Consider the following 41,700-nt stretch of genomic DNA (forward strand, 5'->3'; position numbering starts at 1 on the left):
AGAATTTTACGGGACTCGTTTTTACACGTTTCCTGTTGAAGCAAAATCATAAAATTTTATGATTTCTTGCAAAATTGGGCTTGTGGTTTAAGAGAGTATCTACTCCGTTGAGGGTTGTCCATGAGCGATTATCGGCGTTTGTATTTTCCCGGCGGAACGTATTTCTTTACATTGGTAACTTATCGCCGCCAACCGATATTCGCCGACGCCGAACGGGTGGAGCAACTCCGTCGATCTTTTCGAGAGGTCAAAGCGAAACGTCCTTTCGACCTGCTGGCGGCGGTGGTTTTGCCTGATCATTTGCATTGCCTGTGGCGCTTACCGGAAGGCGATGCCGATTTTTCCACCCGTTGGCAAATGGTGAAGGCCGACTTTTCAAGACATGTTCCCGCTCAAGCCCGAAAAGGCGGCGCAAAAGCCGTTTGGCAGCCGCGTTTCTATGATCACTGCATCCGAGACGAAAACGACTTTCACAAACATTTGGATTACATCCATTACAACCCGGTCAAACATGGCTTGGCGTCCACGCCTGACGAATGGCCGCATAGCTCTTTTGAGCGTTTTGTCGCACTTGGTTGGTATCCAAACAATTGGGGTGAAGTTGCGCCTGCCAATATTGAAGACATAGAGTGCGAATAGCCGGAAACGCCGATTCTCGCTGGTGCTCGAACCGGCTTATTCCGGCCTACGTTAATTAACGCTGTAAGGCGGATTCGCGAAGCAATCCGCCATGATCGGGATAATCTTATTTGATTCCTGCTCGAACTTTTACAAGCGGGAACTTTGTATGATCGATTGTATTGGATATTGTGCTTTGGTTGGCGGTTTGCTACGCGAAACCGCCCTACTCCTACTCTGATGTTTCCGCCTCAACTTAAAGCCTTACGCTTGAGCCCAACAAAGCAATTTGATACTGTGACGCCACCGCTAACATAACTTATGGAATTTCATCATGATAGGCACCATTACCGCATTACTGATTTCTTGCTGGTTTTACAAAAGCGCCGAAGCGACCGGAAAAAATCCGCTCTCCTCAGCTATAGTGGGCTTTCTGTCCTATCTGATCCCCGGCGTTGTTTGGACTTTTGCCGTAACCCCAGGGCTACGCGATGCGGTTGAACATAATCCCGGCACATTGTCCGGCTTGTTCGTCAATTACGCCTATATCCTGGTCGGCATTGCCTGCGCTGTCGGCGTCAAATTCATGCATTTCAAGCAGGCTGAATCGTAAGAGCTGTAAGGCGTGGGCGTTGCCAATTAGACCTTCCAAGTTTTACGACTGCCATGGATGGCGGAAGTGTCGCAATCGGTAGGGAACCGATGCGACCGACTGCCATGGATGGCGGAAGTACGGGAGCCGCCGGGAGCGGCTCCCGTAAAAACCTGGAAGGTCTGCCTATCGGCATGCGTCTTGCCTAACGCCAGGCAAGGGACTGTCGGAATGACAACATCCCGCAGATACTTATGTATAACAATAAACTACAGTTTTTGCCTCAACAAACGCCTTTGTTTCGGCAACACGCCAAAATAATACACCGCAAGAAACACCACACCGATGCCGAAAAAGACTTTGGCAAACGGCCTGAAACTGTCGTCGAAAAAGAATTCCCCTATCATCCAAACCGCATTGCCGCATATCCAGCTGCTGACAGCCAGATTGTGAAACAGGTTGGCGGTGTTTTGCCGCCCCAGCCAGGTAATGTGAAAAGCCGCCGCAACTGTCGGCATAATCATAAACAGGCCTTCCAGCCTCCATTCCATTAACCAACAGGTATCTTTCAACAGCCATAACACAATATGAAAATTTTCATATCCGCGAAGTTTTGTCTCACTCATCCGGTAAACCTTATTCAGCCCAATTCTTTGCTCTTGTCACGGCTTTAAGCCAATGTTGTTTTAATAATTTAACTTCCTGCGACGGCATTGCTCCATGAAATGACCGGTCTATCCGCCATTTGTCATTAAGCTCGTCGATAGTCCATAACCCGATGGCAATGCCGGCCAGATAAGCCGCGCCCAATGCCGTGGTTTCAAGGTTGGTCGGACGGACAACTTCAACAGCCGATATATCGGCCTGGAATTGCGCCAACATATTATTGACTGCCGCGCCGCCATCGATTCTTAGTTGGGTAATCGGACTACCGCTTTCGGCTGAAAACATCTGCAATATATCATCGACCTGAAAGCAAATGCTCTCCAGGGCAGCCCGGGTAAAATGCGCAGAAGTTGTGCCGCGCGTGATGCCGAAAATCGCTCCGCGCGCCTGCGGATCCCAGTGCGGCGCACCAAGACCGGTCAGTGCCGGTACGAAATAAATCCCGCCATTATCGGCTACGCTTCCGGCAAGCTGTTCGCTGTCCGATGCCTGCTCGAACAACTGCAAACCGTCGCGCAGCCATTGGATGACCGCCCCTCCGACAAACACGCCGCCTTCAAGCGCATAATGGATTTGATCGCCAATTTGCCAGGCAACCGTGGTCAACAAACCGTTAGTCGAAGCAACCCTTTGCGAGCCGGTATTCATCATTAGAAACGATCCGGTGCCATAGGTGCATTTAGCCATGCCCGCATTGATGCACAGCTGGCCGAATAACCCCGCATGCTGATCACCGGCAATGGCGGCAATCGGGATTCCCGCCCCTATTACCTGATTACGCGTTTGCCCATAAATCTCGCTGGAGGATTTGACGATCGGCAGCAACGATGCGGGTATGTTGAATAACGCCAGCAAGTCGTCATCCCATTGCATCGTATCGATGTTAAACAGCAAGGTTCGGGCGGCATTAGTGACATCGGTAATATGCAACTCGCCATCGGTCAGCTTCCAGACCAGCCATGAATCTATCGTTCCGAAGGCCAATTCCCCGCGCTCGGCTTGTTCGCGCGCGCCCTCGACATGATCCAGCAGCCAGCTGATCTTCGTCGCCGAAAAGTAAGCATCAAGCAACAGCCCGGTTTTGGCCCTAACCATCGCTTCAGCTCCGGCTTGTTTCAGCCGGATACAATCATCAGCCGTACGTCTGTCCTGCCAGCCGATGGCGTTGTAAATCGGTTTGCCGGTGCTGCGCTCCCAGATGACCGTTGTTTCCCGCTGGTTGGTGATGCCGATTGCCGCGATATGTTCCGGCTTAAGCTTTGCATTCTGTATCACCTGTTTAAAAACGCAGGATTGCGATGCCCATATTTCTTCGGCATCATGCTCTACCCAACCGGGGTACGGGAAATGCTGCGTAAACGTCTGCTGCGCCATCGCAACCGGGTTAGCCTGCTGATCATAAACAACACAACGGGAACTGCTGGTGCCTTGATCTATCGCCAAAATATAACGCATCGCTTTCACCTTTAGTTATCTTACTCGAGCCATACCCTGTAAGTTTTTTCAACATCTTCAAAAACAAACAGTTGCTGGGGAATAATGCCGTTGGCGCGGATCGATTCGCCCAACTGCTTGAGGTCGATTGTCCCTGAATCCATGATGCGTGCCAAGACATCTTCAGGAATCAGGCGCTCCAAATCCAGCACCGCTTCGGCGGGCATTTTAATCGAAACACGCTGCTCGCCATTTTCAGTGACGCGTACGCAAAGGCCGCTGGCCTGTTGATCAAAGCTCAGCGCCTTAGCCGCCGGCTCATGTTCAATTGCGGGCAAATCATAGACTATGGCCTGCTGAATAAGTTCAGAGCCGACGGCCTGTTGCAGCACCGTCCACCATGGCAGCTTGACGTCCAGCTCTTGCAGTTGCTGGATTAGCCCCTGAAAAGCCCGCATCAGTAAAAACAGGTCGGAAGGTCCGGCCGATCTAAACCACCAGCGATAATCGCCGAGCAAATCGTTCACTTCCCGGCCTAGTTGCCACTGTTCGGGATTAAACGCGTGATTTATTAAAAAAGGCCGGAATAAACTCTGGCATAAGGCGGGCAACGAACCGCTGATATAACTCAGTTTTTTGCTGTCAAAGCCCAGCGCCGCAAAACAGTCCAGCGGTTTGGTCGGGTTCCGTTCACGGCAGCCGATGATCAGCTTGAGTAGCGCCAGTCGGCGTTGTTCAGTAACGGTGATTGTGCAGCCGTAATCGAGCAATGCGATTAACGGCTGGCCGTTTTCGTCATGGCTGTAAAACACATTACCCGGATGCGGGTCGCCATGCACTTCGCCCGCAACAAACAGGCTCTTAAACAGCGTCATCATCAGCGTTTGACCGATAGCTCGACGCTCCTGTTCAGGCCAACTACCGACTTTGTCGATCAACACGCCCTCTGCCCTGCTCTGCACTAACACGCGTTCGCTGCATAGATCGCTATACACCGTTGGAACTTCCAAACCGGGAACTTGAACAGTACGGCCGAAATAGTCCTGCCTTTGGGCTTCCGAGCGGTAATCAAGCTCTCGCTGCATGTTATCGCGCAAGCTTTTTTTATAGCCATCAAGGTCAAAGCCCCAGCGATTGACCGCCCCTACACCGGGCATCAGGCCGACCAGCCACAGTTCGGCGTCGATCGCATCGCTAATGTCCGGATAGCGAATCTTTACCGCCACCGGGTCACCGTTTTTAAGTATCGCAAGATGCACTTGTCCTAGCGATGCCGCAGCAATGGCGGGTTCTATGGAACGAAAGACGTTCTTAACTTTTTGCCCGAGTTCCTTTTCAAGTAATGGAACCATGACTTTTAACGGCAAAGGCTCTATGCCTTCAACGAGTTCCTGAAACGGCGTCGTGCCGTCGGTGCCTGCAAACAACTGGCCGACTTTCATAGTGATGCCGCGCGCATCGGCAAACAGCCCGGCCAGCGCCCGTTTGGCGAGCAGACGTTCGGTCTCGTCCTGGGTGCGTTGCAGTTTATTGGCGGCCAGCCCGATGCGGAAAAATTGCAGGGCGCGTTTTGCTGTTTTGAAGATACTCACGTTATTGAGTTACTCCGCAAGCTCTCCGGCAACATAGCCCTCATCAACTGCTGTCAAAACGCAGTTAATCGTCCGATTCTCCACCGATACATCGTCGTTGATCACGCAGCCGACCCGCAGATAATTCGGCGTGTATCCGAACACCCGCTGCTTGCCTTTATCCAAGGTTTCGCTGTAGCCTTCCCATAACACCGGAAATTCATTGCCGACATTACTTGCAGAGAACGCCTGCTTCATTTCTTCAGCCAGCTCATGCAACAGCCTGCTGCGCTGTTTTTTGACCTCGTTGTTTACCTGGTTCGGCAAGCCAGCGGCTTTGGTGCCCTCACGTTTCGAGTAAGTGAAGATATGAATATGACCGAAACCGATCTGCTTAATGAAGTTAAAGCTATCCTGCCATTCCTCTTCGGTTTCTCCGGGGAAGCCGACGATAATATCGGTGGTGATATTAAAGTGCGGGATTTGCGCGCGCAACTGGCTGACGATGGCTGAAAACTCTTCGGTCTTGCAACGCCTTGCCATACGGCGCAGCACGGTATCCGATCCGCTTTGCAACGGCAGATGTAAATGCGGCATCAGGCGCGGATTGTGGAACAGCTCTAAAAAATCGCCGGGCAGTTCCCAAGGTTCCAACGAGCCTAATCTAAGACGCGGGATAGTGGTTTCCGCCAGAATGGCTTTGATCAAGTCGGACAGATTGTTGCCCAAATCGCTGCCGTAGCCGCCCAAATGCACGCCAGTCAGGATGACTTCGGTGATGCCTTGCTGGTGCAGCGCATTGATTTCGTCGATGACCGCCTGCACGGGGCGGCTGCTTTCTTCGCCGCGCGCCACGGTGACGATGCAGAAGGTGCAGCGGTAACGGCAACCGTCCTGCACCTTAACGAAGGCACGCTGCCTGCCGCGGGTAAACAGCGATATTTCTCCCGGCTCGGTGGACAGGACCGGCATGCTGTCCATGTTCAGCTCGGTCAGGGTTTTTTCGACCAGTTGATCCTTGTCTTTGTTGCTGACTATCAAGTCGACGCCCAGCAATGAGGCGGCCTCATCTTCGTTTAAGGTTGCATAGCAGCCGCTGACGACCAGTTTGGCTTGCGGATTATCGCGATGGATGCGCCGTATCAGCTGGCGCGATTTTCTGGCGGCATCCTGGGTCACCGCGCAGGAATTAATCACGATAAGCTGGGCGGCTTCGGCTTGCTTGGTGATTTGATGGCCGGACTTTTGAAAAGCCTGAGCCCAAGTTTCCAGCTCCGCCTCGTTAAGACGGCAGCCGAGTGTTTTAAGATGAACTTTCATTGAGCAATAATGATAAAAATTAGAATACGGACAATGCGGGTAAGACCGAGCTTTTTCATAAAATTTTATAGGCACAAGGCAAAGGATGATTTTTTCGCCTTTCGCCTTTAGCCAAAAAACCAATAAGCAATAAATATAGAGGCAACAACGCCCGCAAAGTCGGCTATTATCCCACACGCGGCGGCATGACGAATATGTTTGATGCCGACCGATCCGAAGTAAATCGCCAGCACGTAAAAGGTAGTTTCGGTGCTGCCTTGCACGATTGACGACAGGCGTCCGGCAAACGAATCCGCGCCCAGGGTCTTCATGGTGTCGATCATCATCGCCCTGGCCCCGCTGCCGCTGAACGGCTTGATCAATGCGGTGGGCAGCGCATCGACAAAGCGGTCGTCGAGCATAAAGTAATGCACCGCGGCTCTCGCCAAGTCGGCCAGCAAATCCAGCGCGCCGCTGGCCCTGAACACGCCGATCGCAACCAGCATCGCGACCAAATAAGGGATGATGGTAATCGCTGTCTGAAAGCCTTCCTTGGCACCTTCAATAAAAGCTTCGTAAGCGTTAATCCCTTTATTGATAGCCCCGAGAATAAAGGTGATAACCAGTGAGAACAGGATGAAATTGCTGATAAGCGCCGATTGTTCGAGCATCTGCTGTTGCGGCAGGCTTGAAAAATACGCCAGTATGCCGCCGACAACCAGCGTAAAACTGCCGAGATAGGCCACGATCACTTTATCCAGCAGATTGATTTTTTGTACGAAGGCAACCGCAAGCAAACCCGCCAACGTGGACATGTACGTGGCAATCAGGATCGGGATGAATACGTCGGTCGGATTGGCCGCTCCCAGCTGGGCTCGGTAAGTAAAAATCGTCACCGGAAACAACGTGACGCTTGAGGTGTTGATCACCAGAAACAGGATTTGCGCGTTGCTGGCGGTTTCGGGATTCGGGTTGAGTGATTGCAGTTCCTGCATTGCTTTGATGCCCAACGGCGTTGCGGCATTATCCAGACCCAGCGCATTGGCGGAAATATTCATTACGATAGCGCCTAAAGCCGGATGGCCTTTGGGCACATCCGGCATTAACCGGCTGAATAACGGCGTCAGGCTTTTAGTTAATAGCAGGATGAAGCCGCTCTTTTCGCCGATGCGCATAATGCCCAGCCATAAGGCGAGCACGCCGGTCAGTCCCAGGGATATTTCAAAAGCCGATTTCGATAACGCAAACATGGCTTCCATGATTTGTGCAAACACCTGCTGGTCGCCCAGGAAAACCAGTTTGAACAGCGCGGTGCAAAAAGCGGCGAGAAAAAAGCTTATCCAGATGATGTTTAGCACGATAGGAATAGTTAGGTATTAAGGACAATAAAAGGATTTTTACCACTACAGCCAAGAACGCGAAGTTTTCACTATTGAAACTCGCGATCTATACATGCCCTTCCAGAACACACAGCAATCCGCGCAGCACCAAATCGGGATCAACAGTGGATATGGCATTAAGCTGCCCGGCGATAAGTTCCGCATCGCCGCCGGTTAAAATCAGCCGTATGCCGGAGGGGTGTTTCGCCAGCACATGCTCGATCAAACCAATGGCGGCCATTAAGGTACCGCTGTAGATTGCAGCCTCGGTAGAATCGGCCAGTCCGAATACATGGCTTGCATCACTGACAGACAGCGCCGCCGTTCCTTGGCCCAGGGATTCTTTCATCAGCATCAAGCCGGGGCTGATCAGACCGCCTTGATGCCTGCCGTGGCCGTCGAGTAAATCCACGGTAATGGCCGTTCCGCAATCGACTATGCAAGCCGAGACTTGATATTGCTGCCAAACGGCAACCAGCGACAGCCAGCGGTCGACGCCCAGTTTTTCCGGCTGTTGGTAAGCGTTAACCACACCAAACGCCTGGGCCTGCGATTTAACCAGGATAATATCCACATCAAGCCAAAGTTCATGCGCTACCGTTTGGACCAGTTCGAGCAGCCGGTTTGCACTCACGCAGGAAACGGCAATCCGCTTGGGACGATAAAGGCCTTTCCAGAGCTGAAAAAGTTCTTCTCGATTAATCCGGTTATTGGCCAAAGGTGACCCGGTCATGATTTGACCGGCGGTCGCCGCCGCCCACTTTAGCCGGGTATTACCCATATCGATCAGCAAATTCATTGCGGCACTGAACTATTAAAGCTAACCTCGCCGGAGGCAAAGGTCTGCACATTGCCATCCGAGCGTTTAATCAACAGCATGCCGTTATCGTCGATTCCTTGCACAATGCCTTCAAATTGTTGCTGCCCGATAAACAAAGTTGCAGTCTTGCCGGATAGACAGTCATACGAGCGCCATTCATCGAGATAGGCTTGAATGCCGGCACTTTCATACTCGGCAATGACCGGCAGCAGATGGTTTAACAGGATACCGGCCAATTGGTTCCTGGACAGTTGGCTCTGCCCGGTTATTTTGCTTAAGTCGGTCCAGGCTTGAGTAATGCCTTCGGCTTGGGTTTCCGGCAAAAACAAATTCAATCCCAGTCCGATCACCGCACTGCACGGACCGTCCGTTTCGCCCGAGACTTCCACCAGAATGCCGCCCAGTTTTTTGCCCTGGCTGTAAATGTCGTTAGGCCATTTAAGGCCGATGTCACTAATTTGATGCTGTTTTAAAGCCCTGATGACCGCGACGCCGATAGCCAGGCTCAAGCCTGAAATGGCGGCAGGGCCTTGCTGAAAACGCCAGAGTATCGACAGGTAAATATTGCTCCCGTAAGGCGAGACCCATTGCCGCCCTCGCCTGCCTTTGCCGGCTGTCTGGTACTCCGCAAAGCACACGGAACCGGAAAGCCCATTATTTTGAGAACGTTCCACTAGATAACGGTTAGTGGAATCAATTTGATCATGAATTTCAAACGATGAAATTAATGCGCCGGCCTGGTCGGTAACGACTTCATTGATTTTTGACACGTCCAGCAACTCCAGCGGGTTATCCAGCCGGTAGCCTTTACCGCTGACTGCCGAGTGTTGCAGCCCCAATTCGGCCAAGCCGCTCAGCTGTTTCCAGATCGCTGAACGACTGATACCGAGCGCATCGGCCAATTCAGTGCCCGAATGAAACTCGCCGTCAGCCAATAGGCTAAGGATTTTTTTTTGTTTATCTGAAATATTCACAAGCACTCATGATTCGCTGCTATCTTGCTTTTTGTCCCTGATCTGTTGCAACTGCTCTTTAACCACATACTTGATCAGCATTTCCCGGTCTTCTTCTTTCATGTCAATAAAATTGACACCGACAAAATAAGGGTAATGGCTATCGTTTGATGGGCTATTTTGACAATGAACAACCCTGCCGTATGTCACGATAACTCTCATGCAAGATGTCAGCAGTATTTTGATTTCCAGATAATCGCCATCTTTAAGCGCTTCTTCGCAGCCAAAAGCGATGCCGGTTGCACTGATATTAACTTTACGGGTGTTGTTTTCCTTAACCTGAAAGCCCTGCATCGTAATCGCCTGAGCAAGCAGGTCGATTTTTGTGTCAATTAACCTTAAATAATCCGCAACCTCCGGCAAGACTTTGTCCAGCCGGTGCAATAACGTTGCCGATTCCTGCGATACTGTTTCAAGCGCTGTGGACAGCGAACAGCTATTTAAAATATTGTCTGAAACAGGGTGCGGCTCGTGCAGCTGTTTTTCATCTATTTTTTTATAAGACAGATTAACTTCATCATCAATCCGAAAAAAACCTCTTCGATCTTCAGCCTTTGTCATGTTGATCTTATCCACAATTTCTAAAGTTTTATTGTCATGATTGAGTTAGGGATCAGCCTGATAGCCGGTGTTTTTAAACGAATTTAAGCGCTTTACCCGCGAAATGAACCAAATTATACGTCAAACAGTATGATTATTTTATCTTTTGGCTCATCCGTTTAAAGCAGGATAATTCGAGTCGGCCAAGCGTTTCAGCATGTTTTGCATATGCGAGCCTTGCCAATAGATCCGCTGACAATCAGCACATTGATAAAAGTCATTATAGTAAAGCCTGGTCTTGGGTTCGAGACGATCCCAAATATCCGCTTTGGCGACCGTCGCTAAAACGCCGTTGCAAATCAAGCATCGGGAAAAAAGTTGAATCAAGCCGTACAAGTCGAAACGCCGAAGAACTTCATCGACCTGGGCGTCTACGTCGACCGCACGCACCCAGTAGCCATGGTCGATTTGTTTGTTATACAAAAGCCGCCGATCCCTAGTCAGCACGATACGCCGGTCGTTGACTGCGCTCTTTACGATATCGGCATCTTTATAGTCGTTGCGATAAAGACAGTCGAAACCCAACATACGCATGCGTTTGGCGAGTTTGCCTAGATTCACGTCCAGGACAAATCGGGGGTTGCGCAAGGGCTTTTCGCGCAGCTTGACTAAAGGAGTGATGTCCAGAGTTTCAAAAACCGGATAGACCGCGACGCGATCCCCGGCTTGCAGTTGATAATCGAACCCGACAGACTGGCCGTTGACGACAATCAAGTCTACCTCGGTGTGAGGCACGCCGAAAACTTCTATGGGATACTTAATTCCCGGATGACCGCTGAAACGATAAAGATTGGTTCGCTTGCGCTGTTCGGGAGGAAGAAAATCATTCAGTTCCTCGTAGAAACGAAATTCAGCTGTGTATTCCGGTTTCATATTGTCCGCCTGCCGATAACAAGTGCTTAACGAACAGTAGGAAATCGACCCTCATAAGTCAATTCCCTGATATTGCTTGGATGCAAAAGTCATTGGGATCGGGCTCGGCTGATATGGTCAAATCAATTCTGATCAACTGCATTCAACCGAGTCTCGCTTTGACTTGCTAAACTTTATTGTCCTAAGAATTTATTCAAAATAATCCCATGGGTACTCAGGCTGTAGAATGGGTTGAAAGCCTGCCGGAACCGGAAAAGGCGCGGAGAGAAATTCATAAACGCCCACCAACTCACGGGTTACAGTCATCCCCAAGCCGGTAGCAAGACCGATCGGAAAACCAATCGCCCCTTGAGCCCTTGTTTCTTTAACGATATTGCCGGGTATTTCAAGAAAACCTGTTGTCATGGCTGCCAAACCTCTACCGAATTTCTGCGCCGATGTATGCGATGTCGCCTTATGTGCATAAGCATTAGGAAACGAAAATACGGCTAGGACCGTAAAAGCTGCCAATATATAAACACGTACTTTTTTCATGCGCCCTCTCCATTATTATTCTTAAATGAAAAATAATAGCTTACCAATGATAAAAGTAATAATAAATGAGCTTTTTAGCCGTTCAGTTTTAATGTGTAAGGGTAACAAACGGTCCGGGAAACCGGATTTAGCGGAATTTAAACCAAAATGTCAGGCAACGAAATGCAGTTGCCCAGCCCAATTGAATTGGCTATCTGAATGATCGGCTGAGGAACGAAGCCCAACTTTAGCAATTGATGGACCGCACCTTGCTCGCCCCTATCCTGCGCTTCTGTAGAGTAAATTGTAATGGCCGACGCTAGCCATTAAAATCAAGCTTAATTGGTCTGGGCGAATATCTCCTTATTCGTTTAGGTTTCTGTTTATTAAATTTAAGGAGCTCATAAATGAGAATATTCGCTATTTTGTTGTTGCTTATCATTTCAAGCACTTCTAATGCCGAGCCTGTTTATACAAACCTCACAGTTACCTCCTCAGGCCTTATGGAAGTGGCTGACAAAAAAGCCAGATTAAAAAATAAAGGGCGGATTATGAAGGAACTAGCCTATTCATCACCACTCGATAGGAATCAAGTTAGTACATGGTGCCAGAGGCGTGTACCTGAAGTTATCGATTCTTTTTCATCAGGACCCAACAAGTTGATCAGCATCGGGGAATGCGCATGCAAAATAATCGGTACCGTATCGGTGGAGGAACTGTTCCAGTGTGAATTCCAATATTCGTATAGAGATACTTCTCAGTTAGTTGAAAATATCGAGAAACCGGCTCAACCCAAAAAGAAGCGAGAGAAAAATGCAGCCGCAGTTTCACAAGGTCTTGCGCTGCCAAGTAACAAAAAGACTGAGATTACTGACGACGAGCAGAAAAAATTAGACGCCGAAAAAAAGACGCAACTTGCTGCTGAAAAAGCTCAAAAAGAAAAAGAGCTAGCTGAAAACGAGGAAAGACAAAAACTCGAAGAAAAGAGACAAGCCGACATCAATGACTCTCAGAAACGGCATAGTTGTAGACAAATCGTAACAGCAACCGGAAATGCGCCCACAGAAGCTGATGCCAGGGCTCAAATATACTTGGAATCGCCTGGCAAGACCGGCATAACTGGGGCCGGCGACCCTTATACAGTGGCCAGCAGCGCCATAACCTGTAAAAAGCAGGCTACGAAAACCAACCCCGAATACAAGTGTATCGGCAAGCAAGTAAATAATGTCAGAAGCATCGGTGAATGTGAATCTGGCGCTGATTCCAAAGGGGCTGCCAAATAGACTAAATAGCTTTATTTGTAGGGTGGTTTCGAGTAACAAACCACCTTACACTCACAACGCCGATTACAACCTGTCGTCATGTGGTAGATTGCCTAACGGCGACTCCACCTTACAGCTTTAATAAAACATTGAGGGTCGTAGCTTGTGCCGCCGATTCCCGGCATCGGTCAGCAGAAGTTTATTCAGCCAGTTATCTACATCTCATCAAGCTAGATAAAAAATATTTGAACAGTTTGAGTTTAAGCCACTTGAAAAAAATCATTGCCATCCCCAAAATGGGCACCGGGAAAAATTAGTTTTTCCTAAACAAGACACTGTATTAGATAATTTGATTATTAATGGTGAATAAGAATGAAAAAAATAACACTGATTTGTTCAAGTTTATTGTTGGCAACAAGCTCTGCCGTTTTTGCAGTTGAAAATCATGGAAAAGCCGCACTTGAACGTGCGAATGCGGCGGCTAAAGCAAGTGATGCAAAAGAAATTGTGAAGCAGGCAAGCGCGGCATTAGAACATAGCCTGGCATCAGCTATAGTACTTAAAGGCGCTTCACAAAAACGCATGGAATCTGCTTCCAATCACCTGGAAGAAGCTATTAATGCGGGTAATTTGGGTAAAGCAGATCAAGCTAAAACACATGTTAACGCGGCAATAACCGAAATCCAGGGAGCTAGTTCATAAAGTAAATTTAATAGCGGTATATTGAATTTAACGGAAGCCGGTTTTTACCGGCTTCTTTATATTTAACAGAATGCTATCCCGAGCCTGTTGTTTTTTTACAGCGGCGGGTTGACTGATATTGTCAATGCGTAGGTTAGACTGACGCATCGGAGCCGCAAAGTGTTGGGCTTCATGCCTCAGCTCAACTTACGAACTGAAATGAATTTTTCTCAGTCTGTGATGAATGCCTTTTGCACCCAAAACGGCTGGATCATCAACGAGTCGCTTGACTATGAAATCATCGAGCGGCAACCCGACAGCTTGTTGATCTATGTGACTTTTCTCGAAAGCATAATGGAAGGCTCCGGCTGCCAGTGCGATCAGAAATCCTGTTATGGTCGTTTGCGGTTGAAATTGAATGCCCAAGGGGAAATTATCGGCGTCGAACTGGCCTGATTTTTATTGGATGCGCGGAAATCTTATCCTGCTGTACCCGTTGATCAAGCGCCACCACTGAGCATTCAAGGTACAAATTTTGATCTCGGATTATCTAATACTTTCCGTGCAGCCAAAAATTCGGGCTGGAAACGGCGTTGCACTTTTTACACATTCAGCTCCATTATTTCCATTTCATCAAGCGCATTAGGTATTTAAGATTATTAAGATGGTGACTATGAGTCGAAAAATTTAAACGCTCTTTTTGTTTTAAAACTGGGAAAATTTCGACGCCGTTTTCCATCGTCGAACTTAATAGGCACTAAAAAGCGTCAAAGGAGAACCTTATGTTCTATCAAGTTGAAGGAGATATTTTATTAAGTAAAGCTTGCGCTATTGTGCAGGGAGTAGAAATTAACGATCCTATGGATAAAGGACTCGCGTTATCTCTGCGCAATCAATATCCCGATATGTGCAAAGATTTCAATCGCTGGTGCCATCAACACAATACACAACCGGGCGAAGCCTGGCTCTGGACCGGAACAAATAATATTCATATTGTGAACTTGATTATTCAGGATGCTATTGATAGCCATGATTATCATGTGCACAAGGCCACTCTCAACAATGTTAAGCATGCTTTGGATGCCTTAGCTAAAATTATCTTAAAAGAGAAAATTACCTCGATTGCTTTGCCGAAACTTGCAACAGGATCGGGCGATTTGGACTGGGATGACGTATGGCCGCTGATAGAGAACAGCTTAAAAGCTACTGGTATTCCTGTTTATGTGTATATTGCCTATCATCCTGGCCACAAGGCGGAAGAGTCGTCGAACTGATCCTTTCGCCAACGACCCAGTTCGGCCCAGGAAGTGTAAAAAGATCGTAAACAGCTTCTTAGAAGCTGTTTGGAAATTACCGCGTCAAGCCAAGCGATTCAGAATGATGCGGGTCATAGCGATATAAATCCAAGTTTCGTCGATACGAGTCAGTCGTTCATAGGCCTTACTGAGACGACACGCCTGGTTTAACCAAGTGAAGGTTCGTTCGACGACCCAGCGCCTAGGCAGCAAAGTAAACCCAGGCGTTTCTTTTGGACGTAAGACCACAGCCAGGCAAAATCTGAAACATTCAGCTACCCATTGGATCAAACGTCCGTTATAGCCGCCATCTGCCCAAATCTTCCGCAGTTTTTTGCAATGACCGGGCAGGTTTCGCAGCAATAAGCGGGCTCTATCGCGATCTTGAACACTGGTCACGGGGCTAACAGTAGGCCCAGCGTATCAACCAATAGGTGGCGCTTGCGGCCGTTGATCTGTTTCCCGGCATCGTAGCCACGTACGCCGGGTGTTGCCGAGTCTTTAACGCTCTGGCTATCCAAGCAACCGGCGGTCGGCTGTTTGTGCCGGCCCAATTTTTGCCGCAACCTGGATCGGAGCAAGTCATGGAGACGAATCCAGGTGCCACCACACGACCCACGGTAAAAATAGTAATAAACGGCGGTCCAATGGGGAAACTCGCGTGGCAACTGACGCCATTGACAGCCTGTCTTCAACACATAGAGGATGGCGTTTAACACGTGGCGAAGACTCACTTGCCGGGGGCCTGCCTACGCGTGACTCAGGCAAGTGCGGCTTTAAATAACGCCACGCCCCTCACTCAAATTGCTCGGGTAACGTTTTTTCCGTTTTTTGTGCTCATACCATTCATTTCCTAATCAAAATTGATACCTTAGGGGCGAAAAATGAATTTCCAAACAGCTTCTTAGAGATTTCTTTGCCGAAGCAGTTTTAAAAGACCGAATTTGCTATTTTGCCAGGCTAACGTTCTCGCCCAGCCTCATGAAACGCTCCTTGAATGGGCGACAGTAGATACTCTAATACCGTGCGCGTTCCAAGGCGAATTTCTGCCGACACATGCATACCCGGGGCTAGGAAATATGAATGCCCTTCGACATCCAGCTTTTGATTCTTGAGTGCGATCAGTGCCTTGTACGCTAGCCCTGAACTGGAGCCATCGTTCACTATGTCCATGCTTTTCTCCTGCCCTGGCGTTTCGCTCGCATCAGCACTCACCTGCTCAACCGTTCCATCCACCATGCCATATTTTTGAAAGGTAAAGGCGCTGAATTTCAGTTTTACCGGCAGTTGCGACTGCACAAAGCCGATGTCTTCGTTGGATATCCAGACCTCCGCCTGCAACGGCTCTGCCATCGGCACCAATGTCAACAACACCGTACCGGGCGCAGTAACCGTACCGACAGTATGTGTCGCCAAATCCTTGACAATGCCTGCTTGCGAAGCCTTAAGTTCAAGCAATTCCTGACGGTGTTGCTGTTTAGCCAATTCCTGATTCACCTTATCCAGTTGACTCGCCGTCTCCATGCGCTCGGTCTGTAATTGACGACGATAATCTGCGCTAATCTGGGTGATTTTCTTTTGCACCTGTTGAATGGTTGCCTGGGCGCTACGGATTACAAACTCTTGGCTCTTCAAATCCTGCTCTTTCTCAATGCGTTCGCGCTGCTTGTCGGTCGCCATCAGTTTCCCAGCAAAACCTTTGAGGCTCAACTGGTTATAGGCTTCCTCCTGGTCGCGGTAATGGGGCAACACCTGTACCAGCTTGGATGTAATTTGTTCAGCCGCCGACTTATCCTGCCGGGCTTTTTCCAGCACGCTACGCTGTTCATCCAATGCGCTCTGATAGGCCAAACGGTTGGCGTTGTATTGGGCTAGTAGCTGCGCATAGAGATCGGCCGGATCAGTCGGTTCTTGCACAAGCGGATTGCTATCCAGTTCCGCATCAATACGGCGCAACGCCAAAGCATGACGCCGAGCCTCATTAATGAGCGTCTTGACATCCGCTTCGGACGCCACCGCATCCATGCGTAGCAGAACCTGTCCCCGTTTAACCTCCTCGCCTTCTCTAACCAGAATTTCCTTTACTACGCCCTGTTCGGCCGGTTGGACGATCTTGATATAAGTCTGCGGCACTAGCTTGCCTTCCGCCACCGCAACAATATCCAGACGCCCGAAGATCGCCCACAGCAACAGAATAAAAAATAGCGCCAGCAACAACCATAGAACCGAGCGGCCAAACGGCATAGGTGGCGTGAGTTGCAGGCGGGTAATGACGGACGATTCATGTATCATTGCAAATATCTCTTCATTTTTTTCACGATGCCTATCGATTTCCGACATACCCGTTTGCCGTTTATCGTAAAGCTCCTACTTGTCGCGTTTAATTTTTGTGCCGGATCAATTGCCTATTAACCACCCAGCCTTTCCAACCCCTCTTTAAGTCCCGAGAACCCCTTCATCTGCATGCTGTTGCCCGTACCCAACTGAGATAGGCCTTGGTTACCGTTCGCGCCGAAAAGTACTGGCATCCTAGCGCCAGCGTGGGACTCCGCGAAGATGCCATCATCAGCGCTGGTTTGTTCCAGATGATTTTTGAGTCGATCATTCATCCTTTCCCATTCTGAGCTTGCATTCCCGGCTATGCCCTTGGATATACTCCTATTCACTTGCCGATCGATCTGACTGTCCTGTGTGATATTCCGATTTTGGGCAAAAGATGAATGCTGTTCGCTTGCGCTTTGCTGATTGAACCATGAGCGGATTCCAGCAGCCGGTGCTTGCTTGTCCTGCTCTTGTGTTTCAGTATCGGAGATATAATCCGTTATTTCATGCCTATGCGAATATGTCGGTGAATATCCCGAATAGCCATTGCCGCCTTTCGCACCCGGTTGGCTCGGCATGGCGGCCGCGCCATCATTAAAGTTTTCATCATGACCGGCTGGAGGCGCATCTTCACCATTGCCTACACCTTCGTTGCCGTGACTAACCGATACTCGAAAAACATCCGAGGCGGAAAGACTCCCTTCAGTGCTGCCGGTAGCGGCCACTTTGTCTGTAGCCGTCATTCTTATATCCACAAAACCCACTTCTTTCGGCGTCTTGCCCGAGAAGGTCTGAGTGGTGGCGTCGAAGCTCAACCAGGACGGCAGCTCAGAACCGTCGGCCAGCGTCGCCGTATAATCAAGCGTGTCGCCCTGATCAATGTCGGTAAAACTTCCGGTCGGCATCTGCCAAGAAAAAGATTTGTTAAACGTGAGGTTCTTATCAGCTAAGGGAGTTACCAGGATTGGGGCATCATTCGTCCCGTTCAGGAAAACGTCCAGAGTCGAGGAAACGGCAACATGCCCATCCGTTACCGTGTAGCCGAAATGATCGATCACCTGCGCAGTTCGACCCAGCGACTGCACAGCCTGAGCAGCATTGTCGGTGTCGTAGCTGTAGTTGCCGTTCGCATTAATATTTAAACTGCCGTAGCTGCCTGTTCGGATTTCGGCATCGGCCACACTCAAGACAGTGCCTTGATCAATGTCGCTGTCGTTGCCCAGAAGATTACCGGTTGCAGTGATGGCAATATCTTCTTGCACAAAGGCTATGTCGGCAACGGCAATCGGCGCATCGTTGCTGCCGGCGATAGTGACATCGACCACGCCGGCCGCCGTAGCGCCTTTGCTATCGCTGATGGTATAGCCGAAACTGTCGGCGAAGGTCTGTTCAGCGGCAAGCGATTGATAGCGATTGCCGATGTCCAGAACGAGGTTGCCGGTTGCGTCTTGGATAATAGCATTGCCGTTGGCAGTAATTCCATCAAAGCCGGTCAGCGTGATCACATCACCGGCATTGGCATCGGTGTCGTTGGACAACAGGGACGCTATCGTGATGATGGTCTGTGCGTTGTCTTCGTTGGTAGCAATCGCATCGGCATTGGCGACTGGCGGGCGATTCAGAAGTGAATTGATACCCATGCTGTCCAATGACGAGGCATCAGAAAACTCGATGCGATTCACGCCTTCGGTTTGCACAAACCAGTTGCTCAGGGTAATCGAATCGTTCGTGCCGAGCACGTTGATGACCATGTTGTCGCCATCACGCACGCCTTCCAAATTTGCTTCGGTCAGATTGCCGCCGATGTAGAGCGTATCGCTTCCCTGCATATCGAGGATGGTATCCGCGCCACCGCCTTGATTGAATACATAGCGGTCATTGCCTGAGCCGCCACTGAGGATGTTATTGCCTGCATTTCCGGTAATGACATTGTCGAGTTGATTGCCTGCGCCGTCGATATCGGCGGCATCGGTCAATACCAGATTCTCGACATTCGCACCGAGCGTGAAGCTCACGCTTGATAAGATGGTATCGGTTCCCGCGTTCAGGTTTTCACTGACTACATCAGCCACGTTGTCCACCATGTAAATATCGTCGCCCGTACCACCCAGCAGGGTATCGGCTCCTATGCCGCCATCCAGCGTATCGTTTCCGGCATCGCCGCCCAATGTGTTGTTTCCTGAGTTCCCGATGATAACGTTATCCAATGCATTACCCGTGCCGCTGATGCCGGAAGTCCCTGTCAGAACCAGATTTTCGACATTTGAACTTAAAACGTAGTTCACACTCGACTGCACGGAATCAAAACCTGAATCCACCGCTTCCACAATCACATCACCTACATTATCCACAATGTAAGTGTCATCTCCCGAGCCGCCTGCCATGGTATCGGCGCCGGCAGCGCCATCCAGCAGGTTGTTGCCGCTATTGCCGGTGATCGTATTGTTGAGCGCATTTCCCGTGCCGCTGAGATCGGACGTACCCGTCAGGACGAGGTTTTCCAGATTGTTGCCCAAGGTGTAGATGATGCCGGAATGCACCGTATCGGTTCCCGCATTGAGCGCTTCCGTTACGATATCGCCGGCATTATCCACCACGTAGGTATCGTCGCCGGCGCCGCCGGCCATCGTGTCCGCACCGGCTCCACCGTCGAGTATATTGGCGCCGCTGTTACCCGTAATGATGTTGTCCAGGGCATTACCGGTGCCGTTGATACTGGACGTGCCAGTCAGCGTGAGATTTTCGACGTTGTTAGAAAGCATATAGGTCGCAGTAGAAAACACTCTATCGTTGCCTTCGTCCACATTCTCCAAAACAATGTCCGACGTATTGCCCACATAATAAGCGTCGTTACCGCCCAGACCGGCGAGCACATTCACACCGCTGTTAGCTGTAATCACATTGTCCAGTGCATTGCCAGTGCCGTCGATATTAGCTATGCCGGTCAGCGTGAGATTTTCGACATTGTCGGAAAGCGCGTAAGTCGTGCTGGCTTGTACGGTATCAATACCTGCATTGGTACTTTCCACCACAACATCGTCGCTGTTGTCGACTATGTAAGTATCGTTGCCTGCTCCACCCGACATTGTATCCGCGCCCAACCCGCCGTTCAGCACGTTGGCGGCGGTATTGCCGACGATGACATTATCGAGCGTATTGCCGGTGCCGTTGATCGCTGAAGTACCGGTGAGCGTAAGATTCTCGACATTGGCAGTCAGGGTGTAAGTGATGTTGGACTGCACCGTATCTACCCCGGAACCGACCGCTTCAGTTACCACGTCGCCGACGTTATCGACGATGTAAATATCATCTCCCGCACTGCCCGCCATCGTATCCGCACCGGCCCCGCCGTCCAGCAGGTTCGCGGCGGCATTGCCGGTGATGATGTTATTTAGCGCGTTTCCGGTGCCATTGATCGCATCCGCGCCGATCAACGTGAGGTTCTCAACATTCGCACCCAAGGTATAAGTAATACTGGATTGAACAAGATCATTGCCAGAATTCGAAGCTTCCGTCACCACGTCACCGACATTGTCGACCACATAAGTGTCATTGCCTGCACTACCCGTCATAATATCCGCGCCCAAACCGCCATCCAGTATATCGTTACCGCTATTACCGTTAAGCGTGTCGTTGCCGTCCAGCCCGGATAAAATGTTCGCGCCTGTGTTCCCGCTGATAACATTATCGAGCCCGTTGCCGGTGCCATTAATGTTGTTCGTACCGGTCAAGGTCAAGTTCTCTACATTGTCAGTCAGTGTATAGCTGATCGATGATTGAACCAGGTCGATGCCTTCGCCGGCATTCTCGGTGACGATATCACCTGCATTCTCCACTACATAGGTATCGTTGCCCACCCCTCCCGACATAGTATCCGCGCCCGCTCCGCCATTCAGCGTATCGTTGCCTTCCAGCCCCATCAGGATATTGTTGCCGCTGTTGCCGAGAATGGTATTGCTGAGCGCGTTGCCTGTACCGTCGATATTAGCTGTACCGGTTAGGGTCAGGTTTTCGACATTGTCGGTCAGCGTATAAGTGATGCTGGACTGCACCAGATCAGTTCCTTCGTTGAACATTTCCGTAACGATGTCGCCGATGCTATCTACCACATAAGTATCATCGTTCAGTCCGCCGGACATCGCGTCTGAACCTGTACCGCCGTCCAACAGGTCGTTGCCTGCACCGCCCATCAGCGTATCATCACCCGCTCCGCCATAGAGTGAGTCGGCCCCCGCTCCGCCATCGATCACGTTCGCGGCGGCATTCCCGATAATAATATTATTTAGCGTGTTGCCGATACCGTTAATCGCATCGACACCTGTCAATGTAAGATTCTCGACATTTGCCGTCAGGGTATAGTCGACCGAGGATTGAACCAGATCAGTGCCCGCATTCAACGATTCCGTGACAATGTCGCCCGCATTTTCCACCACATAGGTATCGTTGCCGGCTCCGCCGGACATACTGTCCGCGCCCAGTACTCCATTCAGAACGTTGGCGGCGGCATTACCAATAATGACGTTATCGAGCGCATTGCCGGTACCGTTGATTGTTGACCCGCCGGTCAGGGTCAGGTTTTCGACGTTACCGGTTAAGGTATAAGTAACACTGGACTGAACATTATCGATACCTTCGTCAAGATTTTCCGTGACCACATCACCGGCGTTATCCACTATATAAATATCGTTGCCCACGCCTCCCAGCATCATGTCGGCCCCTGCGCCGCCGTTTAGCGTGTCGTTTCCTTCCAGGCCGGTAAGGACATTCGCGCCACTGTTACCGAGGATGATATTGTCCAGCACATTACCTGTGCCGTTGATTGCCGCCGTGCCGGTCAAGGTCAGGTGCTCGACGTTATCGGTGAGCGTATAGGTGATTGACGATTGAACCAGGTCAAGGCCTTCTCCCAAGTTTTCAATGATCAAATCGCCTGCATTGTCTACCGTATAAGTGTCGTCACCAACACCGCCCAGCATGGTATCCGCACCCAAACCGCCATTCAGAGTGTCGTTGCCTGAATCGCCCTGCAACAGGTCGTTTCCTGCCTCACCGTTCAGCGTATCGTTGCCGTCGCCGCCGATCAGCGTGTCGTCGCCCGCACCGGCGTTGAGGGTATCCGCGCCTGCGCCGCCATCCATCACGTTTGCAGCGGTATTGCCGGTGATGGTGTTATTCAACGTGTTGCCGGTACCATCGATAGCATCCACGCCGGCCAGGGTCAGGTTCTCGACGTTGTCGGTCAACTTGTAGGTGATGCTGGATTGCACCAGATCGGTTCCGGCATTCAGGCCTTCCGTGACGACGTCGCCCACGTTGTCCACCACGTAAATATCGTTGCCCGCACCGCCAGACATTGTATCCGCGCCTGCCCCGCCGTTTAGCGTATCGTTGCCTGCATTGCCGGTGAGCGTGTCATCCCCTGCCAAACCGGAAAGGACATTATTGCCGGAATTACCGACAATCACATTATCGAGTTCATTGCCTGTGCCGCTGATACTTGCCGCACCGGTCAGAGTCAGGTTCTCAATATTAGCGCCGAGCGTGTAAGTGATCGACGATTGGACGGTATCGGTGCCTTCGTTTACATTTTCCGTCACCACATCGCCTACATTGTCCACCACGTAGGTGTCATCGCCGGCATTGCCTGCCATGGCATCGGCTCCTGACCCACCATCGAGCAAATCATTGCCGAGATCGCCGCTCAGGCTGTCGTTGCCCGCCATGCCGTACAGGCGGTTGTTGCCGGTATTGCCGATCAGGATGTTGTACACTTCGTTGCCGGTGGCATCAATGTTTGCAGTACCTGTGAGCGTAAGGTTTTCGACATTGGCCGCCAATGTGTAACTTACTGAAGAAAGTACGGTATCGGTACCCGCATTGAGCGCTTCGACCGTCTTGTCGCTGGCATTGTCCACAATGTAGGTGTCGTTGCCGATGCCGCCCGCCATGGTGTCTGCACCTGCGCCGCCATCCAGTACGTTCGCACCGCTGTTGCCGGTGATGGCGTTGTTCAAAGCGTTCCCGCTGCCGTCAATCGCAGCCGTACCGGTTAGCGCGAGGTTTTCGATGTTGTCTGAAAGTGTATAGGTCGCTGAAGCAAATACGCTGTCCGACCCTTCGTTGAGATTCTCAACGATAACATCCGCCGTGTCGTCCACAGTGTAGGTATCGTTGCCGGTGCCCCCACTCATCGTATCGATGCCAATACCGCCGTCCAGCGTGTCATTACCCGCCATCCCGTTCAGGATATTGTCGGCACCGTTGCCGGTAAGGATATTGTCCAGCGCATTGCCGGTACCGTTGATGTCCGCCGCACCTGTCAGGGTCAGGTTTTCGATATTGTCTGACAGTATGTAGTCTGCCGACGCAAACACGCTGTCAATGCCTTCGCCTACATTTTCAACAACCGCATCGGCGCTGTTGTCCACGATGTAGGTATCGTCGCCTGCGGCGCCAGCCAAGGTATCCACGCCCATGCCGCCGTCCAATAGGTTGTTGCCGCCGGTGCCGGTGATAGTGTTATCTAGCGCATTGCCGGTTCCGTCCAGATTGTTCGTGCCGGTCAGGGTCAGGTTCTCGACGTTGTCAGTCAAGGTGTAGGTGATCGAAGATTGCACGGTGTCCATGCCGGCATCTGCATTTTCCGTTACCGCATCGCCACTGTTGTCCACGATGTAAATATCATCTCCTGTACTACCGGCCATATTATCCGCACCCGATCCGCCATCCAGGACATCATTGCCTGCACCGCCGATCAACATATCGTTGCCTGCAAGACCGCTTAGAATATTGTTACTATCGTTGCCAATGATGACGTTGTCAGACACATTGCCTGTGCCGTTAATGGATGTGTTGCCGGTAAGCGTGAGATTTTCGAGGGTGTCGGCTAGTGTATAGGTAATCGAAGACTGAACGGTGTCCGCACCTTCGGCAAGGTTTTCCACGACGACATCGCCGATGTTGTCCACCACGTAGATGTCATTGCCCGTGCCGCCGGTCATGGCGTCTGCGCCTGTACCGCCATCCAATGTGTCATTACCCGCATCGCCGATGAGCGTATCGCTACCGGCAAGGCCGCTCAGCAGATTGTCCGCACTGTTGCCGGTGAGAGCGTTGTTCAAGGCATTACCGATCGCATTAATATTAGACGCGCCGGTCAAGGTGAGATTCTCGACGTTATCGGAGAGTGCGTAATCTGCCGAAGCAAACACGCTGTCCGTACCTTCGCCTGCCAGTTCGGTCACTGCATCGGCGGTGTTATCTATGATATAGGTATCATTGCCTGCGCCGCCTGCCAAAGCATCGACACCTGCACCGCCGTCCAGCGTGTTGTTGCCGCTGTTACCGAGGATACTGTTATCCAGCGCATTGCCTGTGCCGTTAATTGCAGTCGTGCCGGTCAAGGTAAGATTCTCGACGTTATCGGTCAATGTATAACTGATGCTGGATTTGACGCTGTCCATGCCTTCCCAGGCATTTTCCACGACCACGTCACCCGCATTGTCCACCACATAACTATCATCGCCCGCGCCGCCGATCAGGGTGTCCGCACCTTTGCCGCCATCCAACGTGTCATTGCCCTCCTGACCTGTGAGGATGTTGTTGCCGCTGTTGCCGATGATCGTGTTGTCCAACACGTTACCTGTGCCGTCGATGTTGGCCGGAGCCAACCCGGAGTTCAGAGCTGGATCGGTGAGGGTCAGGTTTTCTACGTTATCGGTCAGGGTGTAAGTGATGCTCGATTTGACCAAGTCAGTGCCTTCGCCGACATTTTCAATGACCAAGTCGCCTACGTTATCCACCATGTAAGTGTCGTTGCCGATGCCGCCCAGCATGACATCAGCACCCGTGCCGCCGTCAAGCGTATCGTTGCCTTCCAGAGCGGTGAGCGTGTTGCCCGCCGCATTGCCGATGATGACGTTGTCCAGCACGTTGCCCGTGCCATCAATTGAAGCCGCCTGTCCTGAGCCTGTCGAAGGGCCGGTCAGTGTCAGGTTGTCGAGGTTGTCAGCCAGTGTCCAGGTTAAGTTGCTTTTGACGGTATCTATACCCTCGCCCGCTTCTTCAATAGTCGTGTCGAGCAGATTGTCCACGATGTAAGTATCGTTACCCGTGCCGCCAACCAGTGTATCTGCGCCGATACCGCCATCCAGCGTATCGTTGCCCGCCAGTCCGGTCAGGATGTTGTCGTTGCTGTTGCCGGTGATGGCGTTGTCTAGCTCGTTGCCGGTGCCGGTCAGTGCCGTGCCTTCGGTCAGGGTGAGGTTCTCGACATTCGCGCCCAGCGTGTAGTCGAACGGGCTGATGACGGTATCGGTACCTTGGCCTGCGTATTCGGTGACCTTGTCGCCGAGATTATCGAGGAAATAGGTATCGTTACCTGCACCGCCTGCCGTGCTGTCCGCACCCACACCGCCATCAAGGATGTTGTTGCTGCTGTTGCCGATAATGACATTATCCAATGCGTTGCCGGTGCCTGTGATTGCGCTGCCAGTGAGCACGAGGTTTTCGAGATTGTCGCCCAATATATAGTTGATGCCGGATTGCACGGTGTCAATGCCTTCGGCTGCATTTTCGGCGACCACATCACCTGCATTATCCACCACATAAGTATCGTTGCCGGTATCCCCGATCAGCGTATCGGCACCGCCCTTACCGTCCAGAGTATCGTTGCCTTCCTGCCCGGTTAGGGTATTGGCCGCATCGTTGCCTATGATGATGTTGTCCAGCACGTTGCCGGTGCCTTCCAGATTCGCCGTTCCGTTTAGGGTTAGGTTCTCAACATTGTCGGTCAGCGTATAGGAGATAGACGATTTGACTGTGTCGATGCCTTCGGCTGCATTTTCAATGACGAGGTCGCCTGTATTATCGACAACATAACTGTCATCGCCAGTGCCGCCAAGCAACGTATCTGCGCCCAATCCACCATCCAACGTATCATTACCCGCCATGCCGGTTAAGATGTTTTTGACGCTATTGCCAGTCAGGACGTTGTTCAGTTCGTTGCCTATGCCATCCACCGCATTGGTGCCGGTCAAAGTCAGGTTTTCCAGGTTATTGCCGCGGGTGTAGCCAAGATCGGCTTTTACCGTATCGATACCCTGTCCAGCCTGTTCGGTGACGGTGTCCAGTGTATCCACGATGTAGGTATCGTTGCCGATTCCGCCAACCAGTGTATCCATGCCCGCTCCGCCGTCCAGAGTATCATTGCCTGCATTACCGATCAGGGTATCGTTACCACCCATGCCTTGCAGGAGGTTGTCCCCCGCATTGCCGATGATGATGTTATCCTGTTCGTTGCCGGTTCCACTGATACTGGAAGCCCCCATGAGGCGCATATTTTCGACATTTGCCGCCAGGGTATAGCTCACCCGCGCATCGATAGTATCGTTGCCTTCCCCTTCCAGTTCTATAACAGTGTCGCCTGCGTTGTCGACGACATAAATGTCGTCCCCGATCGATCCGCTCATGCTGTCGGCGCCGCTGCCGCCGTTGAGCCAGTCGTTGCCGTCGCTGATTAAAATATCGTCGCCCGCACCGCCCATCAGAATATCGCTGTTCGAGGTACCTATAAGGGTGTCGTTGCCGTCCGTTCCCAGTTGTAATGCATCAAGCTGTAGGGTGGCTCCGTCTGCGAAAGTTACTGTATCCAGCCTGTGGGCTCCATCGGCAAAGCTATCGAACCAGTTGGCGATGGAAATTCTGTCTTTGCCATTGATATGGGCAAAGACCAGCTTGTCGCCGTCCATAAAAATATCCAGGTCGCCGGCTCGAATGTCGGCGCCGAATTGCAATGTGTCGGTTCCGGTCTCGCCGTGCGTCTCTATGATGGTATCCACCCCATCGCCTAGATTAAAACGATAGGTGTCGTTGCCCATCCCGCCGTAAAGGGTATCGGTGCCTACGCCGCCGCTGAGCACGTCATCGCCTGCACTGCCGAGGATCAAATCGTTACCGCCCTCACCGTTGAGCACGGCTCCGGTCTCGGCACCGATCACCACGTCATTGCCGGAGCCGCCGTCGCCCTGTGTGTGCAGACCGGGGTAGCCGAATTCGGTGAGCGCCGCAACCAATGTAGCTGACAATACCGGGTCGGCGCTATTAGCCGCATCCCCCAGCCAGCCTCGCAATTGTTCTAGTCCATCCCAGCCTGAACCGTTAAGGCTGGTGCCCTGAATGCGCTGTAAATCCAACAGATCACGCATCGCTTCGCCGGGAGCTTGGTCGTAACGAGTCTGGAATAAGGCGTTGGTGGCGGTGAAATCGAGGCCGATCCCTGCATCGGTGACAGTGAGGTTGATGGTATCCAGATACGGTTTGAGCCGGGTTTGCAAAAGCAGTCCGTCATAGACGGATTGGCGCAGGGATTCATAAGCGTGTTCGATAAAGCTGATTTGGGTAGCTGAGAGGGTGAGGACGAACAGGTCGCTACCGCCGGACAAGCCCCCACTGGAGGTGATCGTGGAGGATGAGTCGCTCCACGGAGCCAGGAGCGCGTTTGCCCCGGTGCGCACGCCCTGCTCCTCGACATTAACGAAGGTCATGCCGTTGAACTTTTCCAGCATGCCGAGAATTTGGGTGATATGAATCTGTTGCGCCTTCAGTGCTTCGAGCTGCGCAATCTCGGTAGCGGTAGGCATGGTGAGGCCGCCGGTCCCTGCGACATAACCTGCGTCAAGCACATCGTATGCTTTCAGTCCCGGCACCAGGAAGAGCAGTTGGTCGTTCTGGGCAGCGGCTTTTTCGATGCTGGTCTGGAAATCGCTGGTCGAGGCCCATTGGCTGATGAGCGCATCAACCAACGCCATCTGCCCGGCCTTGGTATCGGCGGCGGCATAGTCGGCCAGTGCGCTGCCTAAGTCGGAAGACAGACTGACCGCTTCTCTGAGATCGCGCACCATCCCGGAACCTTGCATATCGGGCAGAGTCTGAGCTTGTTCAGTGAGCGGGACGGTGTCGCTAAAACTGCGGTAAAAGGGGTTATCGGCAAGGTCGATATCGGCCATGCCGCCGGTGATCTGCCCTACGGTGCCTTCGGTGCCGTCGTCGCGGATGAAGCTGCCGAGGTCGGCAATCTGGTTGCCGTTGCCCAAACGAGTCGTGTTTTCCAATTTGGCGACATGGAACCCGGTGATAGTCAGGGATTCGAGGCTGTGCAGTTCGCCTGCGTCGGTGATGCCGTCGCTGTTGGCATCTTGCCAGACGCGCAGGTTGTCCCAATTGGCGTCACCGGCGTTGACCAGGCCGTCGCCGTTAGTATCTTCCTGCGCCAGGGCAGCGAAGCCGTCGGCGGCAGTGCCTCCTGCGTACAAGGGCGTGGAGTCGCCGAACAGTTCAGTGCCGTTGTCTATCAGCCCGTTGCCGTTACGGTCGAGCACCAGAAAGCCGTCGTCAGGCTTGATCCAGCCGGTGGCGTTGGACACGCCATCGCCGTCGTGGTCGAACAGGATGGGGTTGGCGGAGTCGATGCCGACGGTTTCGAGGCCGTCGCCATCGAGGTCGAGAGTGAGCGGGTCGCGGCGCTGGAACCAGTTGCGGGCGGCGGTGAAGACGTCGTTGACAGATTGCTGAATCTCATTAGGCAGCATAGGCGTATTCTGTCCCACCCCATTGTCTTCATACTCGTATGAATCGAACGAGGGTGCAAATGGGTCATCGCTTTTATCAGCAAGCGTGTCCCAAAAGTTGAGATCCATGTTCATGTCCATTATTTCGGGTGTGCCGGCCTCCTGTTCGGCCCAGGTTCGTAGGCGATCAGCCCCGTCCCAACCCAAGGAATAGAGCCGCTTGCCGGCATAACGGTTAAGATCGACCAGGTCGTACAATGCGTACTTGAAGTTTGATTGCCTTGCGCTTTCGAGCAGGCTGTTCATGCTGCTAAAGTCATGAATAATGCCGTCCCCCGTGACTTCAAGGCTGATGGCATCAAAATAAGATTTGAGCCTTGTCTGCGAGACTAGGCTACCATAAACCGAGTCTTTGAGGGCATTGAAATTATTGTAAAGCTGGCCGACTTGGTCTGTGGACAGATTGACGTATACTGTTCGAGAACTACCAAAGTTGGCCCCATTAGATCCAGCGGTGCCCTCAAGGCCGGTGCCCAAATTAAAAATCTGCACAAATCGGTTGGGCAGCGCACTCAGGTCGACATAGAAATAATTTTTGCCGCTGAAATTTTCCAGAGTGCCGATCATTTGAGCAATCTCCCGCTGAAGCACATTCAGGTGCTCCAGTCGTTGCCGATCTGGCTCCGAAAAAACCAAGCCCGTACCAGCATTGTAGTCAGCAACCGTCTGTCCAGGCACCAAATAGATGATCTCATGAATGGTTTCAGACGCGTTTTGCGTGTCACCCGCACCCGACGTGGAGGCCCAAGCATGGACGAGGCTGTCAAGGAGGCCAAGCTGCCCTGATTGGGTGGTTTGGGACGCATAGTTAGCAAGTGTATCGGTCAAGCCAACAGACTGAGCCGCCGCTTCTTGCAAGCTCTGCAATTGACCACTGCCGTTCATGTCCACCATGCCTATAGATGCGCCAGGGTCGAGACGGTCGGCAAATTGGAAGATGTCGTCACCAACGGCGCCAGTAAACCCTGTGGATCCACTCAGCGTCAGTTCGGCATCGGCGCCGTTAATGGCAATGACCCAGTCGCCGTTGGCATTCTTGCTTATACTAAGATCGCTGGCCTGAATCCCGGCTTCAAACAAGATGCGGTCGTTCTGCGCATCGAACTGGCGGATCACATCATGGCCGCCCGTTTTTCCGAATACATAGGTATCTGCACCCACGCCCCCGTCCAGAACATCATTCCCCGCCCCGCCTTCCAGCCGGTCATCGCCCTCTTCGCCGTACAGGTAATCGTCGCCCATCTCGCCCCAGAGGGTGTCGCGGCCTGAGCCGCCCCAGATGAAGTCGTTACCGCCTAGTTGATCGGCGTTGTTGCCGTCCCCGCCATAAAGGTGATCCTCACCCTGTCCCCCAAAGATAAAATCATTGCCCCGCCCGCCCCAGACGTTGTCGTTGCCCTTGCCGGCGTAGATGACATCGGCGCCGACGCCGGGGGCGTCAAGGTGGGCAAATGAGGCAAGGTTGGCATATTTAAGCGGGCTTGGATCATTCGAATCAGTACCCGACCAATCAAAGCCATCCGTCTCGATGTTGTGGTCACCCAGGATGTCGTCGTTGCCTGCGCCACCGATCAGCAGGTCTTGTCCATCACCACCGGTCAGCACATCGTTGCCGGCACTACCTACCAGGGTGTCATCGCCGCTGCCACCGGCAAGCCAGTCTCCCTTAAGTCCACTGCCGGTTTGGAGGTCGCCGTTGGCGATGGCATCGGCAACGGTGATTTGGCCGTCGGCAAAAAGACGGTCATCGCCCGCTCCGCCGAGGAGAATGTCACTGCCGGTTCCGCCGATCAAGATATCGTCGCCGCCGCGGAAAGCTTTGATGAGGTCGTTGCCGCCTTTGCTGACTATACGGTCGTTACCGGCACTGTCGAACAAAATATCGGCTCGGCCGGCTTCGGACTTGCCGGGGTCGGTTATGAGGTTACCATTAGCATCATTCCCAGTCTGTACCCCATCGGCATCGGGATTGTTATCCAATGGGGCCAAGTCGCCGATGATGTCGTTGGTGGTTTGTGGGGTACTCACAATGGATGGGCCGGGCAGCCTGATACCGAGGTCGCCATCATGGAAGTTTTTGACCACTAGGTTGCCGTCGATGACCAGCCCTTCTTCGGTTTGCACGTAGAGGTGCTTGTCGGCATCGCGGTAGACACCTGCGCCGCCGTATTGGCCGCCGCCTGTGAGCTGGATACCGTCATAGATAATGCTGCCGTCGGTGTCGAGGATGGTGTCGAGGCCATCGCCCTGGGTGGGGTGAAAGGGATTGGTCTGGTAGAGGTAGGTGTCATCGCCTTGTCCACCGATCAGGGTGTCGTTGCCCGCACCGCCGATGAGGGTGTCCGCGCCCATACCACCCTCAAGATAATCGTTGCCTTCTAAGCCGGTCAGAATGTCATCGCTGGTACCGCCGTAGAGATGGTCGGCTTTCGACAGTCCTTCTATCGTATCCGCATTTTCAGAACCAAAAATGATGCGATTTGCATTGGCGGCGTCGCCCAAGATGATTTTAAGACCGCTGGTTTTGTCTTCGAAATAGTAAGGCGAGCCTGTCCAATCTGCCTTGTAGTAGGCATTATTGGCATCGGGTTTGATATTGTCATAGCGTAACTGCATTTTCCAAGCAAGCATGTCGGTGCGGTCTCGCAAGTAATCTTCCGTCATGCTTCCTTGTCCGGTCGCAGTATCGTAAAGATCAAGCTGCCCATTGGCATTGCTGTAATTACCGTCCTCAACGACAAAGGGACGCAGTTTAAATAAAGCTTCTCGAATGGCTAAACCGGTATCATCATGTTGTTGGGCTTTCTGTATCCATCCGACACTGCCGCTAACGAAATTAACTTGTCCGTAATCAGTTACGCCAATGGCAGTGGCAATAGCTAGGGAGTTGCTGAGGTGATTAAGGCCACCGCCGGTACCGGAGGCAGGCAAAGGTTCATAGGGAAATGTGCCGTTGACAGTCGTTTCTTTAAAGCGTTGCTCCATAGCGTCCTGGCCAAGGTTGGTGTAAGTGATGTAGAGAGCATCCTTGATTTCCTGAGGCAAGGTCGCCCAATCAGCACCATAGGCATTATGTTCTGGGGCGGTGTACCAAGTATCGGCTTCTTTGATCATCAGACCGTAGAGTTTGGCAGAGAGACCAGTGGTATCATTGACAAGATTGTCAGCGAGCCGTGCGTAGTTGTTGCTGTATCCGGCAACGTCTATGCCTATTAAGAGGGCGTCACTACCATGCTCCTCAATCAAACGAATGGCGGTGGCCAATTTGATATTGGCTTTCCCCATATCCATCAACACAGGATTAAGAAATTTGTCCACACCATCTAAGCCGGTATCTGGTTGATCTTTGACTTGGGCATAAAGAGCCGCCCATTTGGTGTGAGTTCGCCGTGCATCCGGCAACAAATTAACACCAAACTCAAGCGCTGCGGTTGACAGCCCCACCAGCGGATCCTGAAATTCACTCATCCGAGCAGTGAATTGAGCAGGGTCAGCGGCCGATAGTGCATAGTAATCGGACAACAGGTTCTTGATATAATTAGTATCTAACAGACTTTGTCCATAACCGTCGTTTTCTTCGACCATAGCTCCGGCGACAGAGGTTTTAGATATACCAAGATTATCAAAAACCAGATCAATCGCCTTTATGTTTACTTGTGAGGTAACGTATGTATAAACCTCAGGGTCATATATTTCTGTTTGGACATCAATTGTCAAATAAGTAATTTTCATTTTATTATTCTTGTTATTCAGTTAGTTAAATGGTCAGGCGTAACGGCACATAGAAAGAAACCAGTGATCATCAATACGTTTTAAAACGCATTCGCCACGTTTCCAATTGGGCGGGTAAGTATCCAAGGAATCAAAGACCCGCTCGGCTGGTTTGGTATAGGGCTTTTTATCCAGTGTTTGCCAAGGCTCAAGCAAGTACCCATCTTTCACATGTGGAATTTGCGGAAAATGGCAGTATCGTTTGGTGATACCTCCATAACGCAACGGGAAGCGATCCAGAGCGGCTACCGATGGACCAGGTAGAACTGTTACAAGTGATGTATACCGATCAATATGTGGCAAATCGGTTTCAGTGATTTGCGGAATGCCTACAAACAATTCCGGCATTTCCCGTTTCCAATCTTCAAGGGTTCGATACAGAGGCTTGTCTTTGACATTGGCCGTATGGGTTGATAATCCCCAACGAAAGCGGGCGGCTTTCTCGGAATAGGGTTCGGGCATCCATTTGCCCCCCCCATGCGAAAGACCGTAGACCTGGACTTGCAACAACAACCGCTTAACTTCTTCCGATGATTTTTCAAAAGAAATCAACTCTGGCGGGGCAGGCCATGTTCTGGCTGGACGAAAATTTCGATATTTTTGCACCAATTGCTCAAACTCGGCACGGTGCTGGTTGAAATGCCCAATCATTTCCTCATCACTGGGCAAAGGATTATGCAACCAGCCCCACCATATGAAGACAGGCACAACCACTGCAAGGATGAACCAATTCCATTGTTGACTTTTTCTCAACTGACGCTGTTGTTCAAGTGTCGGGGAAATCGGTTGCTGGTTGAGCTCCGGCCACACTAACATCACTGCGGCTATCATTGGCGGAAACACTAAAAATTTCATCCAACTGACAATGAATATATAAACCGCTTCCGACAACAAGATTGCCGCACAAAACCAACGCAAATAACACATCCATCCGAACCTTTTATCGGCAGTCAGCAAACCTAACCACAATGGCAGCGAAACAACACCTCCCCAGAATAGGCTTTCACTAACCTTGGCATAACCCGTGGCATGTTCGTAGCTCAGCATACTGTGGGTGCCTGATGCCAGCCATGTCCAAAGCAGTGCAAATAAAAGGATAAAGAACCGTCTCATGCCACCAACCGCACAAGCCGTTCTAAGTGAATATGTCGAGTTATCTGCTGTTTATCAATCCAGCATTTGATTTCACAGACTTGCAGGTCGCCTCCGTCGCTATTTTTTCGCGAGCCCGCATCACCAAATTGGGAAAATAGGGGACGGAGCCCGATATTCTGTTCGACATTCCTGTTCATCATTACACTGCAACAATAGGGGACGGAGCCCGATATTCTGTTGTTCGTCATTACACTCATTTCCTCATCAAGTTAAGATCACACTGTCTCGTTATCTCATCGACCTCTTTTTTCCTTGGACGACGCCCCGGCGTTCCAAGTCGAACCGATCTTGCAAGCGTCGTTTCGATTTCGTCCTTGAACCGTTCGCTACCCAAGGCAGTACCACTATTCACCGACTTACGAATCGCTTTTAGTGATGCCTCGTCCATTTGATGACGAAATAGTGCTTGATAAGCAGCATGCCTGATCTCGTCAGTTGCGCCTAAAGCGAGATAGCACGCATGATCCCGTATCAATTCATTCATTTGACCTAACGCATGCGCTCCATAGCTCGACCATCTATAACTACTCGCATTCTCCACCATTCCCGCACGAACAGGATTCAGCTCGATGTACCGGTAGCACGTCAGCAGGTATCCTTCCGAGTCAATCAGACTGGACTTATAACGCCCTTCCCATAACGTGCCGCTACGACGGTAGACGTGGTTCACGTATTGCACATAGCGGCTTCCAAGGTAGCGCATCAGGCGTTACAGGCTTTCATCGGCTTCTGGCGTGACCAACATATGAACGTGGTTTGTCATCAGCACATAGGCGTGAATGCTACAGCCATATCGCATCGCGCCTTCCAGAAGGCTGTCCAGATAGGATTGATAGTCCTCGTCTGTGAAAAAACTGGCTGCGCGGTTGTTTCCACGCTGAATCACGTGTTGCGGTACACCCGCATGTCTTATACGGGCTCTACGGGGCATCTTTTTCCTACGTCTATATTAGCGATATTTCATAGTGGGGCTCCGTCCCCATTTCGTCCATTTCGTGCAGGGGTCAGACTCCATTGACCTTGCCATGAAATCGGATTGATTTTGTTTTTTCATTGAGGTCTTTCTAATTGGGCTTTTTATCTTCATTCCGTGCTTTTATCAGTTTTGGTAATCAACCGAATTACTACTCTGTCGTGTGTCGTCATCCTTGGTTACTCACTTATATAGATTTTAAGTTCTGTATTTGCTAAACATGCATCTAGCTTTTCAAATAAGTTGACTGAAGCTTGATTTTGTCCGGTTACACACTAAATATCCATACCTTTGTAAAGGTAACAATACTTTTGTGATAGCAGTCACACTTTTTAGCTCAAGAAATAATGGAAGAAAACCCGCATTTTATTCGACGTTTATGTTCATCATCATACTCAGTTAAAAGACTAACTAAATCGCCATTCACTCGTCGGGCTCTCATGGAATGGTTCAGACTCTATTGCTTTTTATTAGGCTTTTAAGTCGAGTCTGGTCTTACATAATTTAGATCCGTCACCCATCGAGCGTATTGTTGAACGGTGTTTGGAAAAGAATGCTAATTTAGGAAGATTGTAATCAGGTGGATTAGCACAATGCTGTCCCGTATAAAATCTACTACGGCATTGTATTGCTCGGTAGTTAGTTCGATTAGCCCGGTTGTGTAACCCCGCTCATGCTCCAGATCATTATATATTTCGCCGGAGCTGATCAAACTATGCTCTTCACTGGGTGCAAAGCCATAACTTTCACGAAAACCATTGCCATTATCAAGCACGACAAAACTATGCGGTATTCCTATTTCTCACTACGCGGCCACTGCCTCAGCGGTTTGTCCGCCTAGTTGAACCAGGCCATCGACCTGCAAGGCTTTGGGCAATTGATGCGTAATGAAGATCATCGTCGCTTGGCCTTTTAGCTGGTTGATGGTTTTGGCGAAAGCTTCGGCCGTGATGGGATCGAGGTTGCTGGTGGCCTCATCGAAGATGAGGATTTTCGGCCGTTTGAGCAAAGCGCGTGCAATGGCGATACGCTGCTTTTGCCCGCCGGACAGCCCGGCGCCTTTTTCGCCGATTTCGGTTTGGTAGCCCTGCGACAGGCTTTGAATATGGTCGTGAATTTCGGCCATGCGGCAGACGGTTTCGACATCTTCAAAGCTGGCGTGGGGAGCCGCGGCAATCAGGTTGTCATACACGGTACCGGAGAACAGTATTGTTTCCTGCGGGACAACACCGAATGAGTTGCGCAGCTCGTTGGCGGACAGAAAGCGGGTATCCACGCCGTCGATTTTGATGATGCCCTCGGCAGGCATAAGAAAGCCGAGCAACAGTTTGGAGAGCGTGCTTTTGCCGCATCCGGACGGCCCCATCAGGGCGACGGTTTTGCCGGGCGGAATGATCAAATTGAGACCGCGATACAGCCAAGGCTGGGTATCGGCATAGCGAAAACCCAGTCCTGTGATTTCGATACGCCCTTCGACTTGAGTACGCCGTGTCGGATCAGGGTATGCGGTTCGGGCGGGCAGTCCATCAGGTCGCCCAGACGTTTGACTGCGATGCTGGCTTGCTGGAATTCCTGATACAGGCCGGTGAGCCGTAACACAGGCTGCGAAAGCCGTGAGGAAAACATCTGGAACGCCACCAGCATGCCAATAGTGAAACCGTCGTTGTTCATCACCAGTAAGGCGCCGACGACGAGAATAGCCGCAGTCTGGAATTGTTCCAACAGGTTCGATACGGTTTGATAGGTATTGGCCAGACTGCGGGTTTGATAGTTGGCGCCCAGGTAACCGGCCAAGTAATCGCCGTAGCGGGTTTCGAGTTGCGGCTCCATTTGCAGGGCTTTGACGGTTTCTATGCCGGCCACATATTCAGTGAGAAACGACTGATTGCGCGCGCCTAACATAAATTGCTTGTTGAGCCGGGTGCTCAGTATGGGGGTAATGGCAAAGCTCAACCCGGCCAGCAATGCGATCAGCGCGACGGCGATTAATGTCAGTTGCCAGCTATAAAAAAACATCACTGCCAGAAACACCACCATAAAAGGCAAATCGAGAATCAGCGAAACTGCCGCGCCGGTGATAAAGTCGCGGATGGTTTCAATGCCATGCAGCCGCGCAATCAGCGTACCAGTCGGCCGATGCTGGAAGTACAGGTGCGGTAGCCGCAGCAAGTGACGGAAGACCGATGTGCCGAGCGCAGCATCAACCCGATTCCCAGTATGCAGGATCAGTTGCTGGCGAATCCAGCCCATCCCGGCAGAGAACATCATGAAAATGAACATCCCTACACCTACCACTTGCAAGGTAGACAGGGTTTGATGCACGACCACTTTATCGATGACTACCTGGGAGAACAGCGGCATGCCCAAGCCTAATAGTTGTATAGCCAACGAAGCCAGCAGTACATCACGCCAGATAGTTTTATGCTTCAGCAGTTCGGACATAAACCACTTGAAACCGAATGGCTGACGCTTAAGGCCAGGATTGAGGTCGGCACCCTCTTCCGCTGGTTCCGGTATGGTTCTCTCAATGGTAATTACATCCTGCTCATAACGGGCAAGAAACTCGTCAACCGAAACGCTATGCGGTTGATCTGTACCCGCAGAAAAATACACCACCTGTTCTCCGTCACTTTGAATTATCAAAGCCAGAGCCGTCGATGCAGGATGCGGCTCGAAAGACACCGCCTTTTCGAAAGCAATAAACGGCAAAACCATTCGCTTGCATGACCGGACATCGAACCGGGCGGTTTGTGTCTTCAGCCCCATATCACCCAGCGCCTTAAGCAATTGGGTCAGAGTGTGTGGCGGCGGATTTTGCCTGATCACTAAATCTGCATCAAACGGAATACGATGTAGCTGGCATAAACTGGCAAGCAGCCAGACAAAATCTGCATTGTTTATATCACCGGGGGACGGGGTTTCTTGTTGCATCAATTCCTTCTCTTGGTGTTTTTTTGTTTGGTTAAACAAAATTATAAAAGAATAGCCCCTCAATTAGGACACTAATCCCGTAGCATACATCAATTTTCTTAAATGCAGGAAGGAGTGTTAACCGGCTTGAAAACTTGCCAAATCCACAATAAAGGAGCGTCTAAGCTTGCCAGCCGTTAATCACTATCCTGTTTTTTCAAATAGACACACTGTCTTATCTTGACTGAAAAACGGCGCTAAATGGCGCAAATTTTGGACGCTTCTTACATTATTGTTAGTAAAAATTTGCGAAAAAAGTTGGCTTTTTTCAAAGAAATTTCTAACTTAATCCTAGGAAATTCCAAACTTTCGATGCCGTTACCCAAAGCGCCAAATGTAAAGGCAGTAACTGGTATAGGAGGTTAAAAAATGGCCGTTAGCAAAAAATGCAAAATGACATATTTAATAGTATCGCGTTGAATACCAGCGAGTTGTACATCAAAGGAAAGCATATTTACTGCTGATCGTTGGTACATCAGGGCTAGAACAATTATCTGTTAGTTGGCACCAACTGAAATTGGGTAGTGGGTTAAATCTGTAATTTGGCATGGCTACCCAGGCCAAACTCGACCTTGTTAATCAGCAATCCGATGACCGTATCATGCAGGGTTTCCAACTTTGAGAAGCAAATTGTTTTCCGTGTCAGTCGCTTAATCCACGTTCTGAAATTCAAATTTTTGCGTTCAATCTTTTGGGTGTTGCGCTTACCCACCTGATGCTTGTCGATTTCAAGGTGACACTCATAAGCCCCCCAATCATCGGTGTAATAGCGGCTACTCAAGCAATGCTTTCAGCGCTTTGAATACCTCATCCTTGCGTTTGCCAAACACATAAGCCAGTACGATATTCGTCGCATGATCAACAGCATACCAGAGCCAGCGTTGATTGGACTTGTTGCCGACAAAAGACCACTGCTCATCCATTTCAGCCTCGGCACAAGCCAATTCTAATCTCACCGCCAAATTTGCTGCCGAATTCAAGGTCTGAAAATTTGGATTGACCTGGACGAGGCCGCTCGACTTTTTTTAGCGTGCTAATCACGGTGTTTTTGTTGATCTTGAGAACCCGTGCGGTATCACGGATACCGCTACCATTGATGGACATCTCCACAACTTGCTCTTTGATACCGGGTCTACAAGCCTTATAGCGGTAATCCAACATGAACGTTTTAGTTTTGCACTCCGGATGTTGGCAACGATAACGCTGTGTACCCGATGCGCTACGGCCGGACTTCATAATTTGCTTGCTGCCATAGTCCGGGCAGGTAATTTCTTGATAACAGGTCATACCCGCTATTATACGAGAAAATTACATATTTGACCCATTACCAACACATAGCCACCATCTTCAGCTGGAGCGATGACGGCATGTTGGTCGCTTTGAAGAGTTGTCAGAACTTCCTGCAAGTCATCAACAGTAAGGCTTGGACAATCGCAGCCGATCAGGATCGCATGGCAATACTGTGACAGAGCGTCACTAAAGGCATTCAGCATCTTGTCTCCAAGATCGGAGCCACATTGCATAGGCAGCACCAAAGGATAATACTTGGCGCACTGTTCGAAAAAATGAATGCTTGGTATCAGGAGTGCAGTAAAGCTGAACGTCACACAATGGCTGTTGAAACGCTCGATCCAGCGTCAATCGAGTCAGTTGTCGGTGCGCGGCGGCGGCTTGGGTTGCGGTTAGCGTCGGTTGCAACCGAGTTTTGGCTTGCCCCGCCACCGGCGCTTTACAAAAGATCAGCAGTACGCTGTTGGGGAAAAGAGTGGTCATAGCTCAACCCGCTTAAACGGGAACATATTCAAAGTCACCATTACTAATAAATACCAAAATAAAATACCAAGAAATACGCTAAAACGGACAACGGTTTCCATCAAGATCTATGGTAGTAGCTGGCTACCAGCTCGCGGGGATCGGCACCGAAAAAATACCTGAGTCGCAGCCACCACATCAGTAGGATGGTTTTAAGGATTCCATATCGTTGCCAACGCCGTGCCGAAGTAACAACCTTGGCTGTCAGACAACACGGACTACCCAGCTTTTTCAGACGTGCACTCATAGCAATATCCTCCATCAGTGCGATATCAGGAAATCCGGCAACGGCCTGAAGAGCCTGGCGAGTCATGAACAAAGTCTGGTCGCCGGTGGCGATGCCGGTCAGCCGCGAACGCCAGTTCATCATGAACGCAATCAGCCTAAAAACAGGCTGCGGATTGTCGAAGCTGACATCGAATCGGCCCCATGGGTATTCATCAGTAACCGCCTGCAATATCAGGTTTATGGCGTTATCCGGTAAACGGGTGTCGGCATGCAAAAACAACAGCACATCGCCCTGCGCCTCCGCCGCGCCGCAATTCATCTGCCGAGCTCGGCCGCGGGGGCTCTGTAATACTTGATCGACCAGCAATCTGGCGATTTTTGCGCTGTCGTCATCGCTTCCACCATCGACCAGTAGCAATTGGCAACGGTCCCGTAGCGGTTGCAAGGCTTGTAGTTTGATGGCAATTTGACTGGCCTCGTTGACAACAGGGATGATAATGCTGAGTTGTGGTTTCATGATCGACTTGCTTATAAAGCGCCGCCGCAACTGCTGCCCTGTCCTGCCGTACAACCGTAGCAATGTGCAGCAGTAGCAATTGCTGCACCGTTCAAAGTGTCCAGGGTTAAATCGCCAATATGCACGCGTGGCTTAGCAACCGCGCCCAACGGCATAGACAGCATCTGGTTGAAGTCGCAATCGTAAACAGTGCCCTGCCAATCGATGCTCAGCGTATTCAGGCACATTAGTTGGGCGAGATTGTCCTCGCGAAAACTGCTGCATAATAAGTTTAGATACGCATCAAATCGCCCCTGACTGACCAGCATACTGCCGAAACGCTGGATCGGCATATTGACGATAGCATAGAGCCGATTAAAGACGATGCCGTAATGCTGTAGCAAATGCTGTTTGTAGGCCTGTTCCAGGCTTTGTTGATCGGGCGGCAATACCGCATCTTGTGGGTTGAAAACCAGATTAAGCTGCAACGGGCTGTCTGGCTGACCATAACCCAACCGGTTCAGGCGCTGCAAGGCGGCCAGACTGTCCTTGAATACGCCTTTACCGCGTTGTTTATCGACATTTTCTTCCAGATAACAGGGTAGTGAGGCGCTGATTTCCACCTGTTGCTCGGACAGAAATTCTGCCAAGCCAGTATAGCGCTGATCTTCCAAAATGGTCAGATTACAGCGATCGATAACCTTAATCCCCTGCCTGCGCGCTGCCTTCACCAGATAGTGAAAATGCGGGTGCATTTCCGGAGCACCGCCGGTTAAGTCCAGGGTGTGAATATTAGCTGCCTGAGCCAACGCCAAAACCTGCTCCAGTGTTTCCAGGCTCATCATCTCGGTACGCTTAGGCCCTGCATTGACATGACAATGTGTGCAGCTCAGGTTACAGAGATAGCCCAGGTTGACTTGCAGGATTTCCAGCGGCTTACGGAAAATGGCTGGAAAGTCGCTATTGGCTAAGAGTGGTCGAATGTCGTGCATGATTAATCCTTGGAAAACCAAATATCGCCATAAAAGGCAGAAACTTGCTGGTTACTGTTATCAGTGTCGGTCATCAGTGCCACGGCATCGATAATGTGCAAGTCTTTACCGAACAGCTTTTGCAAGTCATTCTTCACATTACGCTTTTCTCTGTACCAGACATTTGTCGATGCTTCCGGGCCGCGCAGAGCTATCATCATCGCATGATCGCCGGCAAAGGCATTAGGCCAGACTTTATCCTTTGATGTATTGCTCGCCCAAACATAATTAATCGCTTTGGTCTGCCAAAACGCCAGACCGCCCTTGACCACCACATAAATACGGGCAGCATAATCATCGCCGGCCTTACTTTGTTCATTTAGCCCTTCCAAGTGGTTGGTGATGCGCCACGACCAATTCAGAAACGGCGTTTGTTCCAAATCAATGCGCTGCTCTTTAAACAAGCCGGAAGCTGCGTCGCGGCTGTCGGCTTTTAGCGCCACGACGCCATCCAGGGTTTGCAATTGATAACGGGTTTCGCCTTTAAAACTTTTATGCTCCCAGTCGTCTAGCTGGTTGCGGCTGAATTCACCCATCATCAACCTGGATTCAGCAAGCAGATTCTGAGTTGTAAAAACCATCAATAACGTGATAGACAGTCTTCTCATTATGGTTACCTGCTCACTTGTTTGGTATCTGTGTTTTTAATCATGCAATACACAAATACATAGGTAACGTTGATTGTGAAAGGTTAAGGGA

Annotated in this window: 29 protein-coding genes and 1 pseudogene; 6 read left to right on the plus strand and 24 right to left on the minus strand. The window is 50.9% G+C overall.

Annotated features, from left to right (window positions below):
• Window positions 1-120: 120 nt before the first annotated feature.
• Together M0R47_RS15455 and M0R47_RS15460 are read left to right on the plus strand one after the other, a co-directional pair.
• Window positions 121-639 carry a transposase gene (locus M0R47_RS15455; RefSeq protein ID WP_292556418.1) on the plus strand — a complete coding sequence of 173 codons (519 nt, stop codon included), beginning with the start codon at window positions 121-123 and terminating at the stop codon, window positions 637-639.
• Between the two features lie 313 nt (window positions 640-952).
• Complete coding sequence (locus M0R47_RS15460) at window positions 953-1,231, plus strand: hypothetical protein (RefSeq protein ID WP_292556419.1); 279 nt, start codon at window positions 953-955, stop codon at window positions 1,229-1,231.
• 248 nt (window positions 1,232-1,479) lie between these two features.
• On the opposite strand, the gene M0R47_RS15465 is transcribed toward M0R47_RS15460, so the two are convergent.
• The 10 genes from M0R47_RS15465 to M0R47_RS15510 form a co-directional block, all read right to left on the minus strand.
• Complete coding sequence (locus tag M0R47_RS15465) at window positions 1,480-1,836, minus strand: hypothetical protein (RefSeq protein ID WP_292556421.1); 357 nt, start codon at window positions 1,834-1,836, stop codon at window positions 1,480-1,482.
• 10 nt (window positions 1,837-1,846) lie between these two features.
• Window positions 1,847-3,331, minus strand: coding sequence for a glycerol kinase GlpK (gene glpK / locus M0R47_RS15470; protein WP_292556423.1), 1,485 nt, complete (start codon window positions 3,329-3,331; stop codon window positions 1,847-1,849).
• Window positions 3,332-3,351: 20 nt separating this feature from the next.
• The gene (locus M0R47_RS15475) at window positions 3,352-4,902 is read right to left on the minus strand and encodes an AarF/UbiB family protein (RefSeq protein WP_292556425.1); all 1,551 of its coding nucleotides are present in this window, start codon (window positions 4,900-4,902) and stop codon (window positions 3,352-3,354) included.
• Between the two features lie 9 nt (window positions 4,903-4,911).
• Window positions 4,912-6,201 carry a tRNA (N(6)-L-threonylcarbamoyladenosine(37)-C(2))-methylthiotransferase MtaB gene (gene mtaB, locus M0R47_RS15480; RefSeq protein WP_292556427.1) on the minus strand — a complete coding sequence of 430 codons (1,290 nt, stop codon included), beginning with the start codon at window positions 6,199-6,201 and terminating at the stop codon, window positions 4,912-4,914.
• A 107-nt stretch (window positions 6,202-6,308) separates the two neighbouring features.
• Window positions 6,309-7,538 carry a spore maturation protein gene (locus tag M0R47_RS15485; RefSeq protein WP_292556428.1) on the minus strand — a complete coding sequence of 410 codons (1,230 nt, stop codon included), beginning with the start codon at window positions 7,536-7,538 and terminating at the stop codon, window positions 6,309-6,311.
• A gap of 88 nt (window positions 7,539-7,626) precedes the next feature.
• Window positions 7,627-8,358: a type III pantothenate kinase gene (locus M0R47_RS15490; protein WP_292556430.1), complete on the minus strand. Its 732-nt coding sequence runs from the start codon at window positions 8,356-8,358 to the stop codon at window positions 7,627-7,629.
• On the minus strand, window positions 8,355-9,353 hold the full coding sequence (gene birA, locus M0R47_RS15495) for a bifunctional biotin--[acetyl-CoA-carboxylase] ligase/biotin operon repressor BirA (protein ID WP_292556432.1): 999 nt from the start codon (window positions 9,351-9,353) through the stop codon (window positions 8,355-8,357). Before birA ends, M0R47_RS15490 begins: the two co-directional genes overlap by 4 nt.
• Window positions 9,354-9,359: 6 nt before the next feature.
• Window positions 9,360-9,953 carry a PilZ domain-containing protein gene (locus M0R47_RS15500; RefSeq protein ID WP_292556434.1) on the minus strand — a complete coding sequence of 198 codons (594 nt, stop codon included), beginning with the start codon at window positions 9,951-9,953 and terminating at the stop codon, window positions 9,360-9,362.
• 150 nt (window positions 9,954-10,103) lie between these two features.
• Window positions 10,104-10,865: a Mut7-C RNAse domain-containing protein gene (locus tag M0R47_RS15505; RefSeq protein ID WP_292556436.1), complete on the minus strand. Its 762-nt coding sequence runs from the start codon at window positions 10,863-10,865 to the stop codon at window positions 10,104-10,106.
• 189 nt (window positions 10,866-11,054) lie between these two features.
• Window positions 11,055-11,399: an exosortase system-associated protein, TIGR04073 family gene (locus M0R47_RS15510; protein WP_292556437.1), complete on the minus strand. Its 345-nt coding sequence runs from the start codon at window positions 11,397-11,399 to the stop codon at window positions 11,055-11,057.
• A 386-nt stretch (window positions 11,400-11,785) separates the two neighbouring features.
• On the opposite strand from M0R47_RS15510, the gene M0R47_RS15515 reads away from it, so the two are divergent.
• The 4 genes from M0R47_RS15515 to M0R47_RS15530 all read left to right on the plus strand — a co-directional run bounded on the left by M0R47_RS15515 (window position 11,786) and on the right by M0R47_RS15530 (window position 14,595).
• Complete coding sequence (locus M0R47_RS15515) at window positions 11,786-12,661, plus strand: hypothetical protein (RefSeq protein ID WP_292556439.1); 876 nt, start codon at window positions 11,786-11,788, stop codon at window positions 12,659-12,661.
• Window positions 12,662-13,012: 351 nt separating this feature from the next.
• The gene (gene smbP, locus M0R47_RS15520; protein WP_292556441.1) at window positions 13,013-13,342 is read left to right on the plus strand and encodes a small metal-binding protein SmbP; all 330 of its coding nucleotides are present in this window, start codon (window positions 13,013-13,015) and stop codon (window positions 13,340-13,342) included.
• 198 nt (window positions 13,343-13,540) lie between these two features.
• Window positions 13,541-13,777: a hypothetical protein gene (locus M0R47_RS15525; RefSeq protein WP_292556443.1), complete on the plus strand. Its 237-nt coding sequence runs from the start codon at window positions 13,541-13,543 to the stop codon at window positions 13,775-13,777.
• Window positions 13,778-14,103: 326 nt separating this feature from the next.
• Complete coding sequence (locus tag M0R47_RS15530) at window positions 14,104-14,595, plus strand: macro domain-containing protein (RefSeq protein ID WP_292556445.1); 492 nt, start codon at window positions 14,104-14,106, stop codon at window positions 14,593-14,595.
• An 84-nt stretch (window positions 14,596-14,679) separates the two neighbouring features.
• Here M0R47_RS15530 and M0R47_RS21955 read toward each other — a convergent pair whose 3' ends face one another.
• The 14 genes and pseudogenes from M0R47_RS21955 to M0R47_RS15595 form a co-directional block, all read right to left on the minus strand.
• Entirely contained in the window at window positions 14,680-15,015 is a 336-nt protein-coding gene (locus M0R47_RS21955) for a transposase (protein WP_366513233.1), read from the minus strand.
• Complete coding sequence (locus M0R47_RS15535; RefSeq protein WP_292556447.1) at window positions 15,012-15,350, minus strand: transposase; 339 nt, start codon at window positions 15,348-15,350, stop codon at window positions 15,012-15,014. Before M0R47_RS15535 ends, M0R47_RS21955 begins: the two co-directional genes overlap by 4 nt.
• A gap of 226 nt (window positions 15,351-15,576) precedes the next feature.
• Window positions 15,577-16,956: an HlyD family type I secretion periplasmic adaptor subunit gene (locus M0R47_RS15540; RefSeq protein WP_292556449.1), complete on the minus strand. Its 1,380-nt coding sequence runs from the start codon at window positions 16,954-16,956 to the stop codon at window positions 15,577-15,579.
• A 68-nt stretch (window positions 16,957-17,024) separates the two neighbouring features.
• On the minus strand, window positions 17,025-32,297 hold the full coding sequence (locus M0R47_RS15545) for a calcium-binding protein (protein WP_292556451.1): 15,273 nt from the start codon (window positions 32,295-32,297) through the stop codon (window positions 17,025-17,027).
• Between the two features lie 33 nt (window positions 32,298-32,330).
• Window positions 32,331-33,293, minus strand: a complete 963-nt coding sequence (locus M0R47_RS15550) for a hypothetical protein (RefSeq protein WP_292556453.1) — start codon at window positions 33,291-33,293, stop codon at window positions 32,331-32,333.
• Window positions 33,294-33,684: 391 nt separating this feature from the next.
• Window positions 33,685-34,161, minus strand: a complete 477-nt coding sequence (locus M0R47_RS15555; RefSeq protein WP_292556455.1) for a hypothetical protein — start codon at window positions 34,159-34,161, stop codon at window positions 33,685-33,687.
• Between the two features lie 39 nt (window positions 34,162-34,200).
• Window positions 34,201-34,422 (minus strand): transposase, encoded by a 222-nt coding sequence (locus tag M0R47_RS15560; RefSeq protein WP_292556457.1) that lies wholly within the window; start codon window positions 34,420-34,422, stop codon window positions 34,201-34,203.
• An 847-nt stretch (window positions 34,423-35,269) separates the two neighbouring features.
• Window positions 35,270-35,863 (minus strand): ATP-binding cassette domain-containing protein, encoded by a 594-nt coding sequence (locus M0R47_RS15565; protein ID WP_292556459.1) that lies wholly within the window; start codon window positions 35,861-35,863, stop codon window positions 35,270-35,272.
• A complete protein-coding gene (locus M0R47_RS15570) occupies window positions 35,860-37,395 on the minus strand; it encodes an ABC transporter transmembrane domain-containing protein (protein ID WP_292556460.1) in 1,536 nt (511 codons plus the stop codon). The genes M0R47_RS15565 and M0R47_RS15570 overlap by 4 nt, the downstream gene beginning before the upstream one ends.
• 568 nt (window positions 37,396-37,963) lie before the next feature.
• Window positions 37,964-38,721 (minus strand): annotated as a pseudogene (locus tag M0R47_RS15575) (IS1 family transposase).
• An 8-nt stretch (window positions 38,722-38,729) separates the two neighbouring features.
• The gene (locus M0R47_RS15580; protein ID WP_292556462.1) at window positions 38,730-39,041 is read right to left on the minus strand and encodes a DUF2064 domain-containing protein; all 312 of its coding nucleotides are present in this window, start codon (window positions 39,039-39,041) and stop codon (window positions 38,730-38,732) included.
• Between the two features lie 266 nt (window positions 39,042-39,307).
• The gene (locus M0R47_RS15585; RefSeq protein ID WP_292556463.1) at window positions 39,308-39,991 is read right to left on the minus strand and encodes a TIGR04283 family arsenosugar biosynthesis glycosyltransferase; all 684 of its coding nucleotides are present in this window, start codon (window positions 39,989-39,991) and stop codon (window positions 39,308-39,310) included.
• 11 nt (window positions 39,992-40,002) lie between these two features.
• Window positions 40,003-40,962 carry an arsenosugar biosynthesis radical SAM (seleno)protein ArsS gene (gene arsS / locus M0R47_RS15590; RefSeq protein ID WP_292556465.1) on the minus strand — a complete coding sequence of 320 codons (960 nt, stop codon included), beginning with the start codon at window positions 40,960-40,962 and terminating at the stop codon, window positions 40,003-40,005.
• A gap of 2 nt (window positions 40,963-40,964) precedes the next feature.
• Complete coding sequence (locus M0R47_RS15595) at window positions 40,965-41,609, minus strand: DUF3047 domain-containing protein (RefSeq protein WP_292556467.1); 645 nt, start codon at window positions 41,607-41,609, stop codon at window positions 40,965-40,967.
• Window positions 41,610-41,700: the final 91 nt, after the last annotated feature.

This window comes from Methylobacter sp. (assembly GCF_023227905.1).
Classification (GTDB): domain Bacteria; phylum Pseudomonadota; class Gammaproteobacteria; order Methylococcales; family Methylomonadaceae; genus Methylobacter_A.

Excerpts from the sequence above, each read along its gene's own strand:
- M0R47_RS15455 (WP_292556418.1), top strand. The coding sequence starts at position 121 with ATGAGCGATTATCGGCGTTTGTATTTTCCCGGCGGAACGTATTTCTTT.
- M0R47_RS15460 (WP_292556419.1), top strand. The coding sequence starts at position 953 with ATGATAGGCACCATTACCGCATTACTGATTTCTTGCTGGTTTTACAAA.
- M0R47_RS15465 (WP_292556421.1), bottom strand. The coding sequence starts at position 1,836 with ATGAGTGAGACAAAACTTCGCGGATATGAAAATTTTCATATTGTGTTA.
- glpK (WP_292556423.1), bottom strand. The coding sequence starts at position 3,331 with ATGCGTTATATTTTGGCGATAGATCAAGGCACCAGCAGTTCCCGTTGT.
- mtaB (WP_292556427.1), bottom strand. The coding sequence starts at position 6,201 with ATGAAAGTTCATCTTAAAACACTCGGCTGCCGTCTTAACGAGGCGGAG.
- M0R47_RS15490 (WP_292556430.1), bottom strand. The coding sequence starts at position 8,358 with ATGAATTTGCTGATCGATATGGGTAATACCCGGCTAAAGTGGGCGGCG.
- M0R47_RS15500 (WP_292556434.1), bottom strand. The coding sequence starts at position 9,953 with ATGACAAAGGCTGAAGATCGAAGAGGTTTTTTTCGGATTGATGATGAA.
- M0R47_RS15505 (WP_292556436.1), bottom strand. The coding sequence starts at position 10,865 with ATGAAACCGGAATACACAGCTGAATTTCGTTTCTACGAGGAACTGAAT.
- M0R47_RS15510 (WP_292556437.1), bottom strand. The coding sequence starts at position 11,399 with ATGAAAAAAGTACGTGTTTATATATTGGCAGCTTTTACGGTCCTAGCC.
- M0R47_RS15515 (WP_292556439.1), top strand. The coding sequence starts at position 11,786 with ATGAGAATATTCGCTATTTTGTTGTTGCTTATCATTTCAAGCACTTCT.
- smbP (WP_292556441.1), top strand. The coding sequence starts at position 13,013 with ATGAAAAAAATAACACTGATTTGTTCAAGTTTATTGTTGGCAACAAGC.
- M0R47_RS15525 (WP_292556443.1), top strand. The coding sequence starts at position 13,541 with ATGAATTTTTCTCAGTCTGTGATGAATGCCTTTTGCACCCAAAACGGC.
- M0R47_RS15530 (WP_292556445.1), top strand. The coding sequence starts at position 14,104 with ATGTTCTATCAAGTTGAAGGAGATATTTTATTAAGTAAAGCTTGCGCT.
- M0R47_RS15540 (WP_292556449.1), bottom strand. The coding sequence starts at position 16,956 with ATGTCGGAAATCGATAGGCATCGTGAAAAAAATGAAGAGATATTTGCA.
- M0R47_RS15545 (WP_292556451.1), bottom strand. The coding sequence starts at position 32,297 with ATGAAAATTACTTATTTGACAATTGATGTCCAAACAGAAATATATGAC.
- M0R47_RS15560 (WP_292556457.1), bottom strand. The coding sequence starts at position 34,422 with ATGCCCCGTAGAGCCCGTATAAGACATGCGGGTGTACCGCAACACGTG.
- M0R47_RS15570 (WP_292556460.1), bottom strand. The coding sequence starts at position 37,395 with ATGCAACAAGAAACCCCGTCCCCCGGTGATATAAACAATGCAGATTTT.
- M0R47_RS15585 (WP_292556463.1), bottom strand. The coding sequence starts at position 39,991 with ATGAAACCACAACTCAGCATTATCATCCCTGTTGTCAACGAGGCCAGT.
- arsS (WP_292556465.1), bottom strand. The coding sequence starts at position 40,962 with ATGCACGACATTCGACCACTCTTAGCCAATAGCGACTTTCCAGCCATT.
- M0R47_RS15595 (WP_292556467.1), bottom strand. The coding sequence starts at position 41,609 with ATGAGAAGACTGTCTATCACGTTATTGATGGTTTTTACAACTCAGAAT.